Below are 57671 nucleotides of genomic sequence, written 5' to 3' on the forward strand. Positions count from 1 at the left end.
GCTGAGAGATGAGTTTTGCTGGGAGCAGAATGCAGAATGTTTGAAGTGATGGAATAGAAATTAGGTTGTAGGGTTATTTAAACTTTATCCGTTTAAAATTGTTAACTTGGAAAAAAAGGCCTATGACAATTATATCTTCAAAAACGCACGCTGTTCTAGATTACTTAATGGTAATGGTTTTTCTAATTTCGCCCGAAGTTTTCAATTTAGGCGAATCCGCATCAATAATTTGTTATGCTTTAGGTGGAATACATTTTTTACTTACGATAATGACCGATTTTAGTGGTGGTATTTTTAAAATTATCAAGCTAAAATTACATGGATTAATTGAATTGATTGTAGGCGTAGCATTGATTTTATTAGCGTTTATCTTTTTTAACAAAAATGCTGTTGAGGAAATTTATTTCGCCTGTGTAGGGCTCTTAATTTTATTCATTTACATGATAACCGATTATAAAAAACTACCTCCAATTATTACAAGGTAATTTCATCCATCGGATTCCAAAAAACATTTTTAAAGTTTACCACTTTATCGTCTTTAACTCCCACACCTTCCTTTAAAAGCATTTCTTCCATACTTTCTGGAGGGTTGAAATGAAATTTTCCGGTAAGTAATCCACTGCTATTTACCACGCGGTGTGCTGGAACATAAGGTTCGGCTAAACCTGCGTATGACATTGCATGACCAACCATTCTTGATGATTTTGCAGCGCCCAAGCTTTTAGCAATTGCTCCATAAGAGGTTACTCTTCCTTTCGGGATTAACCGCGCCACTTCATAAACTTGCTCGTAGAAACTGGTGTTCATTATTCAAAAGAAAACTGAATATAATTAATGTTTTTATCGTGAAGTAAATATTTTTTCTCGTAATAGGTTTTTATGGAAAGCACATCATCAACTAAATCTGATGTGTACAGATGATCCGTATTTTTGTAAATTTTTAAACCCAGTTCTGAAACTTTTTCGCAGGTATATGCATAAAGTTGATCGTTATCTGTTTTTAAATTTACTTTACCGCCAGGTTTTAAAATTTGTTTATAGCGGTTTAAAAAAGTAGGGAAAGTTAAACGTTTTTTCTCTCTGCTATCTTGTGGCTGAGGATCGGGAAACGTAATCCATATTTCGTCGATTTCTCCATCCGCAAAAAAATCTAATAAATTTTCGATTTGAATTCTCAAAAACGCAACATTATTAATTTCCTCTTCAATAGCTGTTTTAGCGCCTCTCCAAATCCGATTTCCTTTATAATCTACCCCTATAAAATTTTTTTCAGGAAATAATGTAGCCAAATTAACAGTGTATTCTCCTTTGCCACAAGCCAGTTCTAAAACAACGGGATGCTCATTTTTAAAATGTTGCTTCGCCCAATTACCCTTAAGCAATTTGCCTTCTTCTAATTGATATACGTTTGCGAAAGTTTCTATCTCTGCAAACCGTCTAAGTTTATCTTTACCCAAATTTCTTTTTTTGCCAAAAATACAATAATTGTAAGGTTTTGAAGTAAAGAATAATTGTATTTTTGTAGCTATAAATATAATACCTTGGAAAAAAACGCTAAAATATATGTTGCAGGTCATCGCGGCATGGTTGGTTCGGCCATTTACAGAAAACTGCAAAAAGAAGGCTTTGAAAATATATTGGTTAAAACTTCGGCAGAATTAGACTTAAGAAGCCAACAGTCAGTTGCCGATTTCTTTGTTGCTGAAAAGCCTGATTATGTATTTTTAGCTGCGGCAAAAGTTGGGGGCATTGTGGCGAATAATACTTACCGCGCCGATTTTCTCTACGAAAATTTAGCTATTCAAAATAACGTAATACATAACGCATATTTAAGTGGTGTTAAAAAATTGATGTTTTTGGGTTCGAGCTGTATTTATCCCAAAATGGCACCACAACCGTTAAAAGAAGAATACCTTTTAACAGGAATTTTGGAGCCCACAAACGAGCCTTATGCAATTGCAAAAATTGCAGGTATTAAAATGTGCGATGCGTATCGCGACCAATATGGCTGTGATTTTATTTCGGTAATGCCTACAAATTTGTACGGTTACAATGATAATTACCATCCACAAAACTCGCACGTTTTACCAGCGTTAATTCGTAAATTTCACGAGGCGAAAATAAACAATGAAAAACAGGTTACGGTTTGGGGATCGGGCTCGCCAATGCGCGAATTTTTGTTCGCCGATGATTTAGCCGATGCTTGTTATTTCTTAATGCAAAATTATAGCGAACCAGCTTTAATTAACATTGGTACTGGTCACGATTTAACAATTAAAGATTTGGCGTTATTAATTAAAGATATTTTAGGTTACAAAGGCGAACTTGTTTTTGATGCCTCCAAACCAGACGGTACGCCACGCAAACTAATGGATGTTAGTAAATTGCACAATTTAGGTTGGAAACATAAAGTTGAATTGCCTGAAGGAATTTCATTGGCTTATCAAGATTTCGAAAGTAAATTATAAATATGATTTGAAACGATTGAGTCGTGCTTTTTAAAATATTTTAGCGCCATTCATTAATTCTTTCTTTGTAAAATTTAATAACTAATTGTTATAGTTAAAATCTATATCTTTGAAAGGATAAATAAATTATAGCGATATGACTTTAGTTCAGCTTGAATATATTGTAGCCGTAGATACGTATAGAAATTTTGTGCAGGCTGCTGAAAAGTGTTTTGTTACGCAGCCAACTTTAAGTATGCAGGTGCAAAAACTAGAGGAGTTGCTAAGTGTAAAAATATTTGATAGAAGCAGGCAACCTGTTACGCCTACTGAAATTGGGTTAGAGATTATTGCCCAAGCTAGAATTATTCTTCAAGAAAGCGGCAAAATTCACGAATTAATTAATAACCAGCAACAAGACGTTGTTGGTGAACTTAGAATTGGCGTTATTCCAACTATTGCGCCATATTTATTGCCCGCAGTAATTTCTGCGATGTTGAAAAACTACCCAGACTTGAAATTATTAATTTGGGAATATACTACAGAAGATATTGTTCATCACTTAAAAACCGGCGTGTTGGATTGCGGTATTTTAGCAACCCCATTAATTGATGCTTCTATTAACGAAATGCCACTTTATTATGAAAACTTTGTAAGCTATATAAGTAAAAGTAGTAAGCTTTACAAAAAGAAGGCGATAGATGCAGATGATTTGGACGATGAAAATATTTGGCTTTTAAATGAAGGACACTGTATGCGAAACCAAGTGCTAAATATTTGCCGTTCTACCAAAAATAACCGCATGCAAGGTTTAGAATATAATACAGGTAGTGTAGAGACTTTGGTTAGAATGGTAGATTTAAATGGGGGCGCAACTTTATTGCCAGAATTGGCAATTGCCGATTTAAGCGCTAAACAAATAGGTAAAATACGCACTTTTAAATCACCAGAACCTGTTAGGGAAATAAGTTTGGTTACGCATAAAAACTTTATTAAAAAGAGAATGCTCAATGCTTTAAAAGAAGAGATCTTAAATATCATTCCGAAAAATATGAAGCAAAGAAAAAAGAAGGATGTTATAGGGATTTAGAGTTTTCTAACCTGATGTTTGAAAAGTTCGACTTTTTCAAAAAGATGAGAAGCGGAAACTTAATTTAATTTTGTTTCTCCATTGGCGGGCCAGAAAGCAGTCCTTTTATATCGCTCGGTGCTTCTTCTTCCTCGCCTTTTTTCTTTTTCTTCCCTTTTTCAGTTACACCACTTAAACGGTCCTCAATAATTCTATCGTATGCTATTTGTTGGTCGCCTTTTAAAACATTGCGGATATTTTTGCTAGTTTCATTCTGCATTTTGTAAAATTTATCTACGTCTCCTTCATCAAAGCCTGTCTTTTCTTGCTTTTTCATCAACTCTTGTTGTGCTTTGGCTTGTTCAAAAGTAAAGCGAAAAATTACACTTTTCTGCGTTTCATTAAGTTTAAGTTTTTTGTTTAAATCATCCACGTTTTTTTGAGCAACCTCAGCCGGAAGTGGCGTTTTACTTTGCTGCGCATTCGAAACAAAAGCAAAAGTCAAAGCTGTTAAAAATAAGAATATAAACTTCTTCATGGGTTAAAATTTAATTTAAACAAAGCTACCAATTAATCTTAAAATAAGAAAGCCTACAAATTTGAGTTTGCAGGCTTTCTAATAAACGATATTCTTTTATAGTGCTTTTTTGTAAAGTTCAGCAACAGCATCCCAATTTACAACGTTCCAAATTGCTGCTAAATAATCAGGGCGTTTATTCTGATATTTTAGGTAATAAGCATGTTCCCAAACATCAATACCCAAAATCGGCGATCCTTTTACCTCTGCAATATCCATTAAAGGGTTATCTTGGTTTGGAGTAGAAGATACCTGAAGTTTTCCATCAGCACTTACCGAAAGCCATGCCCAACCAGAACCAAAACGAGTTGCCCCAGCTTCTTGCATTTTTGTTTTCAAATCAGCAAATGATCCAAAAGTTGAATTAATTGCTTCTGCTAATGCGCCAGTTGGCTCGCCACCTTTATTTGGACCTAATATATTCCAGAATAAAGAGTGATTGTAATGCCCACCGCCATTATTTCTTACTGCAGCTGGAAATTTAGATATGTTTTTAATGATTTCGTCGATGCTTGAACTTGCTTCGGCTTTACCTTCTAAAGCTTTATTTAAGTTGGTAACATAAGCTTGATGATGTTTATCATGGTGAATTTCCATGGTAGTTTTATCAATATGAGGTTCTAAAGCGTCGGTTGCGTAGTGTAACGCAGGTAATTCAAAAGCCATAATATTTTGTATTTAAGTTTAAAAATGTTTATTGAAACAAATATAACATTCAAAGGTTAAGTTTTGTTCATGTTAATATCATCTAATTTATTTTCGAGTATTCGAATGCCTTCAAGCCCATAATAAAAAGCGATTTATAATCTTTTCTTTTCAAAAAATTTTCGCATCAAACTTGCACAGTCATCGGCTAAAACTCCACCTTTAAGTATTGTTTTTGGATGAAGTAAATTTGCATTTTTGGATAAAAACCCTCTTTTTTCTTCCCTTGCTCCATAAACAATCCTACCAATTTGAGTCCAGTAACTTGCGCCTGCACACATTACGCAGGGTTCTATCGTTACATACAAGGTGCAATCTTTCAAATATTTACCTCCTAACGTTTGGGCAGCCGAAGTAAAAGCCTGCATTTCTGCATGTGCGGTAACATCATTAAAACGTTCGGTTAAATTATAGCCTCGGCCAACAATTCTATTTTTACTTACTATTATTGCCCCTATCGGGATTTCATCTGCTTCAATTGCTTTATGGGCTTCGGCTAATGCCAACTTCATATAATGTATATCTTCCGCCTCAGGATCGGTGTTTTCGAAATTGTAAAAACTCATAGTGCGCAAAGATAATTATTTTGGAGTTGTTTAAAGGAGAGGGAATTTTATCAAAAAAATTGTTAGGTGAATAAATAACAATTTGCAATTAACAGTTACCAATTTGAAAAGATCAAATCAACTTGCTCCCATTTGGCGCGTCACGTTCTACGGTGGCTAAAACAATATTTCCTTCAATATCAGCAAAGCCAGTTACCAAAAATTCAGACATAAATTTGCCTATTTGTTTTTTAGGGAAGTTAATTACACCTAAAATCTGTCTTCCTTTCAGCGCTTCTTTGGTATAGTTTTTAGTAATTTGAGCGCTTGAGTTTAAAATCCCAAATTGGCCAAAATCTGCTTTTATTTTGTAAGATGGGTTTTTAGCTTCAGGAAAATCAAACACCTCCAATATAGTACCTACGCGGATATCAACTTTTTCAAATTCAGTCCAATTTATTTGTTCCATAATTAAGCTTCTAATCTATCGTTTATAAACTTAAGTTTAAAGACCTTTTTTTAAATCGTAATTAAAAAACGTTTACTAAAATTCATCGCATGAAAAAACTGTAAAAGTTTGACATATTAATTTTAAAATCTATATTTATGCAATCGTTTGCACTACCAATTTTTTAACACCCAAAATATGTATTTATTAGGTATTGATATCGGAACTTCTTCTATAAAAGTATCCGTTGTTGATGTTCAATCTCAAAAGAAAATAGCTTCAGTTCAGTATCCTGATCAAGAAACAGAAATTAAATCGCTGCGAAAAGGTTGGGCAGAGCAATCTCCATTAGATTGGTGGGAAAATACCCAAAAAGCGATTTTAAAATTGAATGCTTTAAATCTGTTTGACGCTAAGGAAATTAAAGCAATTGGCATCGCTTATCAAATGCATGGTTTAGTAGTAGTTGATAAAGCGCAAAATGTATTACGCGACAGTATTATATGGTGCGACAGTAGGGCAGTTGAATTAGGTGAAAACGCATTTAATGCGATTGGACAAGAAAGGTGTTTAGAAAGTCTATTAAATTCCCCAGGGAATTTTACAGCATCAAAACTAGCTTGGGTTAAAGAAAATGAACCCGAAGTTTATGATCGAATAGATAAAATTATGTTGCCTGGTGATTTTATTGCAATGAAATTAACTGGAGAAATTACAACGAGTATTTCGGCGCTATCTGAAGGGATATTTTGGGATTTTAAAAACGATGAAGTTTCTGCTGATGTAATGAATCATTATGGACTTAATTATAGTCATATTCCCGAAATAAAGCCATTATTTGCCGTGCATGGTTATTTGGCTAGTAGTATCGCAACACATTTATGCTTAACCGAAGGTATTCCTGTTTCTTATAAAGCCGGAGATCAACCCAATAATGCTTTATCGTTAAATGTTTTAAAACCTGGAGAAGTTGCAGCAACTGCAGGCACATCTGGCGTTATTTACGGCGTAAGCGATGTAATTACGTACGATAAATCATCAAGAGTGAACACTTTTGCACACGTTACCTATTCGAAAGAAAATAAGCATACGGGCGTTTTACTTTGCATAAATGGTACAGGTAGTATGTACCGATGGGCAAAAAATAATTTTGCACCCAATTTAGATTATTCAACGCTAAACAGTTTAGCTGCTACGGCCCCAATTGGAAGCAACGGCTTACTCGTGTTGCCTTTTGGAAATGGTGCTGAGCGAATGTTGAATAATAAATATACAGGTGCACAGCTTTTAGGTATAGATTTGAATATTAACACTCAAGCCGATATTTTTAGGGCAGTACAAGAAGGTATCGCTTTTTCATTCAGATACGGATTGGACATTATGCGCGAAAACGGAATAAAACCAAAAGTAATTAGGGCAGGTAAAGCAAACTTATTTTTAAGTGATGGTTTTGCACAAACGTTTGTAGATGTTACGGGCGTTTCTTTAGAGTTATATGAAAATGATGGCAGCGTAGGTGCTGCTTTAGGTGCGGGCATTGGCGCAGGCATATATAAAAATGCTGATGAAGCTTTTAAACAACATAGCGTAATTCAAACGCTAACACCGATAAATAGTGAGGAGTACGAACCGATCTATCAAAAATGGAAACAAATTTTAAATAAATCTTTATAAATAGAACCACAAAATAATAAGTGTAATGACAAAAGTAGTAACAGGACAAAACGAATTTTTTAAAGGTATAAACCAAATTAAGTTTGAAGGTTTACAAAGCGATAATCCATTGGCTTTTAGATGGTACGATGCGGATAAAGTAGTTGCAGGTAAAACTATGAACGAACATTTTAAGTTTGCATGTGCTTACTGGCATTCTTTTAACGGCAATGGTGCTGATCCATTCGGTGGCGCCACACATATTTTCCCTTGGGATGAGAAAAAAGATGTTATTGAGCGTGCAAAAGATAAAATGGATGCAGCGTTCGAATTTATTACCAAAATGCAGTTGCCATATTATTGTTTCCACGATGTGGATGTGGTAGATTATGGAAATGATGTTGCCGAAAATGAAAGAAGATTACAAACTTTGGTAGCATACGCCAAGCAAAAACAAGCAGAAAGTGGTGTAAAGTTACTTTGGGGAACGGCGAATTTATTTAGCCACAGGCGATATATGAATGGCGCATCTACAAATCCTGATTTTGATGTATTGGCACACGGCGCAGCGCAAGTGAAATTTGCTTTAGATGCTACTATTGCTCTAGGCGGTGAAAATTACGTTTTTTGGGGCGGTAGAGAAGGCTACATGAGTTTGTTAAACACCAACATGAAGCGTGAGCAGGAACATTTGGCTAAGTTTTTACATACTGCAAAAGATTACGCACGTAAACAAGGTTTTAAGGGCACATTTTTTATCGAACCTAAACCTTGCGAACCTTCTAAACATCAATACGATTATGATGCTGCAACGGTTAAAAGTTTTCTTCAGCAATATGATTTACTCGAAGATTTTAAATTGAACTTAGAAGTTAACCACGCAACTTTGGCTGGTCATACTTTTCAGCACGAATTGCAAGTTGCAGTAGATAGCGGATTATTAGGTTCTATTGATGCAAATCGTGGAGATTACCAAAATGGATGGGATACAGATCAGTTTCCGAATGATATTAATGAGTTAACCGAAGCCATGTTAATTATTTTAGAAGGTGGCGGTTTAAAAGGTGGCGGCGTAAACTTCGATGCAAAAATTAGACGCAATTCTACTGATCAAAAGGATTTATTTTACGCACATGTAGGCGGGATGGACCTTTTTGCAAGGGCATTGATAACAGCTGATTCCATTTTACAAAAATCTGATTACAAAAAGGTAAGAGCAGATCGTTATGCATCATTCGATAGCGGTAAAGGTGCAGAATTTGAGCAAGGGAAACTAAGTTTAGAAGATTTAACACACTATGCGGCAGCAAACGGAGAACCCGAAACACGTAGCGGAAAGCAAGAATATTTAGAGAACATTATTAATAGATATATTTAAGTTAATCAACAATTAGCTTTAATAAACGTTAAACCGACATTTTTTTAAATAAAAAAATAGTTTTATTTAATCATTTTATTACTTTTAGGTTTCTAAACCAAACAACAACTGTAAATGGAAATTACCGATTACGCTATTTTTATAGCCTATTTTGCTGTGGTAGCAACTTATGGCTTCTGGATCTATAACCGCAAAAAGCAAGCTCAAATGAGCAGCAAGGATTATTTTCTTGCTGAAGGTTCACTTACCTGGTGGGCAATTGGTACATCATTAATTGCATCAAACATTAGTGCAGAACAGTTTGTGGCCATGAGCGGTGATGGATTTAAATTAGGTTTGGCCATAGCCACTTATGAATGGATGGCCGCAGCAACGCTGGTTATTGTAGCCGTATTTTTTATTCCAGTATATCTAAAAAATAAAATTTACACCATGCCTCAGTTTCTTAGTCAGCGGTATAACGATACCGTAGCAATGATTATGGCTGTTTTTTGGTTGTTATTATATGTAATCGTAAACCTAACTTCAATTTTGTATTTAGGTGCTTTAGCTGTTAGTAGTATATCTGGCATTGGCTTTTGGTACTGTATGATTGGTTTAGCTATTTTTGCCGTAGTTATCGCCCTTGGCGGTATGAAAGTAATTGGTTATACCGACGTTATTCAGGTAGCTTTTTTAATTTTTGGAGGTTTGGCCACAACTTATTTGGCTTTAAGCTTAGTAAGCGATCACTTTGGCGGACATGGTGCATTAGACGGCTTGGCCTTTCTTCGAGAGAAAGCACCCGAACATTTTCACATGATTTTTAAGAAGGATAGTGCAAACTACGCATCGCTACCAGGTTTATCTGTTTTGATAGGTGGTATGTGGATTGTGAATTTGAACTATTGGGGATGTAACCAATACATTACGCAACGTGCCCTTGGTGCCGATTTAAAAACCGCTAGATCAGGTATTTTATTTGCTGCCTTTTTAAAGCTTTTAATGCCACTTATAGTTGTTTTGCCAGGTATTGCGGTTTACATGTTATACAAAGAGAACACAGGTATTGATGTGCATTCGATGATGCCAAACGGCGAACTTAGACCCGATAGAGCTTACCCTACACTATTGAGCATTTTACCTACGGGCTTAAAAGGATTATCCTTTGCTGCCTTAACCGCAGCAATTGTGGCTTCGTTGGCCGGTAAAATTAACAGTATATCTACCATTTTTACGCTCGATATTTTTAAGAAAAAACTTAGACCAGAGGCAAGTGAATCTACTTTAGTTAGAACGGGAAGAATTGTAGTTGTTATTGCAATGGGTATGGCCGTACTTATTTCTCCATTTTTAGGTATTGATAAAAAAGGTGGTTTCGAATTTATTCAAGAATACACAGGTTTTGTGAGTCCGGGTATATTTGCAATGTTCGTTCTAGGTTTCTTCTGGAAAAAGACGACATCAAATGCAGCGATGTTTGCTACAATAGGAGGTTTTATACTTTCTGTGCTATTCAAATTCCTACCGGTAATGATGGATTTATCATTCTTACACCAATTTGGTTTTTCGGTACCTAACGCTGATGGAATCTACGAAATTCCTTTCTTAGATAGAATGGGCATTGTTTTCGTAATCTGTATTGTGGTAATGTTCGTAATTAGCTTACTCGAAACTAGAAAAGGAGTACAACCTAAAGGCTTAGAAATAGATAAAAGCATGTTTAAAGTAAGCTCTTCTTTCTTAGTTGGGTCGTTATTAATAGCTGGAATTTTAGTGGCACTTTACACTGTTTTCTGGTAGTGAAACCAATAAATATTTAACTTAAAAAAAAGGTCTTTTCAATTTGAAAAGACCTTTTTTGCGTTTGCGTTATTATTTCTGAATTTTAATTTCTGTTCGTCGGTTCAAAGCTCTACCTTCTTCGGTGGCATTACTGCTAATCGGGTCTTTATCGCCATGGCCAACAATGGTAAACGTAGATGCTTTTAAGCCAGCATTCATAAAATAAGTTTTTACGGCATTGGCGCGATCAACGGATAACGACATGTTATGTTCGGGTGTTCCTTCAGCAGATGAGTATCCATTAAGAATAAATTTAGTTTCAAGTGCTTTTTTCATCTCGGTAACAGCCTTATCTAAAATTGGAAAAGAGGCAGTTTTTAATACAAAAGAGTTAAACTCAAACTGAATATTGTCTAAATTAAAGTTCGGCTTTTCTACTACTGTTTCTTCTTTTTGTTCGGGTACAGGTTCTGGTTTTTTTTCTTTTACTGGAGGAGCAACTTCTTCTACAGGAACGGGAACAGGTTTAACAATAAGTTTTTTGGTTTTGCAGGAATAGAAGGTTAAAGTAGATAGCGCAACCAGGGCTGTGAAAAGGAAATTTCTGTTTAAATTCATGTTTTGAAATGGGATAATGTTTAACTTATTTGTCTTTAAGAGCTTAATATAAACTATAACGGTGTTTTTTAACAGAAGTTGCCTTTTTAGCAGTTTACAAGATAGTGAGATTCTTTAATCCCTTAGATTCGAACAATAAGCGAAATGGCGTCTAAAATAACGAAAATGAGATTATTAAACCACTTTTTAAATCCTCCCGAAGCTTAATAATTAACAGGATACTTACCAATTTTTAACGATTTTATTTCTATTTTTAGGGAAGGATTATATCGCATACATACAAAATATCACCAATATGAAAAACTATCTTACGCTTTTTTTACTATTCCCGTTAATACTTTGTTGCACACAAAGTAAACCTGTTAAAAATGTTGATGAAGGGGATGTTAAAGCGGATGTTTACACGAGTAAAGAAATTGGTTGGTCGATAAAAATACCAGATGGATGGGATATCATCTCTACAGATAAAATGCAAGTAACTGCCGAAATAGGGAAAGACGCAATCGAAAAGACATCCGGAACTAAAGTAGATATGAGCAGTTTAAAAAATTTAATAAGTTTTAAAAAGAATCAATTTAATTTATTTAGTTCTACCTCACAACCTTTTAAAGAGGCATATCCAGGTGAATATCTTGAAAATGTAAAGGATTTAAACAAGGTAATATTTGATACTTATCGCAGCAAAGGCATAGATGTAGATTCCCTTTCGGGTAATGCTGTAATAGGTGGATTAGCATTTAAAACATTTGAGATTAAGCTGTTTTCTAAAGATAAAAAACGGATTCTTAACCAAATAATGTTTTCTAGGTTGATAAATGGGTTTGATTTTGGTGTTAACATCAATTTCAATAATGAAACCGATCGGGATATGATGTTGAAAGCATGGAAAGAATCGAATTTTGCTATGAAATAATAAACGGGCACACAACTAATTTGTTCGGGAGAAATGTTTCTTAATGCTATCAGCTTGCCATTAAAGTTTTTAACTTATCAATTACTGCGCACATGGCCCGTCTGGAATTTGCTTCGATAATTTTACCACTTTAGTAACTACTAGTGTAGAGTCGTAATCTAACGAGGCAATTAATGAATCAGATTTAACAAAAAAACCTTCCAGTTCTACGTAAACGGGCTCATAGGGCTTTTCGAAGTTCTGCTTGCTATATTGTAACTCAAGGTCTTTAACACTATCCGTAACCCAATATTCTCGGCCGTCTTCACACAGCGTAAGCGATTTCATATCGGGTCCGAAACTATATAAGCCCTTCACATTTATCGCCTTATCGGTATCAGCTTTTTTAGCATCTCTATTACAGGCTAAAAAAGTTGTACTTAAGATTACACCATAAAATACCACACTTTTATATAATTTCATACTCTTGGGATTATTATTTACAGGGATTGATTGATATTGTCTATTTGCTTAACACTCAAATTAGATGACAAAGCAGATGCCAAAAATGAAAAAACACCAACTGTTATAAAAACAAGCACAAAATCTTTTGCTTTTAGTGATATTGGATAAGCATTTAGAAAAGATTGGTTAACCTCGCCCATACTAATTAAACTATACTTTTGTTGCAGAATACAAAAAATAAACCCTAAAAATAGGCCTAAAATACATCCAGACATCGTTATCATCATGCCTTCTAATAAAAATATTCTTTTTATTAAACGCTTACTTGCACCCAAGCTGCTTAAAATGGCAATATCTTTAACTTTATCAATCACCAACATGGTTAGCGAGCCAATAATATTAAATATAGCAATAATTAAGATGAAAGTTAAGATAATATATACTGCCCATTTCTCGGTATTTAAAATATGATATAACGAACGGTTTTGCTCTGCACGATTTCTTACCTCGAATTTATCGCCAAGTTTATCAGCTACCTCTTGCTGAAAATTATCGATATTTTCATTTGGCTGAAGGTTAATTTCGATTAAAGAAATCGCTTTATCTTCTCCTAAAAGTGTTCTGGCAAAGTCTAAAGGAACAATTATTCCATTATCAAACTCTTGTTGTATTTCAAAAACGCCTGATACGGGAATACTTTTAATTACAAAGTCATCTGCTGGGTTTATGGAGTTTACAGCAAGCGTTTTTTTTGGCGAAAAAATCTGTAATTCGGTAAATGGATCAACCGTGTTTACCGCCAATGAACCTTGCAAGGCAGAACCTATTACAGCGTTATACCCGCTCTTATTATGCAGCATAAAATGCCCTTCTCTAATGGTACTATCTAAACCCTTATTCTTTAAATAATCAAAGCTTACGCCTCTAACCATGCCAACAGCTTGTTTATTATTGTATTTTAGCAAAGCATTTTCTTGCAACACTTCTGTAAAAGAAAACACTTTTTTGTTGTTCTTCAATTGCAAAAAGTAAGTGGTATTGGGATCGAATGTTTTTCCGGTAGCTGGCGTTATCTCCAGTTGAGGGGTAATGGTGTTAAACATTTTAAGAATTACCTCTTCAAAGCCATTGAATACCGTTAGGATGATAATTAACGCGGCACTGCCCACCATAACACCAACCATTGATATTCCGGAGATTAGGTTAATGGCATTGGTAGATTTTTTTGTAAATAAATATCTTTTAGCAATATAGAAGGAGGTATTCACGAAGGCAAATATAGGTAAAATTAAAGTGTGTAAAATTTTAGTTTAGTACGTTTAAAGTTTAGTATCGAAGTGATTTACCTAACTAACTTTACTTGAATTATTTAATAATCTGAGTTCGATTATTTATAACCGAAAAACATGGCTCTGTATCACAAAATCCCTAATCTTCGTCATACTAAAAAGACCTTGAAATAAATTTACGGTGACGTGGCTTCGAGCCGAAAAGCCAATAAAATTTAATAAACAACGGCTTTACTTACTAAAACAAACTTATAAATAAGGATTTTGCTGTTTCTCTAAACCAATACTTGTTGCCGGGCCATGACCAGGGTAAACTTTACAACTATCAGGCAGGAGAAATAATTTTTCTTTGATGTTATTTATGAGTTGATCATGATTGCCTCCCGGTAAATCAGTGCGGCCAATACTGCCATAAAATAGCACATCACCACCAATTAAAAAGTCATCAGCTTTGCTGTAAAAACATAAATGTGCTGGCGAATGGCCCGGAGCAAAAATTAATTCTAAAGTGCTATTGCCAAATTTAATAGTCCCTGTCTCTGCTAAAAAAGTATCCGGCTCAGGCGAAAGCTCATATTTCGAGAAGCCCATTTGTGGCGCATAACTTGGTACGGCTTGTAAGGTTGATAACTCTCCTTTATGAAATTGAGGTTTTAAACTATAGGTATCAAAAACGAATTTATTGCCAAAAACATGATCCAAATGACAATGCGTGTTAAGTAACAAAACGGGTTTAAGCGAGTTTTCTGTTATAAAATCTACCAGTTTATTCTGCTCAGATCCCTCGTACATTCCGGGATCAATAATTACACATTCTTTCGTTTCATCATATAAAACATAAGTATTTTCACTGTAAGCATTGAAGGTAAACTTTTTTATAGTAATCATTTTTTTTTGGTTTAATGGATGATTAATTTTTCCATTTAAAAGTAGAAATCATTTTATCCAGGTCGGTTTTAATAAATTTAACAACAGGCTCAATAGAATCATACTGTGGGCGCTCGTTAAAATAAAGTGCACCTCTAAAGTAATGTTTAAGGCTATCTGTTAAAAAAAATTGAAAAGATGAGGCTGTGTTACCCTCAATAGCATAATAAACACCATAAACCTTTTTATCGGGATAATTAATAATGCCCCGATCAATGGAGCTTGCTTTAACCGTGTGTTTGTAGGCTAAAGTACGCGCATCTTCTACCAACTGCGTATATTTGTTTTTTTGGTTTACATCATAATAAGTTAGGTGTAAATAGCCATTAAATTGCGTATAGTGCAGGTTGTACCAAAAGCGTTCTGCACCATCAATACTGTCTTTTTCTAAACGCGCATAAACGGGATATTCGAATGTAAATGGCGCATTGCCATTAAAGGTTTGGTATTTTTTTTCGGGGAAATTTATTCTAAAATAACCTTTTGGCTTTGGAGAATAGGTATTGTTTTTACAAGCCATAAAAAAAACGCACATTAAAATAAGTGCTGAAATTAAGTGTTTTGCTTTCATGGCTTATGTACTTAAGAATTCCAAATAAACCAAGCTTTTTCTGCCTGAAGATGCAACATTTGCAAACCATTTATAGTGGTTGCCCCTTGTTGAGCGGCTTTACGCAAAAATGCAGTTGCTAACGGATTATAAACTAAATCGTAAGCCAAATGCGCATCGCTTAAAATACTGTAATCAATTGGTGGCTGCGCATCTACATTAGGAAAAGTGCCCAAAGGCGTTGTGTTTATTAACAAGGTATGTGTTGATAAAATTTCTGGCGTTACATCCGAATAGAGGATTTTACCAGCTTGCGGACTTCTAACAACACTTTGGTAAGCAATACCTAGTTTGTTGAGCACATATTTAACGGCTTTTGCTGCGCCACCATCCCCAAAAATTAAAGCTTTTTTATGATTAGCTTTTAACAACGGTTTCAGCGATTCTTCAAAACCATGTGCATCGGTATTGTATCCTTTTAAATAGTTTTTACCGTTAACTTTTTTAATATTTATGGTATTTACTGCGCCAATTTCTGCTGCCACAGGATCAACCTCATTCAACATCGACAGCACATTTACTTTATGCGGAATAGTTACGTTTATACCGCAGATAGATGAATCGTTTTCTAAAATCTGTAATAAATCTTGTGCCTGTTCAATTGAAAAAAGTTCATACTTACAATCAACTATCCTTTCGTTCTCGAATTTTTCGGTAAAGTATTTTTTTGAGAAAGAATGTGTAAGCGGATAACCGATTAAACCGTAAGTTTTCATTTTAATAATTGGTTAAGTATTTTTTACCACTGATGCACACAGATATTTTGTTTTATTCGAGATAATTTATCTGTGTGCATCCTTTTTTAAGTGGTTAATATGTTGCGCCGTGCATGGCGATGAATTACTTTTTCTCTAAATTAAGAAAATGATCAAACGTATCGCCACGTAAACCTAGGCGAATGGTTTCTAATGGGATAACTTCTGCAGGTGCAATATTACCTAAGTTAACATTTGCGCCAATAAGTTTAATAAACCAAACTTGTTGTTCTTTAAGGGGTGCTTCCCAAATAATATCTTCCGCAGGAATTTGTGTTAAAATCTCATCTACTAAACCCTCTCTAACTTCGCCCGTGCCACGATAAATACCAACATTTCCGCCTTCGCGTGCCTCGGCAATTACCTTCCACGAGCCAGCTTCCATTTCGGCCTTCATCAATTTAATCCATTTGTAAGGTGCAAAAATTTTAGCTGCATCTTTACTACCCACTTCGGATATAACGGTAACCTGTTTGGCCAGTTCGCTTATATAGTTACATTTTATATCATGTTCAATTTCTATCGATCCATCAGAAACTTCTGCAAATTGCATGTCGTACTGGTCTAAAATACGCTGATAATCTGCAAACTGATTGCGTATTACAAAAGCTTCGAAAAGTGTGCCTCCAAAATAAGTTGGAATACCTGCACTCTTATATATGGCTAATTTTTCTTTTAAATTCGGGGTAACGTGTGATGTTGCCCAACCGAGTTTAACAATGTCTGTATGTATGCCAGCAACTTCAATAAAGTCTTCAACCTGGCGCAAACTTAATCCCTTATCCATAACCATTGTAAAACCACTTTGGCGGGGTTTTACAGGACGTTCGGGAATGTGTAGTAATGGGTAATTCATAATTGGTACAAAAGTGAAAAAAAATTTGAAAATATTTATCAAATTTTTTCTAATCCTATTTTTACTTAATATAGCGGTTTATCACATCAATAATTGCGCTATTATCTTGCAGTTGTGGTAAGTATTCAAATAAAATATAATGTTTATCGGGGTCTGATTTTAAAGCAGTTTCTAAATAACTCAAGGCATCAGCTTGCATTCCCAAAGCAAAAAGGTAAGCTACCATTCTGTAATACAGTTCAGTAGCATCTGGATTGTTTTTTATCGCATCTGCAATTGTTTCTGATGCTTCTAAAAGTCGGCCTTGTTCGTAAAGTACGGTGCTAAAATCTAACCAAGCTTCTACATCAACGGGATTATATTCTAAAACCTTTTCGTAAGCATGAATAGATTCATCAATTTGACCCAGTTTATAATAAGCATCGGCTCTGGCAAACCAAAAATCGGGATTTTCTGCTTCTAAATCGATTGCTTTTTTATAAAAATGTAACGATTCGAAATACCGTTCTTCAAAGTTTAGCGTAACACCAATTCCGAACCAGGCATCGGCCATGTTAGCATCCAATTTAACAGATTTTTTGTAATAAGAACGCGCCGTATCCATGTGTTCTAACTTTTCATAGCATTCTCCAATGGCACAATAAGTATCTGCATTGGGTTGTTCATATTCAAAAGTCTGTTTGTACACCTCTATCGCTTCTTCGTACTTATCTAACTGCACCAAAGCATTGCCTTTATTAAAATAGGCAGAACTAAAGTCGTCCTTAATTAATATGGCATAATCATACGCATCAATGGCTTTTTCGAACAAATTTAACTTATGAAAGCTGTTGCCCAGATTATACCAAGCGGCGTAAGAGTAAGGATCGGTATCTATATATTGCTCGTAAAATTTGATACTTTCTTCCTGTTTATCCAAAACATCATAACAAAAAGCCAACTCATATAAACCATCTTGGTTTTCCATGTTTTGCTCTAAACTTAGTTTGATGTAAGAAATAGCGCTTTCATAATCGCCCATGCTTTGATAAACGTAGGCCATTTGCAGTAAAATTTCATCGGTACTTTCTGCCAAAAGCAATGCCTGTTCGTAATTGTTTAGCGCTTCGGCATAACGTTCGGTATTTTGATAAATGTTGCCTCTCAATAAATAAATATCAGGTTCTGAGGGTTCTAATAATTCGGCTTTTTGTAGAGCATTAAAAGCATTTTCGTAGCTGTTGGTTAATGTAAATAGATGGGCTTGTTTAACTAAAAAAACAGTTGCATAAGGATGCTGGAGTACCGCATAATCTACCACTTGTAATGCCTTAACAGGATCATTTTTTTCGATGTAAAAATCTACAATGTACTCAAAGGCACCCGCATCAAAGAAATATTGATCCTGATTTCTGATCATCTCCTCATATCGCTCTATCGAACGTTGCGCATCTTCGTTTGATTCAAAAAAGAATTCTTCTTCCATATATCGTTATACCATTAAAGAACTGTGCCAATGTGCAAGAAACTGTTTATAAGTTTACACCATTTATTTGAATGTTCTGCAAAAAATTTTCCACAATAATCTTAAAATACGGTCTAAACGGTTGATTATAAACGAATTTGATCTAATTTTAAATGTGTACTATAAACCAAAGATTTTGGTTAAATCGGCAGTTCTTTATCTATTAAAATACAAAAATACCGTTTTTAGAATGATGTGGCGTAATTGCTAGGTAAATAAAAAAAACCTTTTAGTTTTAATTTTTCAAACGTCCATAATTTTTTGTTGATTTGTAATAAACGCAGTTCACATTTAAATCAAATGCCTTAGGCAATATACCATCATTATGAAAACAGACATTAATGCTATTTTAAAGCAATTGGCGATAAAAGAAAATAACGAAGCTTTTAGCACCGGTAGTATTTGGGGGGGAATAAATAATTCAAAAAATATTAACAGTTTTTCTCCCGTTGATGGAAAAACAATTTCATCGGCAAAAATGGCTGATGATGCAGACTATGATGCTTTAATTGTAAAAGCCCAACAAGCATTTTTAAATTGGAGAACTGTTCCTTCACCAAAAAGAGGCGAAATTGTACGCCAGTTTGGCGATGCATTACGCGAAAATAAGGAGGCTTTAGGCACTTTAGTTTCTTACGAGATGGGTAAAAGTTTGCAAGAAGGTTTTGGCGAAGTGCAGGAGATGATTGATATATGCGATTTCGCTGTTGGTTTATCGCGTCAGCTTTATGGTTTAACCATGCACAGCGAGCGTCCAAATCACCGTATGTATGAGCAGTGGCACCCATTGGGAATTGTAGGTATTATTTCTGCCTTTAATTTTCCGGTAGCCGTTTGGGCTTGGAATACAGCATTAGCCTTGGTTTGCGGTAACGTTTGTATCTGGAAACCATCAGAAAAAACGCCGTTAACGGCTATTGCTTGTCAGCACATTATAGCTAAAGTTTTTAAGGCAAATGATATTGAAGAAGGCGTTTGTAATTTAATTATTGGCGATAGAGAAATAGGCGAATTAATGACTGCTGATACACGTGTTGCACTGATTTCGGCTACAGGTTCTACCCGAATGGGTAAAGCTGTTGGTGCTGCGGTTGGCGCACGTTTGGGCAAAAGTTTGTTAGAATTGGGCGGTAACAATGCCATCATAATTTCTGAACATGCAGATTTAGACATGAGTTTAATTGGTGCTGTTTTTGGCGCTGTGGGTACTGCCGGGCAGCGTTGTACTTCTACCCGAAGATTAATTATCCACGAAAGTGTTTACGATACTTTTGCATCAAAATTGGTTAAAGCTTATGGTCAATTGCGCATTGGCGATCCGTTAGATCAAAATAACCATGTTGGTCCACTGATTGATACCGATGCCGTAGCAAGTTATTTAAATTCTATTGAAAAATGTAAAGCCGAGGGCGGAAAATTTATTGTGGAAGGTGGCGTTTTGGAAGGTGGAGCATATAGCAGTGGCTGTTATGTAAAACCTTGTATTGCTGAAGTTAAAAACGATTTCAAAATTGTACAGCACGAAACTTTTGCACCAATTTTATATTTAATTAAGTACAAGACTTTAGATGAGGCTATCGCATTGCAAAATGGTGTTCCGCAGGGTTTATCATCGGCAATAATGACTTTAAATTTAAGAGAAGCTGAACAATTTTTATCTTACCAAGGTTCTGATTGCGGTATTGCAAACGTAAATATTGGCACTTCGGGTGCGGAGATTGGCGGCGCATTTGGTGGCGAAAAAGAAACTGGAGGCGGTAGAGAAAGCGGATCGGATGCTTGGAGAGCATATATGCGCAGACAAACCAACACCATTAATTATGCGAATACTTTGCCATTAGCGCAGGGGATAAAATTTGATTTGTAAAAGATTAAAAAAGCGTCATTGCGAGGCACGAAGCAATCTATCGTAGGAAAGATTGCTTCGTGCCTCGCAATGAAGAAACATTCAATGATGGAAAACATAAGAGGCAAAAACGCACTAATAACAGGTGCTGGAAAAGGAATAGGAAAAGCCATTGCAATTGCATTGGCAAATGAAGGTGTAAATGTGGGTTTATTAGCCCGTACACAAAGTGATTTAGATACATTAGCAGATGAACTAAAAGTATGTAATGTTAAAGTGAGCACGGCTGTTGCCGATGTTAGCAATATCGACGCCGTTAACAAAGCGGTCGAGAAAATTCAATCTGAACTTGGTTTTATTGATATTTTAATAAACAATGCTGGCGTAGGTAAGTTTGGTAAATTTTTAGAGTTGGAACCAACAGAGTGGGAAGACATTATTAAAATTAATTTGCTTGGCCCTTATTATGTAACACGCGCCGTGGTGCCTCAAATGATTGAAAAACAAACTGGCGATATTATAAATATTTCGAGTAGTTCAGCAATAAACCCTGCGGCGGTTACCAGTGCATATTCAGCGTCAAAAGCTGGGTTGGTTGCTTTAAGCACCTCATTAATGCAAGAAATGAGGAAACACAATATTAGGGTTACTTCGCTAACACCAAGTACAACGGCAACAGATATGGCGATTGAATTAAAACTTACGGATGGTAATCCTGATAAGGTAATGCAACCCGAAGATTTGGCCGAGCTTGTTATTGCGCAACTTAAATTAAACCGCAGAGTGTTTTTAAAAGATGCAGGTATTTGGTCTACAAATCCATAGTATATTGCAAACTTAAAAATTGTTTGTGGTGTAAAAGTTGCTAACGAAATAAACCTTTGTGCATTATTTTAGTGCTCAGGGGTTTATTTAGTGCGCTCAGGTCTATAATTCGAACTTATTTTGGTCAGTATTTGGGCGATTTAACACGCCATAAATTGACCACTTTAGGGCTTTCCATTTTATCTTTTTCAAAGAAAAAACCAAATAGGTATAATCTTGCCAAAAGCATCACTTTGTGACAATCGTTAACGTTAGCATTGTGTAAAAAACATTTATTCGCTAACAATTTGAGACATCTAACTGTGTTATTGCTTTAAATTATAGCGATTTAATCCTTTTATTAATAATTACTTAATCAATTAAACTTTTTGATAGTCAACAGATTACGCGCGGTTAAAAACTGTTAAAAATTCTATAAAACGATCATTTTAGTTTTATATTCGGCACTGATTCTAAACTAACTTATGAAAAGATTATTACTCTTTTTTACGCTCTATCTCTCTGTTGTTTGTGTAAATGCACAAAATCTTCATCAAATAAAAGGCAGAACAATTGATACTGCTTCCACATCCATTCTTTCTGGTTCATCTATATCAATATTAAGGGCCAAAGATTCTACACTTGTTACCTTTACCAGATCCATTGCTAACGGTAATTTCGAAATTAACAACATCAAGAATGGAAAATATATTTTACTTATTTGTTACCCAAAATATGCCGATTTTGTAGATCATTTTACATTAGATTCTACAAAGGAAACCGTCGATTACGGTAAAATTAACATGAGCCAAAAAGCTAAAATTTTGGCCGATGTAATTATTAAAGGGCAACGAGCGGCCATGAAAATTAAAGGTGATACCACCGAATTTGATGCAGCGGCTTACCAAATTCAGCCAAATTCGAAAGTGGAGGATTTAATAAAACAGTTTCCAGGGATACAGGTAGATAAAGACGGAAAGATAACTGCTCAAGGGCAAACCGTAACCAAGGTTTTAGTAGATGGGGAAGAATTTTTTGGTGATGACCCTACATTGGTTACAAAAAACCTTCGGGCAGATATGGTTGATAAAGTGCAACTTTTTGATAAGAAAAGCGACCAAGCAACTTTTACAGGTATTGATGATGGCGAAAAAACCAAAACGTTAAATATCAAACTTAAAGAAGATAAAAAGAACGGTATTTTTGGTAAAGTAGATGCCGGAATTGGTACAGATGGTTTTTATCAAGGGCAAGGAATGTTTAATGCTTTTAAGAAAAAGCAAAAATTAGCCGCTTATGGTATAATTGGCAACACTGGTACAGTTGGTTTGGGTTGGGAAGACAACAATAAATACGGTGGATCTGGAGGTGCGCAATTTACGGATGACGGTGGCATTTACTTTAACAGTGGCGACGATGATTTCGATTCTTTTAGTGGGAAATACAACGGCGAAGGTATTCCTCTGGCCAAAACCGCAGGAGTGCATTATGATAACAAATGGAATAAGGATAAAGAAACTTTAAACACAAATTATAAAATTGGATCAATACGGGTGCAAGGCAACAAAAATACCCTAAACCAAAATAATTTAAGCACCGGTATTATCAATAGCAATTCCGATCAAAATTTCGATAATGATCTTTTTAGGCAGAAATTTGATGCTACTTATGAGATTAAGTTAGACTCTACGTTGACGTTGAAAGTTGGCGTTGATGGTACCTTGAAAAACAGTAAATCATCAAACGATTACAGTACAATTGGGACCAGAGGCGACAATAGTTTGCTAAATACATCCAACCGTAAGCTAAATAATAAGGTTGATGATCAATTATTTAACATAAATGCATTTTTAACGAAAAAGTTGAAGAAAAAAGGCCGTACAATATCCTTAAACCTCAATCAATCAAATACAGAAAGTAAATCGAATGGATTTTTAAACTCCGAAAATAAATTTTATAGTTTAACAAGTACATTGGATAGTACTAAAAATGTTGATCAGAATAAGATTAACGACATATCGAGTAAAAGCTTTAAATCAAACCTTACCTACACGGAGCCGATTACAAAATCATTTTCAGTTATTGTAAACTACGGATTGAGCCTTATAAACGGTAATTCTGATCGAAAATCATACAACAAATCTGTTGATGGAAATTATGATATTTTAGATACCCAGTTTAGCAACGATTATCAATTAGATCAAATTATAAATCAGGGAGGTGCAATTTTTAACTACCGAAAAGGAAAATCGACTATAGATTTTGGTTCGAAGTTTAGTGGCGTAGATTTTAAGCAAACTGATCTTTACACCAATAAAGCCTACAGTAGAAATTTTATAAACTACAACCCTCAAGCCTCTTTTCGCTATAAATTCTCACAGCAAAAATCATTCAGGATTACTTATAATGGAAATACGAATCAGCCAAGTTTAGATCAAATTCAACCGATTAGAAGCAATTTAGATCAATTAAATCAAACCATTGGCAACCCTGATTTAAAACCTTCATTTAGAAGTGGCTTTAATACATCTTTTAATTCTTACAAAGTTTTAAGTGGCGAGTCTATTTGGATAAATGCATCATATAGTTTTACCTCAAACCCAATTATTAGTAATGTTATTACCAGTAACGGTGGTCAAAGTATTTATCAATCCACCAACTTGTCGGGTAAAATGCCCTCTAACTTTTATCTTTACGGTAATTATAATCGCAAGATTAAAGGCCCAGACTTAGATTTAGGTTTCAACCTAAATGCATCAGGTAATGAATCATATAATTTTATTAACAGCGTTTTAAACAAAACAAAGAATTACAATTACTCCGGCGGTATTAATCTTTCAAAATACAAAGAAAAAAAATATGATTTAAGCGGGAGTTTTGGCCCAAGTTATACCACAACTATTGCATCGGTACAGCAAAGCATAAATAGTAACGGTTGGGGTTGGCGTGGCGAAGCTTCGGCCACTGCGTATTTGCCATGGAAAATTGAACTGAGTACCGATGGTCAATATCAGTTTACCGGCAAAACCCAATCATTTTCCGAAAACTTTGAGCGCTTAATTTGGAATGCTTCTATAAGTAAAAAGTTTTTCAAAGCAGAAAATCTGAAATTGAAATTTTCTGGTAACGACCTCTTAAATCAAAACATTGGTTTTAACAGATCGGCGTATAACGGAAATATCACCCAACAGCGTTACACCACTATTCAAAGGTATTTCTTGGGCTCAATAATTTGGGATTTTAACAAAATGGGTGGCATTAAAAAAGAAAAATAACATCATGAAGATTACTATAAAATTTACAGTCCTTTCTTTCATTGTGCTACTAAGCAATAATTTGTGGGCTCAAAATGCGCATTTTGTAAAAGAAGGCGTTATCGAATTTGAAAAAAGATCGAACATGTACGTGTTGCTTGCCAAAAGAGTTAATAAGGATAATGAAGGATTTGCAGAAAAAGCTTTTGAGCAATACAAGAAAACTCAACCTCAGTTTAAAGTAGATAAGAGCGTGTTAAATTTTAACAGCGATAAAAGTTTGTATAAATTTATGGAGAATAATGAGCCTGCAGCCGGAGGTTGGTTTGGCAATGATCCGTTAGCAGGTTTAAGAAATGTAGTTTTTACTGATTTAAAAACTGGAAACAGCATTACACAGAAACAGGTATATGAAGATACCTACTTGGTAAAAGATAGTGTGCGCAAAATAAATTGGAAAATTACCGATGAAACACGCGAAATTGCTGGTTACGAATGTCGCAGGGCCAATGCCATAATTATGGATTCTGTTTACGTTGTTGCGTATTACAGTGATGTAATTTCTGTATCTGGCGGACCAGAATCTTTTACTGGTTTACCTGGGATGATATTAGGATTGGCCTTACCCCACGATAATATAACTTGGTTTGCCACAAAAGTGACTGAAAAAACGGTTATTGAAAAAGATCTTTTACCGCCAACAAAAGGTAAACCTGCAACTAACAAAACGTTAAGTGCTATTTTATTAAGTGCAATGAAAGATTGGGGCGAATATGGTCACCCAGCGCTAAAAGCATTTTCATTATAAGGATTGGTTATAAATCTGTAAGTTAAAAATATTCAATTTTTGTTGCCAATAATTTTACTTTGGCCCATAATCAAAAATAGCCAGATTATCCTTAGAAATATACTTTGGAAAACGTTTTCCAAAAAAGCATTTTTTCTTTTTTTTATTTGCAAGTAATTTATAGTCAGTTATTTATAATTATTTAATAGAATTTTTTAAATTCTTCGTGCAGGTGCGCGCTCATATTTATCTTCTCTTTAATATTCTAAAAGCGTAAACTTGTTAAAAACAATAACCAAATATAATCTATCATTATTCAGTTAAAAGTTGTACCTAAACCCAAAGCGGGTTTTAGCCAACGGAATTAAATACTAAGTAAAATAAAATGATTTTAAGCAAACAAAATTTAAACAACATTGATGGTAATTTGGTTGCTAAGCCAAATTTAGATGTTTTGGCCTTGCCAGAAAAGGTAATCCAATTTGGAACCGGCGTTTTATTACGTGGTTTGCCAGATTATTTTATTGACAAGGCAAACAGACAAGGGATTTTTAATGGTCGGGTTTTAGTGGTAAAATCTACTTCTACAGGTATTACAGATGCTTTTGCTACGCAAGATAATTTATACACAGTTTGTGTTAAGGGTATCGAAAATGGCGAAAACTTTGAAGAATATATAATAAATTCATCTATTAGTAGGGTATTATCTGCTTCTGCAAATTGGGCAGAAATTTTAAAAGCTGCGCACAATCCTGAAATGCAGATTGTAATTTCTAACACAACAGAAGTTGGTATTATAATGAGCGAGGATAAAATTACCGAACAGCCTCCACGCTCATATCCAGGTAAGTTATTGGCTTTTTTATTCGAAAGATTTACAGCTTTTAACGGTTCTGCAGAAAGTGGAATGGTAATTTTGCCTACTGAACTTATTAGTGATAATGCAGATAAACTTAAAGAAATTTTGTTAGAATTGGCCATCGCAAATAAATTGAGTTGGGATTTTATTCAATGGTTAAAAACAGCAAATCACTTTTGTAAAACTTTGGTAGATCGTATTGTGCCAGGCAAATTGCCTGCAGATACTCAAAAACAAACAGAAAATTTATTGGGCTATACCGATGAACTGATGATTATGGCCGAACCATTTAGATTGTGGGCTATAGAATCGCCAAAAGAAAGCGTGCAGGAAATTCTTTCATTCGCTTCCGCTGATAAAGGTATTTTTATTGTGCCGTCAATTAGTAAATTTAAGGAACTAAAATTGCGCTTACTTAATGGCACGCATACTTTAAGCTGCGGATTAGCACTTTTATCGGGCTTTTCTACCGTAAAAGAAGCCATGGCCGATGAACATTTTGCCAATTACGTTTCGAGGTTGATGAACGAAGAAATTGCGCCTTCGGTGGTAAATGAAGATATAACTTTAAAAGAAGCGATTGAATTTGCAAATAGCGTTATCGATCGCTTTAGCAATCCATTTTTAGATCATCAGTGGAAAGCAATTACGTTAAACTATACCTCAAAAATACAGCTGCGCAACATTCCTTTAATTCGTAAATATTACAGCTTAAATGCACAGGCGCCATCATTAACAGCTTTGGGTTTTGCTGCTTATTTAGTATTTATGGATACTCAAAAAGACGGCGAAACATTCGTTGCAAATGTTAACGGCGAGGCTATTCCAACTCAAGATGAATCTGCAGAAATTTTACACAATTACTGGCGTAATCCGGATACGGCATTAGATTTAATTTTGGGCGATAGACGCTTGTGGGATAAAAATTTAAATAACTACGAAGGCTTCGCACAAAAAGTTAAACATTACGTTTCTTTACTGAGAAATGAAGGTGGTAAAGAAATATTAAATCGCTTATTTTTAGAACAGAAAGTTTAACAATTATGACTAGGATTCTTAAAATTCATCCTGCAGATAATGTTTTGGTGGCTTTGCAAAACTTGGCAAAGGGCGAAACTGTGGTGCATGATGAGGCGCAATACGTTTTATTAGACGATATAAATGCTAAACATAAATTCTTTATGCAGGATATGAATATTGGCGATCCAATATTTATGTACGGCGTATTGGTTGGCAAAGCGCAATATTTTATCCCGAAAGGAAGTTTAATGAATACGGATAATACCAAACATGCTTCTGAACCTTTTGAGTTTAAGCCGTACCATTTTGAGTGGAAAGCGCCCGATGTTTCTAAATATAAAGACCGCACTTTTAATGGCTATCACCGTGCTGATGGACGCGTAGGAACTGCAAATTATTGGTTATTTATTCCAACTGTGTTTTGCGAAAATCGCAATTTGGATGTTATTCGAGAGGCTTTGCACAATGAACTTGGTTATGCCGTAACCGAGAAATATAAATCGTACACCCATCAATTGGTTGAGGCTTATAAGCACGGAGAAATTCTTGCTGAAGCAAATCAAATGTCTATCGGGCAATCAGAGCATAATACCGATAGGGTTTTTAAAAATGTTGATGGTATAAAATTTCTAAACCATCAGGGCGGTTGTGGTGGCACTAGGCAAGATGCAGCAGTTTTGAGCAAGCTTTTGGCCGCTTATGCCGATCATCCGAACGTTGCCGGCGTAACCGTTTTAAGTTTAGGATGCCAAAACTTACAGGTGAATGATTTTATGATCGATTTAAAACACCGTAGTCCGAATTTTGATAAACCACTGTATATTTTTGAGCAACAACAAGCGCAAAGCGAAGAACAGCTTATTAAAGAGGCAATACGGAAAACATTTATCGGTTTAACCGAAGTTAATAAAATAAAGAGACAACCTGCGCCACTAAGCAAATTGGTTGTTGGTGTTAAATGTGGTGGCAGCGATGGTTTTAGTGGAATTAGTGCAAACCCCGCAGTAGGCTACACATCAGATTTGGTTGTGGCTTTGGGCGGTACAGTTCTACTTGCCGAGTTTCCAGAGCTTTGTGGTGCCGAGCAACAAATAATCGACCGAACAAAAGACGAAGGGGCAGCCCGGAAATTTATAGAACTGATGACCGCTTATGGCAATGCGGCCTTAAATGTAGGATCGGGTTTTCACATGAATCCATCGCCTGGAAATATTAAAGACGGCTTAATTACCGATGCCATAAAAAGCACTGGCGCGGCCAAAAAAGGCGGTACATCACCAGTGGAAGATGTTTTAGATTATACCGAACCAGCGACAAAAATCGGTTTAAATTTAGTTTGTACGCCCGGTAATGATGTAGAAGCAACTACTGGAAAAGCAGCATCGGGCGCCACGCTAATTTTATTTACTACAGGTTTGGGCACGCCAACGGGTAACCCAATTTGCCCCACCATTAAAGTGGCTACTAACAATGCCTTGGCAAAGCGCATGAGCGATATTATAGATATTAACTGTGGACCGGTAATTGAAGGCGAAAAAACCATTGAAGAAATGGGCGAAGACATTTTAGAGTATTGCATAAAGGCTGCAAGTGGAGAAGTTATTCCAAAAGCTGTATTGCTAAACCAAGATGATTTTATCCCTTGGAAACGTGGTGTAAGTCTTTAATTAAAAGGTTTTCGCCAACTAATAGTACAAAAATTACATTTAGACCTAATAAAAAATGAAAAGTTTTTTAGACGAAAATTTTCTCCTTCATACCAAAACAGCAGAAAAGCTTTACCACGATTTTGCCAAGCAAATGCCGATTATCGATTACCATAATCATTTAATGCCTGATCAAATTGCGAACGACTTTCAATTTTCGAGTATAAGTGAAGTTTGGCTTGCTGGCGATCATTACAAATGGCGAGCAATGCGTGCAAATGGTGTAAATGAAAAATACATTACGGGAAATGCATCCGAGTTTGAGAAATTTGAAAAATGGGCAGAAACCGTTCCTTATACATTGCGCAATCCTTTATACCATTGGACACATTTAGAGCTGCAACGCTATTTTGGCATCACCGATATTTTATCGAGTAAAACTGCACGTGCAATTTATGATGAATGTACGGCAAAATTACAAACGCCCGAATATTCGGTTCGAGGTTTAATGGCAAAAATGAATGTGGAGGCTGTTTGTACAACCGATGATCCGTTAGACAGTTTAAACTTTCACCAACAACTAAAAAATGAAGGTGTTGCTGTTAAAATGTTGCCAGCATTTCGTCCGGATAAAGCCATGAACAGCGATAACATTAAAGGTTTAAATGAATATATTGATAAATTAGAAACGGTTGTTGGTAAAAATATCACCTCTTTTCAGGATTACTTAGATGCTTTGAAAAGTCGCCATGATTATTTTGGCAATAACGGGTGTTCGGTGTCTGACCATGGTTTAGAGCAAATTTATGCCGAAGATTATACTGAGTCAGAAATCACATCAATTTTTGAAAAAATCCGTAACAATAAAGATATTTCCTATCAGGAAAACCTACAATTTAAATCGGCAATGTTGGTTTATTTTGCAGTGTGGAACCACGAAAAAGGTTGGGTGCAACAATATCATCTAGGTGCTTTGCGAAACAACAACACCCGAATGTTAGCCCAATTAGGGCCTGATACGGGTTGGGATTCGATAGGTGATTTTAGCCAAGCGAGAATGCTTTCTAAATTTTTAAACCGTTTGGATGCCGATAATAAGTTAACAAAAACCATTATCTACAATTTAAACCCTGCGGATAATGAAGTGGTTGCGGCCATGATTGGTAATTTTAACGATGGTTCTGTTGCTGGTAAAGTTCAGTTTGGTTCTGCTTGGTGGTTTTTAGATCAAAAAGATGGAATGACAAAGCAAATTAACGCATTATCAAATATGGGTTTGTTGAGCAGAATGGTGGGAATGCTTACCGATTCTAGAAGTTTCTTATCCTTTCCGCGCCATGAATATTTTAGGCGCATTGTTTGTAATTTATTTGGCGATGATGTAGAAAATGGAGAATTACCTAACGATATTGATTGGATAGGGAAAATTGTTCAAGATATTTCTTACTTTAACGCAAAAAACTATTTTAATTTTTAATTCGGTTAATTTAGTGTGGTGCGGCTTAAGCATTTAATTGGTTTACCTCCACCTTGGCTAAAGAAGCGAAAAACATCGAAATGATTAACCAAATACCCAATAAAACAAAAGGTAAAGTATTAAGCTTTGGCGAATTGCTCTTACGCATTTGCCCCGATATGGATGGCCAGTGGCTAAAAGAAAATAAACTTCCTTTTTACATCGGCGGTGCCGAACTAAATGTGGCTACGGCACTTGCATTATGGAATGTACCTTCTACTTATTTATCTGCCGTTCCTGATAATTCAATTACGAAAGATATTATTGAGTTTCTAAATAAACAGCGCATCGATACTTCCTCAATGGTTTATCATGGCGAAAGGCTAGGTTTATACTATCTTCCGAAGGGAAAAGATTTAAAAAATGCAGGTGTAATTTACGATAGGGCACATTCTGCTTATGCCGAATTAAGTGTAGGCCAAATTAATTGGGATGTTGTTTTTGAAGGCGTAAGCTGGTTTCATTTTAGTGCAATTTGCCCTGCCATAAGCCAAAATATTGCTGATGTTTGTTTAGAGGCCTTAAAAGTTGCCGGTGCAAAAGGCATCGAGATTTCGTTAGATCTTAATTTTCGCTCTAAGCTTTGGAAATTTGGTAAAGACCCGATTGAGGTTTTGCCCGAATTGGCTAAGTATTGCACGTTGATAATGGGCAATGTTTGGGCGGCAAACAAAATGTTGGGCACATCCTTACACGATGATTTAACTGCGTTAGAAAATTATGAAAAACAAACGCTAATTGATCAATCGGCAGATACTTCAAAAAAAATTATCGAAAAGTTTCCTTCATGTACGCGGGTTGCAAATACATTTAGGTTCGATCATGGTAGAGGCATTAAATATTATACTACGCTATATGCCAATGATGAATTGTTCGTTTCGCCGGAGTATGTATCAGAAGAAATATTAGATAAAGTGGGTAGTGGCGATTGTTTTATGGCCGGGTTGATTTATGGTTTTTATAACGATAAACCTATGCAAGAAATTTTAGATTTTGCCACGGCAGCAGCCTACGATAAGCTTTACATTGCGAGCGATGCCACCACGAGTACAGTAACAGAAATAGAAAAAAGAATGATACACCATGATAAGTAATAAACATAAAATATTAGATGCAATTTTGGAGCAAGGGATGTTGCCTTTGTTTTATCAAGACAGCGAAGAGGGAAGTGTAGAAATTCTACGCACGTTGTATAAAGCAGGCGTTAGGGTTTTCGAATATACAAATCGTGGTAAATCGGCTTTGCCGAACTTTAAAAAATTGGTAGAGATACGCGATGCAGAAATGCCCGATCTTTATTTGGGAATTGGTACGATAAAAACACCTGCAGATGCAAATGCTTTTATTCAAGCCGGAACTGATTTTATTGTTGCACCGATTGTTAATGCGGAAGTGGCAGATATTGCGAATAAAATTAATATGCTTTGGATACCCGGTTGTATGACGCCGACTGAAATTAGCATTGCACAGGCTAACAAAGCCATGTTAATAAAAATATTCCCTGCAAATATTTTAGGTCCCGATTTTATTTCATCTATTAAAGATTTATTTGCCGGCCAGTTATTTATGCCAACCGGAGGTGTAGAAATTGATGAAAATAATTTAAAAACTTGGTTTAAAGCTGGTGTTTGTGCCGTAGGTATGGGCAGTAAATTAATTAGCAAAGATGTAATGAGCAAAGGCTTATATGAGGAACTTTTCGATAGTACCAAATTAGCGTTAGCGTTAATTAAAAAAAGTAAATAAATACAGTTAACCTAACCAAAAATGGAGCAGAAAAAAACGAGTAAATACAGATGGACGATATGCTTTCTACTGTTTCTTGCAACTACAATAAATTATTTAGATAGGCAAGTACTGTCGTTAACTTGGTCTGATTTTATTAAACCAGAATTTCATTGGGATAATAATGATTACGGAAATATTACCGCACTTTTTTCTATTTTTTATGCTTTTGCAATGCTTTTTGCGGGTAGGCTGGTTGATAAACTCGATACCAAAAAAGGCTTTTTATGGGCAATTGGTATTTGGTCGGTAGGTGCTTGTTTACATGCATTTTGTGGTATTGCTACATCAGGAATATTAACAGGCCATTGGTTAGTTAGCTTTGAAGGTGCTAAAGAGGCAATTTCGGTGGTAAATAACACGGGAATGATTGTTTCGGTAAGTGTTACATTGTTCATTTTTGCCCGTTTTGTGTTGGCAGTAGGCGAAGCTGGAAACTTTCCTGCTGCGATTAAAGCAACTGCAGAATATTTTCCTAAAAAAGATAGGGCATTTGCAACTAGTATTTTTAATGCAGGGGCAACTGTTGGTGCTTTAGCTGCGCCAATATCTATTCCGTTTATTGCAAAGGCTTATGGCTGGGAAATGTCTTTTATCATTATCGGCGCATTGGGTTTTGTTTGGATGGGCTTTTGGGTATTTGTTTACAATAAACCCGAATTGCATAAAAGAGTTACAGCAGATGAATTGGCCTACATTCAGCAGGATGTAATTAACGATCGAAAATTAGATAATTATGTGGAGGAAACCACAGAAAAAGTTTCGTTTATCGATTGCTTTAAATACAAACAAACATGGGCTTTTGCATTCGGTAAATTTATGACAGATGGTGTGTGGTGGTTCTTTTTATTCTGGACACCCGCTTATTTAAAAGCTGTTTACGGAATGGATTCTACAGATAGCGCATTTCCATTATTTGTACTTTATATGATTACTTTACTTTCGATTATTGGTGGTTGGTTACCAACTTATTTTGTGGAGAAAAAAGGTATGAACCCTTATGAAGGTAGAATGAGAGCCATGTTAATTTTTGCATTTTTTCCGCTGTTAACACTTATTGCACAACCATTAGGTCACATTACGTATTGGTTGCCAATTATTATTATTGGTATTGCAGGTGCAGCACACCAAGCATGGTCGGCAAATATTTTTTCTACCATTGGCGATATGTTTCCTAAAAAAGCGATTGCAACCATTACAGGTATAGGCGGAATGGCGGGTGGTATTGGTGCTTTTATTATTAATAAAGGATCCGGATTATTATTCGATTATACCGGAAATAACCACATTGTTTTTATAGGTTTTAAAGGAGAAGAAGCTGGATATTTCATCATATTTTCTATCTGTTCGGTATGTTATTTAATTGGCTGGACGGTAATGAAATCTCTTGTACCTAAATATGAGGTTGTTAAATTGGCATAAATTAAGGATAATTAGATTCTTCTGAATAATCTGGAGGTTAATCGCTTGGTTTTAACCTATAAAAAAGAAGTCAAGTTTTAAAAACTTGACTTCTTTCATTTATAATAACCTAATGCGCACTTATTGAGAAATCAATTTGAATTCTGTGCGTCTATTTTGTTAATGTTGTGGGTTTATACATTTTATAACAGGTTTAGATTCTTTTTAACCTATAAAAAAGAAGTCAAGTTTTAAAAACTTGACTTCTTTAATTTTTGATAACCTAATGTGTACTTATTGAGAAATCAATTTGAATTCTGTACGTCTATTTTGTTGATGTTGTGCTTCTGTACATTCCACACAATCTACAACAGGTTTAGATTCTCCGTAACCTTTTGCAATCATCCTGCCTCTATCTATTCCTCTGTTAATTAAATAACTAACTACAGATTGTGCTCTTTTTTGCGACAACTCTAAATTGTAATCTCCACTACCTCTTGAATCTGTAAAGGATGAAATCTCAATTTTGATATAATGATAATTAGTTTCTTCTGAATAATCTGGAGGTTAATCGTTTGGTTTTAACCTATAAAAAAGAAGTCAAGTTTTAAAAACTTGACTTCTTTCATTTTTGATAACCTAATGTGCACTTATTGAGAAATCAATTTGAATTCTGTACGTCTATTTTGTTGATGTTGTGCTTCTGTACATTCCACACAATCTACAACAGGTTTAGATTCTCCGTAACCTTTTGCAATCATCCTGCCTCTATCCATTCCTCTGTTAATTAAATAACTAACTACAGATTGTGCTCTTTTTTGCGACAACTCTAAATTGTAATCTCCACTACCTCTTGAGTCTGTAAAGGATGAAATCTCAATTTTGATATAAGGATAATTAGATTCTTCTGAATAATCTGGAGGTTAAGCGCTTGGTTTTAACCTATAAAAAAGAAGTCAAGTTTTTAAAACTTGACTTCTTTCATTTTTGATAACCTAATGTGCACTTATTGAGAAATCAGTTTGAATTCTGTACGTCTATTTTGTTGATGTTGTGCTTCTGTACATTCCACACAATCTACAACAGGCTTAGATTCTCCGTAACCTTTTGCAATCATCCTGCCTCTATCTATTCCTCTGTTAATTAGATAGCTAACAACAGATTGTGCTCTTTTTTGCGATAGTTCTAAATTGTAATCTCCACTACCTCTTGAATCTGTAAAGGATGAAATCTCAATTTTGATATAAGGATAATTAGATTCTTCTGAATAATCTGGAGGTTAATCGCTTGGTTTTAACCTATAAAAAAGAAGTCAAGTTTTTAAAACTTGACTTCTTTAATTTTTGATAACCTAATGTGCACTTATTGAGAAATCAATTTGAATTCTGTACGTCTATTTTGTTGATGTTGGGCTTCTGTACATTCCACACAATCTACAACAGGTTTAGATTCTCCGTAACCTTTTGCAATCATCCTGCCTCTATCTATTCCTCTGTTAATTAAATAGCTAACTACAGATTGTGCTCTTTTTTGCGACAACTCTAAATTGTAATCTCCACTACCTCTTGAATCTGTAAAGGATGAAATCTCAATTTTGATATTTGGATTATCATTCAAAAAGGAAATCAACTTTTGCAAATCGCTTGATGCATCTTCACGGATATCCGTTTTATCCAAATCATAATAGATCTTTTTTAATACAATTGCTTTACCAACTTCTACACGCTCAATACCCAATTCTAACTGTACATACAGCGTTTGACTACGCGTTAAGCCCTTGGTAGAAACCCGTTCGATGTTTGAGATGTAATTTGCTTTTTTACCAACCAATTCATAATCGGTATTTTGCTCTAATTGGTAACTAAATTTGCCAGTAGAATTTTGAGAAGTAGCCATTTTCACTGTACTTCTACTTAAGTCTTTTAATGTTGTACTCACGCCACCTTCTGGGGTTTTGGTTCCTAAATTAATTGCAGTACCAACAACGGTAAAACGTGGGTCGTTGTGAATTAAAGTTACATCCGCTTTTTGGTTAGAACTGTTAATGTTTACAGTTTGCGTGTTTGTTGCAATATCATGTAAAGTGCCTTTTACCACATAATCTGCTGCTTTAATTTTCTGGAATATTGCTTGTCCGTTTATATCAGTTTTGGCTGTTAGGTTGTTGCCACCGGCATTAGTAACCATCACATCCACATCATGCAAAGGTTGGTTTGTTAATTCATCTTTAACAAAAACGGTTAATGTGTTGTAGCCTTTTTGTTTTTTAACGTGAGTTTGATTGCCAAAAATTCTATAGCTAATACCCGCCGATGCACCTAAAGAAGAAAGTGCGCTTAAACCAAAGGTCGGTTTAATAGTGGCGTAAACTGGAGGTGTAGATCCTGTATAATCTTGCGTATTATATAGTGCTTTACTACCTTGATAATACATGTAATACGCGGCAACATTTGCACTTAAATTATCGGTAATGGTGTAACTGATACGCGCTTGCGCTTTGGCAGTTAAAATATATTCTTTATCGTATCCTTTATGATAAAATACACCTTCGTTTTCAGGATTAGAATTTCCGGTAACCGTTGAAGCATTCACTGCATCTCCGCCTCTTGATAGAAATGGATTTAAAATGGGTCTAACTGCTTTTGTGCTATATTCTAGCATTGATCCATCGGTACGGGTTACACCACCACGTAGATTTAATTCTGCAGTCCATTTGTTATCAACGGTTTGGTATTTAAAATCAGGACCAATACCTGCAAAAATTCTCGTTAATTTCGTGGCATTTGCTTGTATGTTGTAATCCGTTCCTAAAATGTAAGGTTGAGCAGTCATATAAGTGGTAAAATCATTTGCTGCGGTATATTCAGGTTTTTGATTCTGCAAAAAATCTACATCAATACCAGCGCCTAACCAATTCCAATATTTATCGAACGATGCACCTGCGTTAAAACCTTTTAAATTTTTCGAAGCAAAATTTGAAAAATCATGCTTTTGTGCAACATCGTATCCACCTCTAATCGAGATTTGACTAAAACTTTTTGATGTATTTGTTGCTTTTTCTTGCGCCAGGCTACTTAAGCTAAGTAACAAAGTGGCTAAAAATAAATATGCGTATTTCATAATGGTATATTTTAAATTTTAGTGAAAGTGTTTTAAATTATGCTATCGAACCGATAGCGTAGTTATTTTAGTTATTAATAGAATCTAAGTAAGCAGAAACGTCTGTTGCGTTGGCAACTTGTGGGGTAATGGCGATATTCATATTTGTGGTAAACGTAACCGCAGGCATTACTTTAAAAAGTATTTTACCATCGGCAGTTTTACCGATACAAATTACATCTGCTATACTACCTTCTGCTATGCTATTGCTATAGCTTTGAAAAAATCCTGGCGATGGTGGAAGCGTAATCACAGTGTTGATATCGCGATAAACCAATATAGCTTGTATGTTACTTGCGCCAGCAAAGGCAGAAAGATCTGGTGTTACTTTGATGGTTGTTTTTACTCCAGGTTGGTTGTAAAGTCCGTCGCAATTTACCCATCTAAACTGTGGTATTTGGAAAATGTAGCTGTTTGTACCATTGCCAAAAGGATAGTATGATGCAGATGTCCATGCAGAAGGTGGATCAGTTGCTGGTGTAGATGTTGTGTTATCAGGTAAAAATAATTGTAAATCTTGTTGTTTAACCCTTGGCTTTATTACTTCGCCCATAATCACAGCTTTAGGGTCTTGATTTGGTTCTCTCATAATTGGAGCAGGCAATAAATTGGCGCCATTATCTTTACGTTGAACCTTAATATCCAACATACCGCCAGAAACTAAAATGTTGTTGACTGTTGTCGCGGATAAGCCTTCAGTTAACCAGTCAGATTTTTTTAAAGCTTCTTTTATGGTAATTGTTGCATCGCCACTAAAAGGAGAACCATCTCCATTTACTAAAGCATTTGCTGGGAATGTAATTTTCGAACCGCCAGTTCCAATAATAGTTCCGCCTGTGGCACCATTAATTGTAAATACTTGCCCTTTAATTTTGTATTTCGCCATTAGGGCATCAAAAGAGTTTGTATTGTCAATTAGTTTATCGTCTTTTCTACAGCTCGTAAATAAAGCAGTTAATACTATAAAAACTGCTATGGGTTTAAGTAAATTTTTCATCATTTTTCGCTTAATATGTGGTTGTTTTCTTATACATAAACCCACATTGAAAAATGTTACCCCCTTTAATTAAAAAAAAATAAAATATTATTGAGAAAGGCAAAGGGGTGACGATTTGAGAAGTTTGTTTCGACAACAGAAAGCCTAATTAGGCAACTCACAATTACTCACATGGTTGGATTTGATCGTAATCGAGTTTTCATCGCCATTGGCGGATAAACGATAGCAAACCGATTTGCCACCTTGAAATAACGGATATTTATTTCCAAGAAAAATTATTTGATGACGATAGAGGGAAAATAAACTTTTGTGGTTTGGCGAAAGTGATTTAAGCACAAAGCAATTCCGCTCTTGAGAGATTCTCGACGGACGGTGTGGTTAACAAGTCCAGTAACCTTATTTATTTTATAAAATTTAGGTTCAAATATTATCGCAAAAGAAGACCCAGCTTAAAAATTAGGAGGTGTTGATTTTAGGTTAAATATTAAATTTATAAATATTAATATTAATGCAAGCTAAAAATGATAGTCAGTAAAAATTCATTTTAACTTCTCATGGCAGTTAAAATGCCAGAATGTAAAAGCTCATTAATACTAACCGATTAAACAAACTTTTAAACTTCGTGGGCCGTGGGCACCAATAACCAAACTTTGTTCAATATCTGCTGTTTTGGATGGCCCAGCCAAGAAGGTTCCATAACCAGTTTTCGATACATCTATATTTTGATATGCGTGATGCATAGTTGGAACAATTAAATTTTTATCCAATACCAACACTAAATGCTCACATATAATTGGCAAAACTCGATTAACCATTGCCTCTTCATCAAGCCAAATGGAGCCGTTTTCGGCTACGCCAAGCTTTCCTCTAAAATAAGCCGTATGTACCCTTTCCAAATCAAGCGAGTGCACTTTACTTAAGCTTAGCTTTTCAGCTTCGCTCATATTTAAAGTATTGATATTGTATGTTTCATTAGGCTCCAAACTTATATTTTTCGCCAAATCTTCTTCAGTAGGATACAAAAATACCGCTCCGCCAATTTTTTCAACAACGGATATAAATTGCGTAATCAAGTCGGGGTAGGTAATTAAATCATTAAAATCAATATTTGGCAATGGCACCAAGGTTGGTTTATTTTGCTTCACCTTAGCTAATATTTCTGCTCTCGAACTCATTACTTTTGTTGTTTTTTAAACCAATCTCTAAAACTTTCTTTTGGTGCTTCTGGCATATCGCGTTGCTTATACCAAGGGTTAAGCTTGTTGTTTACAAAAAATGGGAACCATTTAATCGTCTTCCTACCAATCGAACCCAGCAAACGGTAAAGACGAGGGTGCGCGAAAACCATTGCCATTCCACCCATGCCTATTTTTTTGGTGGTAGTAACATAGCCCTCGTTTACAAGCACTTGGCGCCATTTCCAAAGTTGCTCATGGATATCAATTTTAACCGGACAAACATTACTGCACGAGCCACAAAGGGTAGATGCGAATGGTAAATCGGCGTTGGCTCTCATATCCAAATTCGGGCTCAAAATAGAGCCGATCGGACCGGCAACAGCGGTATGGTAACTGTGTCCGCCACTTCTGCGGTAAACCGGGCAGGTATTAAAACATGCCGCACAGCGGATGCACTTTAACGAATTTCTAAAATCTGCTCGTCCTAATTGCCTACTTCTGCCGTTATCAACAATTACAATATGCATTTCTTGGCCCGGCCTTGGTTTATTAAAATGGCTCGAATAGGTTGTTATTGGTTGGCCGGTTGCACTTCGGGTTAACAGCCTTAAAAATACAGCAAGGTGTTCTGCCTTCGGGATGATTTTTTCCATGCCCATACAAGCGATATGGATTTTTGCAGTGTTTACACCCATATCGGCATTGCCTTCGTTTGTGCAAACCACAAAACCACCCGTTTCTGCAACCGCAAAATTTACGCCTGTTATTGCCAATTCAGATTCTACGAAATGATTACGTAAATGTTGGCGAGCGGCTTCTGTTAAATACTGCGGATCGTTATTTCCTTTTTCGGTATTTAAATGTTTATGAAAAGTTTCGCTAACATCCTGCTTTTTTAAATGGATTGCTGGCAAAACAATATGGCTTGGTGCTTCATTACGGAACTGTACGATGCGTTCGCCCAAATCTGTATCAACCACAGCAATACCCTTTTGAATTAAAAATTCATTCAAATGGCATTCTTCGGTTAGCATACTTTTACTCTTTACAATCTTTTCAAATTTGTTATCGGTAATAATTTTATGAATAATTTGATTGTGTTCTTCAGCATCTTTTGCCCAGTGAATTTTTATTCCATTTGCTTGCGCATTTGTTTCGAAATTTTCTAAGTATTCATCTAAATTCGAAAGCGTATGGTTTTTAATTTGCGAACCCCATTCCCTAAGTTCTTCCCACTCGGGTAAGGTATGGGCAGCTAAATCTCTTTTCTGCCTAACAAACCAAAGGGTTTCATCATGCCAATCGGTTCTTGGCTCGTCTTTTATAAATTCTTCGGCTGCGGTTGCGTGGTTTTTTAAATTTTCCATTATACGGTATGATTTAAAATTTCGGCAATATGGATGGTTTTAACTCTGCTATTTTGCCTTTTTAAAATGCCTTCTAAATGCATTAAACAACTTACATCTCCGGCAGTAATATATTCAACATCGTTGGCTTCGTGTTCTTTAACTCTATCTTTTCCCATTTTAACGCTCACTGCTTCTTCAAAAACGCAAAACGTACCGCCAAATCCGCAACATTCATCCGGTCGCTCAGGTGTTAGCAGTTGTAGGCCTTTAACTTGCATCAGCAATTGCTCAGGTTTGGAGAAAGGCTTATCCATCGTTTCAGTCATCGAACTTAGGTGTAAACCTCGCTGCCCGTGGCAACTAATGTGCATGCCAACTCGATGTGGAAAAGTAGATTCTAAATTAGTAACCTTTAATATATCAACTAAAAACTCAGTGAGTTCGTAAATACTATTTCTTATTTTTTTTGCTTCTTCAGGATTTTGTTCATCCTTTAAATGATCTTTAATGTGTAAAACACAGCTTCCTGATGGTGCAACAATGTAATCGAACCCTTTAAAATTTTCGACAAAGTTTTTATCGCAACCAGTGGTTGTTGCACTAAAACCGCTATTGGCCATGGGCTGGCCGCAACAGGTTTGATTTAAAGGAAATGCTACATCGCAACCTAATTTTTTTAACAATTGATAGGTTGCAATACCAACATTTGGGTAAAATTGATCTATATAACAAGGAACAAAAAGTGCTACTTTCATTTGTATATATTTGGTTTAACTGTATCGATTTACAAAACTTAATCTTTTTCGACTATCAAAATACTTTTTTGCCGTTAATAAATCCTAACGCATTTATTAACCTTGAATTTGAATAAGTTTAAGCCAAACAAATATTTGCTTTGCAACTTATTTAAGTTACCTTTCTGTAGAAGATTTTCTAAATAGAAAGTTAAGGTATTTTTTTATAGACAGATTATTAAATATTTGATGGCTCAAATTAATAATCCAATAGCTTTTAACTGTTATGAACCGTTATGAATGTAGTGGCAATAATTATTTTATTGCAAAAAAATGTTTTTTTAAAAAATTACTGTTTAACGGCAATTTTTCAATATAATGAAAAAATGTGCAGAGCTTAAGTCAATTCTTTAAGGATGTGTTTGCATCTTTCTTCAATCTGTAAACAAACGGGATTAAAAAGTGCATTATCGTAATAGGGATCGTTAACCTCATCGTCATTCAGAAAAAGCTTAACTTTTTGTTTATCCTCATTTGTTTTGGCCAAATTTAAAACATCTTTTAAATTGTTTCTATCCATTACCAAAATTAGATCGTACTGTGCAAACATATTTTGATTGAAATGTTGTGCCCGTTGATTACCAATGTCGTAACCATTTGCTTTCGCAACCTGAATACTTCGTTGATCGGGAGATTGGCCAACATGCCAGTCGCCCGTTCCAGCAGACGAAATTTCCCAATTCAGTTGTTGTTGATTTGATAAGTGTTGCATAATACCTTCCGCCAGTGGCGAACGACAAATATTGCCCAAGCAAACCATTAAAATTTTCATAATAATTTAGTAGTTAGTTCCCCAAACCCAAAGGGGCTTTAAATAACAAGTAGTTTAGCGCATTGATGTTTATTCTTTATCCCCAAACCCAAAGAGGCTTTTTTGTTCATTTTTCGTTTAGGCACCAAGACCCGTCACCTGTAACCCACAACACGCAACTTTTTTCCCCCAAACCCCGAAGGGACCTTACTGACACTTTGGCTATTAACCCTCCGCCTTCAACCTTATTACCCTATACCTTATATTATCCGTAAATATCGTTCAGCATTTTAGCCAACCTTACGCCACCTTTGAGCAATTGCTGGTTCAGCGTATCTACCCATTCAAAATTATAGCGATAACCTAATTTAGAATCGGGTTTAGTGTTATCGTAAATTTTGTTGCAAACTTGATATGATTCGTAGATACAATCTTTTAGGCTTGTGTTTTGCCAGTTAGAAAATTCTATAGCCGATGGATGGTTGATCGCTTTGGCATATTCGGTATAACTTAATTGTTGATAGCCAATTAATTGTTCGTCCCAAACACGGTGTAGGTTCGATTTTTCGTTAAACCACATCACAGAAACACGATTGCCTCCCATATCATCTTTGCGGGCAACGTGCATCGGCTGACACAAATCGCCAGCTAAATGAACAAGCATGCGCAAGGCCAATCTCTTTTCGGTCATTGTGCTGGAGCTCTTTTTTAAAACAGCAGTTAAATCAATTATTTTATTGTAAATATTTGGAGATTTTTCTGTTTCTAAAATATTAAAAACACCTTCTTTATTTAATCCTGCCGGGAAGTTTACAAAATGCCAGTTGTACATGTAATTATACGAAGAATCTGATTTTATAAAATCGCCCCAATTTGCACACATGGCAAGTGTTTCGTAGCCTAAAATATCTTGAACAGCTTTTCGGGTTTTAGTTTTTAAGTAACTATCGGCAATTTCGCCAACTACGCGGTGACCAATGGTTCCCCAAGCATTTGCTTGAATAGGTAAATAAGCTAAAAGACCTACAATTAAACTTACTTTAATTTTCTTTTTTATAGATGTAAAAATCATTTTATGTTTTATTTAAACTGTTACAAAGGTTTTTGTACACAGGTTACTTTTTCTTTCAAATTTAAAGTGATTTGCCTTTGATCGGTTAAATTTTCGAGTAACAATGTTGTAGATGAAGATTTTTTAATTAGGAATTTTTTTTCGTAACGCCCAATACGGTAACAGCCAGAAATTTTTTGTTTGTAATTGGCGTGGGTGTAAGTAGCGCCTAAAAATAAAGTATCGCCTATAACGGCATAAACCCCTTTTGCATATTCTTTCCATACACCTTTGTTAAAACATGAATCTGAATAGAAATTTACTTTGCTGTAGGTAACAAAATCTATATAAACCGAATCGCAGCTAAATTTAAAATGATGTTTTGTGTAAGTGTTTAATTTGTTGCTTAAGGCAACGGAATCCTCATTCCAAACACCTTGCATAAAAGGTTCTCCTTTGCCCTGAATATTGGGTAAGCGTGTACAGGCAGAAAAAGCGAAGAGCAATAAACACAATAAAAGTCTTAAATTTCTCGAGTTGATGCTCACATTTTGGTCACTATTTTCTTTCAATTTAAACATAGTTAATTCTCTGTATTTGGTGGAAAGAAATTTTGAACGTTAATTCTTCCCCTAATCACATTCGTAATTAAAATGAAAAATCCAATTGCAAAAAGAATTTCTGCAATAAAACTTATTACACGAGCAATTTCATAATAAAAAGTAACATTCATAGCACCACCGCTCATAAACATCGGCATAATTACACTGTAAAATATTGATAAAATTACGCTGATTCCCGAACCAATAAAAAGCAAAATAGAATCTGGTTTTACCCTTTTGGAAAGGTAAAGACAACACGCTATAAAAATTAATACCGGACTAATTAAGGATAGTAGATTAATCAAGGATGTAAACATTGAGTCGTATTTTTTAAAATTTGTTACTTTGGCACTTATGGAGTTACTAGTACTAAACATACAACTGTGCAATTAGCATTAGTAACTTTTTTCTTCTTTATACATGAACGTTAGAAAGAAATTCCCCCTTCAGGGGGCTAGGGGGTTTTCAAACTCCCAACCATATCTTCTGGGCGCACCCATTCATCAAACTGCTCATTAGTCAGTAAGCCCAACTCTACAGCAGCTGCTTTTAGCGTTTTATTTTCTTTATGCGCTTTTTTTGCAATTTTAGCTGCATTTTCATAACCCACATGAGGGTTTAAAGCCGTAACCAACATCAACGAATTTTGTAAATGTTTTTCAATTTCTGGTAGATTGGCTGTAATGCCTTCCGCACATTTATCGTTGAAGGAAACACAAGCATCGCCAATTAAACGGGCCGATTGCAATACGTTTGCAGCAATAACTGGTTTAAAAACGTTCAGTTCGAAATGGCCATTCATACCACCAATAGAAACCGCAACATCGTTGCCTATAACTTGCGCACAAACCATGGTCATGGCTTCTGGTTGCGTTGGATTAACTTTACCTGGCATAATTGAAGATCCTGGTTCGTTATCAGGAATTACAATTTCGCCAATGCCACAACGCGGACCAGAGCTTAACATCCTAACATCGTTTGCAACTTTCATTAACGAAACTGCTGTGCGTTTTAAAGCGCCAGAAAGCTCAACCATTGCATCATGCGCAGCCAAAGCTTCAAATTTATTTGGAGCCGTTACAAATGGTAAACCTGTAAGTTCGGCAATTTTTTTAGCCACTAAAACATCGTAACCTTTTGGTGTATTTAAACCTGTACCAACTGCTGTACCGCCCAAAGCCAATTCGGCAACCATTACCAAAGCATTTTTAATGGCTCTGATGCTGTTGTCTATTTGTTGTACATACCCAGAAAATTCTTGTCCTAAGGTTAGTGGCGTAGCATCCATAAAATGGGTACGACCAGTTTTAACAATTGTACTAAATTCTTCAACTTTTTTAGCTAAAGTATTGCGCAATTTCTCTAACCCGGGGATTGTGTTTTCTACCGTAAGTTTATAGGCTGCAATGTGCATCGCGGTTGGGAAAGTATCGTTGCTCGATTGCGATTTGTTTACATCATCATTTGGATGAAGCACTTTTTTATCATCAGCCAATTGGCCACCGTTAATTACGTGGGCACGGTTGGCAATTACTTCGTTCCCGTTCATGTTACTTTGCGTACCCGATCCTGTTTGCCAAATTACCAGTGGAAATTGGTCATCTAATTTGCCCGCAATAATCTCATCACATGCTTTAGCAATTAGTTCGGCTTTATCAGCAGTAAGCACACCAAGTTCGGTGTTCGCCATTGCTGCAGCTTTTTTCAAATAGCCAAAAGCATGAATAATTTCCTTAGGCATTGAACCTTCTGGTCCAATTTTAAAGTTATTGCGTGAACGTTCGGTTTGCGCACCCCAATATTTATCGGCAGGCACCTGTACTTCGCCCATGGTATCGTGTTCTATTCTGAAACTCATGATAATTTTGATTTTTGTTGTGGCAAATTTAAGCCTTTAGTTTTTTAAAGCGTTGTATTTATGTAAGATATTTCCTTCTGGTTGATTAAACTGATTTATAGATTACAAGATTTTTAATTTGGAAAGGTACTGTAGTGGTTTTTTTGGGATGGGTTCGGTCCCGTCGTTCGCTGTATTTCACAGCTATTCTTCGACTCCGCTCAGAATTACAGCTGTAAAATGCCGCTTCCACCGGGTTTAGAAACTTCTGAAATTGCAATTAACAAGGAAATATGGGTTAGGTTTTGGCTAAAGCCTTGGGTGCTTATTTTAAAGTTCCGTTGGTTGAAACCCAATGTCATTTAGTTAAGGATAAAACACGAAAAAACCATTGAGTACTAATTAAAAATTAGTTCTTTGTAATTGACTAAAACAACAAAGCTCAATGGTTAATGCAAACATAGCTATAATTACAGAATTACAGACATTCTTGTCTACCCTCAGTATGGATTCTTCCATTCGTAGTTTATTTACAAACAATAAGGGTGATTTCAGTAGGAATAGAAAGCTTCCCCTTTCTCGTTTAGTAGCTCTAATCCTTAATATGCCCAAACGTAGTTTAAGTATAGAAGTAAACGAGTTTTTTTCCACTTTAGGCCTAGAGTATGAAGAAAGCTGTGGTAAATCAGCTTTCTGTCTTCAACGAACCAAGCTTAATCCTCTATTTTTTAGCGTTTGGAATGATTGGCTAGTAAGTTTGTTCTATCAACATTATGGAGAAGATGTAAAACGGTGGCGGGGCTTTAAACTGCAGGCAGTTGATGGCAGTACTGCTTACTTGGTAAACAAGCCAGAGGTAATTGATTACTTTGGTATTGCTGGAAATGGCGAGTGTAAGGTTCCGATGGCAAGGGTCATGCAGGTGTACGATATTTTAAACGAAGTGACGGTATGGGGTAATATGTACCCGGTCAAGGTATCAGAACGCAGTATCATGCATTATCGCATTCAATGTTTTGCAGAGGACAGCCTGAGTATCTTCGATAGAGGCTTTCCAAGTTTCGCGCTAATGTACCTAATGGAGAACCAGGAAAGACCCAGATATTTTGTAATGCGCTGCAGGGGTGATTTTAACAAAGAAACGCTCGCTTTTTTACAAGGAAATGAAAATGACTGTACTGTAGAGCTAAAAGCAGGATATAAAGCTATAAGAACATTAAGGGATCAAGGGTACTTAACCACTGCAGAAACTTCCTTAAAGGTAAGGATGGTAAAAGTGGAGCTATCGACGGGCGAGATAGAGATACTGCTAACAAACCTATACAACCAATTGAACTATAATGTTTTAGATCTAAAAGAGCTGTACAGGTTAAAATGGGCAATAGAAACATCTTATAGTCACCAAAAGAACCAGCAACAGATGGAACAGTTCAGTGGCCACAGATCGATCTGCATTCTTCAGGATTATTTAGCAGGGCTGTTCGTTTCAAACTTGCAGTGCCTAATCGAAAAACAGTGCGAACCCTATTTACAAGAGAAGAACAAAACAAGAAAATATCGCCAAAAAATCAATAAAAATGTCAGTTGGGCCGCATTAAAGCATAATATTGTGAAATTATTTCTGTTCAGTAATCCAGAGAAAATATTACTTGTCTTGCAAAAAGAGTTTGAAAGAAACATTGAACCAAAAAGGCCCGGTAGGCACAATCCGAGGATAAAAAAATCACGTAGGCTGACTGGAAAATATTACACAGTAACAAACTATAGAAGAGCTATATAACCCTTAACTAAATGACATTGGGTTGAAACCAACGGCAAGGAATTGAATTACGCCATTACAATCTATTTTCTTCATCCGATAGCTATAGGATGCAAGGCACGAACTAATCTAATTTAACGATAGAGTTTGCTTTCGCGAGTATTTGGGACAGGCTGTGCCTCGCAACCACGAGATTTGTTAGTCAGGAAATGTTTTCCTGGCTTACTGATGTGAGGATTTTAAATCCTCCACACAATTAGGAAATGTTTTGTTATTTCGAAACCTAAACAAAGCGATAATGTTTTCGCCTCCCATCAAATCCATTACAGCTTTTTATTCTTATCTTTAAAAATGAATTTTTCGCTCAAATTATTTTACCTAACTTTTTGCTTAGTCTTTGTAGCAAACTTTGCGCACGCAGCAATGCTGGGTACACCTGAAATTATTTTGCTTTTGGTCGCAATGGTTTTGATTATGGTGCCATTCGGATTGGTGATCTGGCTAATTATTTATCTCGTAAATAAGAAAAAATCGAAAGAAGTAATTAATCGGGATAATAGGCCATTTCCAGATAGAAAATAGCTGTAGTTTCTCTAAACTTTACACTTGCTAGTCCGGAAATGTTTTCCGGACTTATTGAGCTGAGGATTTTAAAATCCTCCATTCGAGAATCAGGATTGCAAATCCTGATCAACAGATAAACACACAAATATCGAAAACCTTCATATTCTTTGTGCCTTTATGGTTTTCCACTTTCTCTGTATTCTCTGTGAAAATCTCGATGTCCTCTGTGGTTAATAAACCTTTTTGTACTTTTGCGCTTATGTCAGTTATTAAACCCTCGTTAGCAAAAGGTACACGCGATTTTACGCCTGTTGAAATGGTTAAACGCAACTTTATTTACGATACCATAAAAACGGTTTTCAAAAAATATGGTTATGCCGAAATTCAAACGCCAAGTTTCGAAAACCTTTCTACCCTAACGGGCAAATATGGTGATGAAGGTGATAAATTGATTTTTAAAATATTAAATAGTGGCGATTATTTAGGGAAAATCGACGAACAACTACTTACAACCCGTAACTCACAACTCGCAACCTCAAAGCTTTCAGAAAAAGCACTTCGTTACGATTTAACTGTTCCTTTTGCCCGCTACGTGGTGATGCACCAAAACGAAATCACCCTGCCTTTTAAACGCTTTCAAGTACAGCCGGTTTGGCGTGCCGATAGACCGCAAAAAGGAAGATATAGAGAGTTTTACCAATGTGATGTAGATGTTGTAGGCTCAGAAAGCTTATTAAATGAAGCTGAATTTATTTTAATTTACGATGAAGCTTTAAGCAAATTGGGGTTAAAAGATTTTACCATCAAAATTAACAATAGAAAAATATTATCCGGCATAGCCGAAATTATAGGTAAGCCCGATTTGATTATTGATATGACGGTAGCCATTGATAAACTGGATAAAATTGGTTTAGACGGCGTAAGTAAAGAATTGCTAGAACGCGGTTTTACCGAGGTAGATTTAGAAAAACTTCGTCCTGTAATTTTGTTAGAAGGCACAAACGAAGAAAAGTTAGCAAGTTTGAAAAGCGTTTTATCAGCCTCTGAAATAGGTTTAAAAGGTATCGCCGAAATTGAACAGGTTTTCGAATATGTTAATTTACTAAACTCATCACTCATCACTCATCGCTCAAAACTAGAGTTAGATATAACCCTTGCTCGCGGTTTAAACTACTATACAGGTTGCATTTTCGAGGTTAAAACAAACGAGGTTGCTATGGGCAGTATTGGCGGTGGTGGCAGATATGATGATTTGACTGGAATGTTTGGACTAAAAGGGTTAACGGGCGTTGGCGTTTCTTTTGGCGCAGATCGTATTTACGATGTTTTAGAAGAGCTGAATCTTTTCCCAGCATCATCAGAAGTGGGTACAAAAGTGCTGATTAGTAATTTTGATGCAGAAGCCGAGAAATACGCTTTGCCAATTTTACAGCAATTTAGAAATGCAGGTATTTCTGCCGAATTATACCCGGCATCAGCGAAGCTTAAAAAACAAATGGCTTATGCCGATGCGAAAAAAATACCGTACGTAGTTTTAATTGGTGGCGATGAAATTGCAAGTGGCGAGCTTACCTTTAAAAATATGGAAACTGGTGAACAAAAGAAACTGAGTGCTTCTGCTATTTTGGAGTTGCTGTTGAAGGGTTAACCACAGAGGACACCGAGGTTTTCACAGAGAAAAACAGAGTTTTATAGCAAATCTGTCATTTTGGGGTAAGAGGCAATCTGCTTAATGAGTTTGCTTTCCCGAAAAGTCGGGAAAGGCAATACCTCGCCATGATATGTCATGAGTCTGGCACAAGCTTCTCGTTTGCGCCTTGAAAGTTTTATTAATATGTTTTTACTTTGTGTCCTCTGTGTATTTCTCCGTTTCCTCTGTGGTAAAAAGTACAGTACTATCCTACCTACCAATCCGCAATAAGATCGGGAAATGCACATCTTTCTCCGCATCGCTTCCCCAAGCTTCTTTTAACTCCGTAAACATATATTCTAACGGGTTTCTATCATTTGCTTTTTTGTAATGTTGCAATGCCGACCAAGTATTTAAATAGCCAATTAATTGGTTAAAATTCCAAGTCGTTTTCATTTCGAAATGTGGCGTCGCAATTTCATCAAATGGGAAAGGAATGGTTTTGTAACCATCTTCAATGTAGCTGCGTTCGGGATCCCAATATTTGCCCAAAATATCTTCGTAAAGTTTATGCACAGCTTTATCTACTTTTTTATCAATAAACATCACACCATAACCAATTACTGCCAAAATTCCATCGTGTTTTAACGTGCGGTTTACTTCTGTATAAAAGGCTTCAAAATTAAACCAATGTATAGCTTGTGCTACGGTTATTAAGTCAAAGGTTTTAGCTGCTACTTCAGTATGATCGGAGGATTCTACTTTGTAAATAATATTTGGAAGTTTTAAAGCTTGATTAATTTGTTGTTCGCTAATATCTGTTGCGTAAACCGATTCGAAATGTAACGCCAACTCGCGTGCAACTTGCCCATTTCCGGTTGCACAATCCCAAGCTACATTTTTGCTTTTTAATAAAGAGAATAAATATTCATATAATTCCTTTGGGTAGGTTGGACGATAAATTGCATATTCTGCGGCTTGGGTAGAGAAGTTATCTTTCATGTTATAAATTTAAACAATAGAATTGAATTTTGTTTTTAGGTTTCAGAATTTAAACACGGCGCGCACCGATTTTTTTACAGCGTTCATACGGAAAATCTGTTTAATTCACTTCCTTTTAGTATCTAACGAATAATTTCTTGTTCGTTTTTATTGGCCGTTGAGCGCGTTAACGATGGAAGCGGCATCCTTTTTTGCGTTCATCCTGAGCGTAGTCGAAGGACAGCAAAAAAGATACAGCGGACAGCGTGTAAAAACGCCCAAATTAAATTTAACATTGCAAAAAGTATTTTGCTTAATTCAATAAAATTAAATCAAAACCTTACGCTGTGCGTTTTTCTGCCATCTCTGTGGTAAAATCACGCAAAGCGATCAATTTTATTATCTTTACATTATGCAAAACCAAGCACCTTTAGCCGAACGGATGCGCCCTCAAAACCTCGATGAATATGTTGGACAACAACATTTAGTTGGCGTTGGTGCAGTTTTACGCAAAGCGATAGAAAGCGGACAGTTGCCGTCGATGATTTTTTGGGGGCCGCCCGGTGTTGGTAAAACCACTTTAGCATATATTATTTCTCAATCTTTAGATCGGCCATTTTTTAATTTGAGCGCCATAAATAGTGGCGTAAAAGATATACGCGAAGTAATTGATAAAGCCGTACAGCTGAAAGATAGCTTTTTAGGGGTGCCGATTTTATTTATAGATGAAATTCACAGGTTTAGTAAGTCGCAACAAGATAGTTTGTTGGGTGCGGTAGAGCGTGGTTTGGTTACTTTAATTGGCGCCACAACCGAAAATCCATCATTTGAGGTTATTTCCGCTTTGCTTTCACGGTGCCAAGTTTATATTTTAAAATCTTTAACTGAAGAAGAACTGGTTGGTTTACTTCAAACTGCAATAAAAAAAGATAAAGCATTAACCGAAAAGGGTGTCGAAATTAAAGAACATGAAGCTTTAATTCGTTTAAGTGGTGGCGATGCAAGGAAACTTTTAAACGTTTTAGAAATTGCTGTAAACGGTATTGGTGGAAATAAAATTACGCTTACCAATGAGAATGTACTCGAGCATGCGCAGCAAAATTTAGCCCTCTACGATAAGGCTGGCGAACAACATTACGACATTATTTCGGCATTTATAAAATCCATCCGCGGTAGCGACCCAAATGCAGCCGTTTATTGGTTGGCTAGGATGATTGAAGGTGGAGAAGATCCTCTATTTATTGCAAGGCGACTATTAATTTTATCATCAGAAGATATTGGTAATGCCAACCCAAATGCATTACTTTTGGCAAATAACTGCTTCACTGCGGTAAATGTGATCGGTTATCCCGAGGCTAGAATTATCTTGTCGCAATGTGTAACTTATTTGGCCAGTTCGCCAAAAAGCAATGCTTCTTACGAGGCCATAAATAAAGCCCAAGCTTTGGTTAAACAAACAGGTAATTTGCCTGTGCCTTTGCATATTAGAAATGCGCCCACCAAGCTGATGAAAAATATTGGCTATGGAAAAGATTACCAATATTCGCATGGTTACGAAGGTAATTTCTCGGCACAGGAATATTTTCCCGATGAATTGAGCGGAACAAAGCTATATAACCCAGGAAAAAATGCCGCAGAACAGAAACTACGTGAAAAATTAAAAGAAAACTGGAAAGATAAATACGGTTACTGATGTAACATTTAATGAAAAAATTAAACTAATAACCTTTAAGATAACGAACCATATTTATGCTCAAAACTTTTTTAAGTCATCAATGGAAATCATTTTGGCGCGCTCGAAATAAGGCTGGGAGTGTGGCTTCGCAAGTTGTTTTAGGGTTTTTTATGCTCTATTTCTTAGGCGTTGCGCTTGCAATTGGCTTCGGTATGCCATTTTTATTAGGTTATGTTTTTAAAGGCCAAGATGTAGTAAAAAGTTTCAACGGAATTATTCTTTACTATTTTGCTTTCGATTTTTTGATGCGTTTACAACTGCAAGATTTGCCTACCTTAAGCATTGTACCATATCTTCATTTAAAAATTACCAGAAATAAGATCATTAACTTTTTAAATGTTAAAGCTTTATTTTCATTATTTAATCTTTGGCCGTTTATTTTGTTTTTGCCTTTTTGTATTATAAAAATTGGCCCGGCTTATGGCTCTTTTGTTGCTTTAATGTACATGATTGTTATACTTTCTACGGCGGTTTTTAATAACTTTTTAGTGCTGTATGTAAAGAGAAAATCTATTTCTAATGTGTGGTACACTGTTATTGGTTTAGCGATAATTGCTTCTTTTGCTGGCTTAGAATATTTCAAAGTTATATCAATTGGATCTTTCTCTGATGTAGTATTTAAACAAATAGCAACAAAACCTTATTTAGGATTTTTAACGCCGATAATCGCATTCGCTATTTTTAAATTAAATAGTATTTACTTGCTCAAAAATTTATATACAGAAGAATTAACCTCAGTACATGAGAAGAAAGTAAGTACAGATTATGCGTTTTTAAATCATTTCGGCAAAGTAGGTGAATTGGCAGCACTGGAATTAAAGCTCATATTAAGACATAAAAGACCTCGATCATCGGTTATTATGAGCTTTTTATTTCTTTTTTACGGATTTATATTTTACAAACAACCGGCAATTCAACACGATGATTTTGGCAAGATGATGTTTGGCGCTATATTTATGACTGGTATTTCTATCATTATTTATGGTCAGTTTATGTTTGCTTGGCAAAGTGCTCATTTCGATGGCTTGCTTTCAAACAAAATCAATTTTAAGGATTATATTAAAGCAAAGTTTTTACTTTTTACCATCGCAGCCACAGCAATTACGCTTTTAGCAAGCTTTTATGGCTTTTTAAGTCCGAAGTTATTGCTCCTGCACCTCGCAGCATATTTATATAATGTTGGTTTCGGCACAGTCATCGTACTTTACTTAGCTACATTAAATTATAAACGGTTAGACATTACAAAATCCGCAAGTTTTAATTACCAGGGCACAGGTGCAACACAGTGGTTGTTAATGTTACCGTATGCATTAATTCCAATATTTATTTATTTGCCTTTCGGGATTATGGATTTGCCCTACTGGGGATTATTTGCAGTTTCGGTTTTTGGCCTAATTATGCTTTTAATGCGGGGCTTTTGGGTAAACTTTATTACCGCAAGATTAGAAAAACAACGATATAAAATAGCCGAAGGCTTTAGAGAATAATTATGATTTTAGAGGTTAAAAATTTACAAAAGATTTATGGCGATAAAATCGTTGTGAACATAGAAAATTTAAACATTAAAGCAGGCGAAACCGTTGGTTTAGTAGGTAATAATGGCGCAGGTAAAACTACATTTTTCCGTATGCTTTTAGATTTAATTCGGCCTACAAATGGCGAAGTGCTATCAAAAGGTGAAAACGTAATGCACAACACCGATTGGAAAAATTATACGGCATCTTTTTTAGATGAAGGGTTTTTAATCGATTATTTAACACCCGAAGAATACTTTGTTTTTATTGGGAGTTTAAACAACTTATCTGCAGCTGATGTTGATGCATATTTGACCCATTACGTAGAATTTTTTAACGGAGAGATTTTAAAAAGTGGCAAATACATCCGCGATTTTAGTAAAGGCAACCAAAACAAAGTTGGTATTGCTGCTGCGTTAATGCAAAAGCCAGAGATTTTAATTTTAGATGAACCTTTTGCAAATTTAGATCCAACAACCCAAATTAGGTTGAAGAAAATTTTAAAAGATCATGCTGGAAATATGACCACTTTTATATCGAGTCACGATTTAAATCACGTTACTGATGTATGCAATCGAATCGTTTTGCTGGAAAAAGGTGTTGTTATAAAAGATTTTAAAACGGATCAAAATACGCTAAAAGAATTAGAAAGCTACTTCTCGGCCTAATTTGTACTAATATTTATACATCCTAATGGAATTCTCTTTTTTTTAAACAATTGTTTTTATTTCATGTTATTGAAATAAAAGCACAATTTCTACAATTGATTGACATTAAGTTAATATTGGCATTGTGTTTGTCAAGGTGTTATTAAAATTAAATAAATTATATTATGAGTATTTCAAGAACTAAAATAGCAGTATTAAGTGTTGGATTTGCGATCAGCTCGATGGCGTTTCAAAGTTGCGACAGTTTAACTAAAACCCAAAAGGGTGCAGGTATCGGTGCAGCAGCGGGTGGCGTTATCGGTGCATTAATTGGTAAAAAAGCTGGTAATACAGCTGTTGGCGCGTTAATTGGTGGTGCTATTGGTGGTACAGCTGGTGCGTTCATTGGTAAAAGAATGGATAAACAAGCTGCAGAGATTCAAAAAGCAATTCCGAATGCAGAGGTAATTCGCGAGGGTGAAGGTATTATTGTAAAATTTGATAGTGGTATTTTATTCGATTTTGATAAAACAGCTTTAAAAGATGCTGCAAAAACAAACGTTCAAAGTTTAGCTGCATCATTAAACCAGTATCCTGATACCGATATTAAAATTATCGGTCATACTGATAATAAAGGAACAGAAGTTTATAACCAAGGTTTATCAGAAAGAAGAGCAGCGGCAGTTAAAGCTTATGCGGTTTCTCAAGGTGTACCATCATCTAGATTGGTAACGATTGGTAAAGGTTTCTCTGAGCCAATTGCAGATAACGATACTGATGCAGGACGTGCAGCTAACCGTCGTGTAGAGATTGTAATCGTAGCAAATGATTCATTAAAAGACACAGCAAAAAAAGAAGGATAAAATTATCAATTCCCTCTATTTATGAGGTCATTATATATCCAACCCCGATGCAAAACATCGGGGTTTTTTGTTTTAAATAAAATCTTGAATATTGATAGACGCAAAGCATCTTTAGAGCTTATCGTTTTTACTAAAACCGTTTGGCCATCATGTTATACCTTTGCATTAGAATTTCCCGACTGCTTGGAAGGATACTAAATGGTGAGGCTTCTCTTTCCAAAAACCACTGTGTTCTCTGTGAAAATCTCTGTGCGCTCTGTGCTTAATTGTATAAAGTTGTTAAGTATATATATCCTCGAAATAACTCACCACTAAAGATTTCATTAACATTTCTTGCTCCAGCATGGTATATGATGGAATTGCTTTAATCAATTTCCAGTGCGGCCAGCCATCTTGATCAATTCCTTCCAATTCGTAAAAATCCATCTCACTCAAAAGCCTACATGTTGCAATATGCATTAACTCCTCCTTTTGGCGCTTGCTGTATTTCTTTGGCCCTTTGCCCAATTCCTGCACACCAATTAAAAACAGCATCACTTTCAGATCCGGAAAATCTGAATCAAATTCTTGAACAATTCGTTGTTGCAAAACTTTCCACTTAGCATTAATCTCCGACGGTTTCATATCGCCAAAGATAATGTAAAAACAGCAGTTCACTTTATTAAAAAGGTTGATGATTTGCCATAAAACATTAAACCATTATTGTACTTTTGGATAGAAAACAAATGATGAAAGTTAATACTGATAAAATAATTAATGCGGGTTTGTTGGCTTATGGTATGTCGGGCAGGGTTTTCCATGCGCCATTTTTAAATGCCCACGAAGGTTTTAATTTTAAAGCAATAGTAGAGCGAAACCGTAAAATTGCTCAAAATGATTATCCAAACTTAATCAGTTATAACTGCGTTGATGACCTCTTAAACGATGATGAAATAGATTTAGTCGCAATTAATACCCCAAATAATCTCCATTACGAACACTCAAAGTTAGCGCTACAAAATGGAAAAAGTATTTTGGTTGAAAAACCATTTACTGCAACTAGTAAACAGGCAAAAGAAATATTTGCTTTAGCGAAAGAGGTTGGCAAAAAAGTATTTGTATATCAAAATAGAAGATATGATAGTGGCTTCAAGGCAGTAAAAAAGATAATCGAAAGTGGCGAATTGGGTAATTTGGTCGAAGTGCATTTTCGTTACGATAGGTATAGAAATGAAATTGGTCCAAAAACTTTTAAAGAGGATTTGGTAGAAGCCACAGGTTTACAATACGATTTAGGGCCACATTTAATCGACCAAGCAATCGCTTTATTTGGCAAGCCAGAAAAATACCATAAAGTCCTGAGTAAAAATCGAGCGGGCACCAAAGTAGATGATTATTTTGCAATCCAACTCTCTTATCCAAATCAATTAAACGTGTTTCTAACTTCCAGTATGCTGGTAGCCGCCATTAAGGAAGCGTTTGTAATTAATGGAACAAATGGCTCTTTCAGTAAAAACCATGCCGATGTACAAGAAGCACAATTACTTAAAGGCATTAAACCAACAGATGCAGGTTACGGAATCGAAAAGCCTGAAGATGCTGGAATACTGACCTTAGTTACGGAAAACGGAGGCAGAAATACTGAAATCCTTCCATCCGAAAAGGGCGATTATATGGCTATTTTTGAGGCGGTTTACCAAAATTTAATCAACAACAAGCCTTATCCAATTACAGAAGAGGCTATTATAACACAATTAGAAATAATAGAAAGCTAATTGATAAACATTTAATCTTAAATATGAGCACATTACCTTTTGGCTATTTAATACCTATTTTTTTAATCGTTCTTTATTTCATTTTAAGAAAGAAGAAACCCGCAGTAGAACCTTTAACAGTAACCGACAAACAAATTTTGGAGGATTATGTAAGTTTTTATCATAAGCTGAGCACCGAGAATAAAACTCGCTTTGAGCAAAAAATCGCCTCATTTTTTAGCAATGTAAAGATAGAAGCTGTGGGTTTAGAGATGACTACTTTGGATGAACTGCTGATTGCATCGAGCGCTGTTATACCAATTTTCGGCTTTGATGATTGGACTTATAAAAATTTAAGTACAGTGCTTTTATATCCCGATACTTTTAACAAGGATTTTCAATTTGAACAGGGAAGTGAGCGTAATGTGATGGGAATGGTTGGAACGGGTTATATGAACGGACAAATGATTTTATCGCGTTCGGCTTTAAGACACGGTTTTTCCAAAAGCGCAGGAAAAGAAAATACAGCAATTCATGAGTTTGTTCATTTGCTAGATAAATCTGACGGTGCGACAGATGGCATTCCAGAAAATTTATTGAGCCATCAATATACCTTGCCATGGGTAAAAATGATGCACGAAGAAATTGAACGGATTAAAGATGATAAATCGGATATTAACCCGTACGCAATGACCAATCAGGCAGAATTTTTTGCCGTTGTTTCCGAATATTTTTTCGAAAGACCCGATTTACTTAAAGAAAAACATCCCGATCTATATCAAATGTTAAGTCGTGCATTTGCTCAAAACCCAATAAAATAATCATTTATGAAAATTAATAAATTTACCGCAGTACTAACGTTAACATTTTTTGTAGCGCTTAGTGTAAGTGCGCAGAAAACCTACACCATTAAACAAAATTTCCCTATTGGTAAGAAATATCTTATAAAGATGATTTCAGATCAGTTTATCTCGCAGAAAATTGGCGAGCAAAATATTGATTTAAAACAAAATATTGGGACAGATTACACATTCGATATTCGTAATGGCAATGATTCGGAAAAAAATATTGAAGTAACGTACGATCGTATTTACATGACGTCGGAAA

Annotated in this window: 56 protein-coding genes (1 of these 56 only partly in view); 27 read left to right on the forward strand and 29 right to left on the reverse strand. The window is 35.6% G+C overall.

Annotated elements, in window-relative coordinates; genetic code table 11:
• The first annotated feature begins 122 nt into the window (after positions 1–122).
• Positions 123–485 (forward strand): hypothetical protein, encoded by a 363-nt coding sequence (locus EZJ43_RS00480; RefSeq protein WP_133260696.1) that lies wholly within the window; start codon positions 123–125, stop codon positions 483–485.
• Here the strand turns inward: EZJ43_RS00480 and EZJ43_RS00485 are convergent.
• Both EZJ43_RS00485 and trmB read right to left on the reverse strand, forming a co-directional pair.
• The gene (locus tag EZJ43_RS00485) at positions 475–807 is read right to left on the reverse strand and encodes an MGMT family protein (protein WP_133260697.1); all 333 of its coding nucleotides are present in this window, start codon (positions 805–807) and stop codon (positions 475–477) included. The genes EZJ43_RS00480 and EZJ43_RS00485 overlap by 11 nt on opposite strands.
• Positions 807–1457, reverse strand: a complete 651-nt coding sequence (trmB, locus tag EZJ43_RS00490; protein WP_133261129.1) for a tRNA (guanosine(46)-N7)-methyltransferase TrmB — start codon at positions 1455–1457, stop codon at positions 807–809. Before trmB ends, EZJ43_RS00485 begins: the two co-directional genes overlap by 1 nt.
• A gap of 84 nt (positions 1458–1541) precedes the next feature.
• On the opposite strand from trmB, the gene fcl reads away from it, so the two are divergent.
• On the forward strand, positions 1542–2468 hold the full coding sequence (gene fcl, locus EZJ43_RS00495; protein ID WP_133260698.1) for a GDP-L-fucose synthase: 927 nt from the start codon (positions 1542–1544) through the stop codon (positions 2466–2468).
• 136 nt (positions 2469–2604) lie between these two features.
• On the forward strand, positions 2605–3537 hold the full coding sequence (locus EZJ43_RS00500; RefSeq protein ID WP_133260699.1) for a hydrogen peroxide-inducible genes activator: 933 nt from the start codon (positions 2605–2607) through the stop codon (positions 3535–3537).
• A gap of 64 nt (positions 3538–3601) precedes the next feature.
• Here EZJ43_RS00500 and EZJ43_RS00505 read toward each other — a convergent pair whose 3' ends face one another.
• From EZJ43_RS00505 to EZJ43_RS00520, 4 genes are all read right to left on the reverse strand, one after another.
• Positions 3602–4054 (reverse strand): hypothetical protein, encoded by a 453-nt coding sequence (locus EZJ43_RS00505; RefSeq protein ID WP_133260700.1) that lies wholly within the window; start codon positions 4052–4054, stop codon positions 3602–3604.
• 96 nt (positions 4055–4150) lie between these two features.
• Complete coding sequence (locus EZJ43_RS00510) at positions 4151–4759, reverse strand: superoxide dismutase (RefSeq protein WP_133260701.1); 609 nt, start codon at positions 4757–4759, stop codon at positions 4151–4153.
• Between the two features lie 134 nt (positions 4760–4893).
• On the reverse strand, positions 4894–5364 hold the full coding sequence (locus EZJ43_RS00515; protein ID WP_133260702.1) for a nucleoside deaminase: 471 nt from the start codon (positions 5362–5364) through the stop codon (positions 4894–4896).
• A 112-nt stretch (positions 5365–5476) separates the two neighbouring features.
• Entirely contained in the window at positions 5477–5812 is a 336-nt protein-coding gene (locus tag EZJ43_RS00520; protein WP_133260703.1) for a tRNA-binding protein, read from the reverse strand.
• 177 nt (positions 5813–5989) lie between these two features.
• Between EZJ43_RS00520 and EZJ43_RS00525 the strand changes: the two genes are divergently transcribed.
• The 3 genes from EZJ43_RS00525 to EZJ43_RS00535 all read left to right on the forward strand — a co-directional run bounded on the left by EZJ43_RS00525 (position 5990) and on the right by EZJ43_RS00535 (position 10604).
• Positions 5990–7465 (forward strand): xylulokinase, encoded by a 1476-nt coding sequence (locus EZJ43_RS00525; protein ID WP_133260704.1) that lies wholly within the window; start codon positions 5990–5992, stop codon positions 7463–7465.
• A 25-nt stretch (positions 7466–7490) separates the two neighbouring features.
• Positions 7491–8822 carry a xylose isomerase gene (gene xylA, locus EZJ43_RS00530; protein WP_133260705.1) on the forward strand — a complete coding sequence of 444 codons (1332 nt, stop codon included), beginning with the start codon at positions 7491–7493 and terminating at the stop codon, positions 8820–8822.
• A gap of 114 nt (positions 8823–8936) precedes the next feature.
• The gene (locus EZJ43_RS00535; protein WP_133260706.1) at positions 8937–10604 is read left to right on the forward strand and encodes a sodium/sugar symporter; all 1668 of its coding nucleotides are present in this window, start codon (positions 8937–8939) and stop codon (positions 10602–10604) included.
• A 72-nt stretch (positions 10605–10676) separates the two neighbouring features.
• Here EZJ43_RS00535 and EZJ43_RS00540 read toward each other — a convergent pair whose 3' ends face one another.
• Positions 10677–11204, reverse strand: a complete 528-nt coding sequence (locus tag EZJ43_RS00540) for an OmpA family protein (protein WP_133260707.1) — start codon at positions 11202–11204, stop codon at positions 10677–10679.
• A gap of 295 nt (positions 11205–11499) precedes the next feature.
• Here EZJ43_RS00540 and EZJ43_RS00545 point away from each other — a divergent pair, with 295 nt between their 5' ends.
• On the forward strand, positions 11500–12117 hold the full coding sequence (locus EZJ43_RS00545) for a hypothetical protein (RefSeq protein ID WP_133260708.1): 618 nt from the start codon (positions 11500–11502) through the stop codon (positions 12115–12117).
• 81 nt (positions 12118–12198) lie between these two features.
• Here EZJ43_RS00545 and EZJ43_RS00550 read toward each other — a convergent pair whose 3' ends face one another.
• The 7 genes from EZJ43_RS00550 to EZJ43_RS00580 form a co-directional block, all read right to left on the reverse strand.
• Complete coding sequence (locus EZJ43_RS00550; protein WP_133260709.1) at positions 12199–12579, reverse strand: hypothetical protein; 381 nt, start codon at positions 12577–12579, stop codon at positions 12199–12201.
• Between the two features lie 17 nt (positions 12580–12596).
• The gene (locus EZJ43_RS00555; RefSeq protein WP_133260710.1) at positions 12597–13829 is read right to left on the reverse strand and encodes an ABC transporter permease; all 1233 of its coding nucleotides are present in this window, start codon (positions 13827–13829) and stop codon (positions 12597–12599) included.
• 270 nt (positions 13830–14099) lie between these two features.
• On the reverse strand, positions 14100–14738 hold the full coding sequence (locus EZJ43_RS00560; protein ID WP_133260711.1) for an MBL fold metallo-hydrolase: 639 nt from the start codon (positions 14736–14738) through the stop codon (positions 14100–14102).
• 22 nt (positions 14739–14760) lie between these two features.
• Entirely contained in the window at positions 14761–15348 is a 588-nt protein-coding gene (gene gldD / locus EZJ43_RS00565; RefSeq protein ID WP_133260712.1) for a gliding motility lipoprotein GldD, read from the reverse strand.
• 11 nt (positions 15349–15359) lie between these two features.
• A complete protein-coding gene (locus tag EZJ43_RS00570; RefSeq protein ID WP_133260713.1) occupies positions 15360–16103 on the reverse strand; it encodes a shikimate dehydrogenase family protein in 744 nt (247 codons plus the stop codon).
• A 124-nt stretch (positions 16104–16227) separates the two neighbouring features.
• Positions 16228–16998 (reverse strand): phosphosulfolactate synthase, encoded by a 771-nt coding sequence (locus tag EZJ43_RS00575; protein WP_133260714.1) that lies wholly within the window; start codon positions 16996–16998, stop codon positions 16228–16230.
• A gap of 61 nt (positions 16999–17059) precedes the next feature.
• Positions 17060–18463 (reverse strand): tetratricopeptide repeat protein, encoded by a 1404-nt coding sequence (locus EZJ43_RS00580; protein WP_133260715.1) that lies wholly within the window; start codon positions 18461–18463, stop codon positions 17060–17062.
• A 364-nt stretch (positions 18464–18827) separates the two neighbouring features.
• Here EZJ43_RS00580 and amaB point away from each other — a divergent pair, with 364 nt between their 5' ends.
• From amaB to EZJ43_RS00630, 10 genes are all read left to right on the forward strand, one after another.
• A complete protein-coding gene (amaB, locus tag EZJ43_RS00585) occupies positions 18828–20369 on the forward strand; it encodes an L-piperidine-6-carboxylate dehydrogenase (RefSeq protein ID WP_133260716.1) in 1542 nt (513 codons plus the stop codon).
• A gap of 69 nt (positions 20370–20438) precedes the next feature.
• The gene (locus tag EZJ43_RS00590; RefSeq protein ID WP_317126385.1) at positions 20439–21173 is read left to right on the forward strand and encodes a 3-ketoacyl-ACP reductase; all 735 of its coding nucleotides are present in this window, start codon (positions 20439–20441) and stop codon (positions 21171–21173) included.
• Positions 21174–21637: 464 nt separating this feature from the next.
• On the forward strand, positions 21638–24427 hold the full coding sequence (locus tag EZJ43_RS00595; RefSeq protein ID WP_133260717.1) for an outer membrane beta-barrel family protein: 2790 nt from the start codon (positions 21638–21640) through the stop codon (positions 24425–24427).
• 4 nt (positions 24428–24431) lie between these two features.
• Positions 24432–25214 carry a GLPGLI family protein gene (locus EZJ43_RS00600; RefSeq protein WP_133260718.1) on the forward strand — a complete coding sequence of 261 codons (783 nt, stop codon included), beginning with the start codon at positions 24432–24434 and terminating at the stop codon, positions 25212–25214.
• A 364-nt stretch (positions 25215–25578) separates the two neighbouring features.
• On the forward strand, positions 25579–27090 hold the full coding sequence (locus EZJ43_RS00605; RefSeq protein WP_133260719.1) for a tagaturonate reductase: 1512 nt from the start codon (positions 25579–25581) through the stop codon (positions 27088–27090).
• Between the two features lie 2 nt (positions 27091–27092).
• Positions 27093–28739 (forward strand): UxaA family hydrolase, encoded by a 1647-nt coding sequence (locus tag EZJ43_RS00610; protein WP_133260720.1) that lies wholly within the window; start codon positions 27093–27095, stop codon positions 28737–28739.
• 55 nt (positions 28740–28794) lie between these two features.
• Positions 28795–30195: a glucuronate isomerase gene (gene uxaC / locus EZJ43_RS00615; protein WP_133260721.1), complete on the forward strand. Its 1401-nt coding sequence runs from the start codon at positions 28795–28797 to the stop codon at positions 30193–30195.
• A 53-nt stretch (positions 30196–30248) separates the two neighbouring features.
• The gene (locus tag EZJ43_RS00620; protein ID WP_243718011.1) at positions 30249–31328 is read left to right on the forward strand and encodes a sugar kinase; all 1080 of its coding nucleotides are present in this window, start codon (positions 30249–30251) and stop codon (positions 31326–31328) included.
• Positions 31318–31980, forward strand: coding sequence for a beta/alpha barrel domain-containing protein (locus EZJ43_RS00625; RefSeq protein WP_207924539.1), 663 nt, complete (start codon positions 31318–31320; stop codon positions 31978–31980). Before EZJ43_RS00620 ends, EZJ43_RS00625 begins: the two co-directional genes overlap by 11 nt.
• Positions 31981–32001: 21 nt before the next feature.
• Entirely contained in the window at positions 32002–33441 is a 1440-nt protein-coding gene (locus EZJ43_RS00630) for an MFS transporter (protein WP_133260723.1), read from the forward strand.
• Positions 33442–33714: 273 nt separating this feature from the next.
• On the opposite strand, the gene EZJ43_RS00635 is transcribed toward EZJ43_RS00630, so the two are convergent.
• From EZJ43_RS00635 to fumC, 13 genes are all read right to left on the reverse strand, one after another.
• Positions 33715–33951, reverse strand: a complete 237-nt coding sequence (locus EZJ43_RS00635) for an OmpA family protein (RefSeq protein ID WP_133260724.1) — start codon at positions 33949–33951, stop codon at positions 33715–33717.
• Positions 33952–34070: 119 nt separating this feature from the next.
• Entirely contained in the window at positions 34071–34307 is a 237-nt protein-coding gene (locus EZJ43_RS00640; RefSeq protein WP_133260725.1) for an OmpA family protein, read from the reverse strand.
• Between the two features lie 119 nt (positions 34308–34426).
• Positions 34427–34663 carry an OmpA family protein gene (locus EZJ43_RS00645; RefSeq protein WP_133260724.1) on the reverse strand — a complete coding sequence of 79 codons (237 nt, stop codon included), beginning with the start codon at positions 34661–34663 and terminating at the stop codon, positions 34427–34429.
• A gap of 119 nt (positions 34664–34782) precedes the next feature.
• Positions 34783–36540 carry an OmpA family protein gene (locus tag EZJ43_RS00650; protein WP_133260726.1) on the reverse strand — a complete coding sequence of 586 codons (1758 nt, stop codon included), beginning with the start codon at positions 36538–36540 and terminating at the stop codon, positions 34783–34785.
• Positions 36541–36607: 67 nt separating this feature from the next.
• Entirely contained in the window at positions 36608–37576 is a 969-nt protein-coding gene (locus EZJ43_RS00655; RefSeq protein ID WP_165953053.1) for a hypothetical protein, read from the reverse strand.
• Positions 37577–38169: 593 nt separating this feature from the next.
• A complete protein-coding gene (locus tag EZJ43_RS00660) occupies positions 38170–38751 on the reverse strand; it encodes a LutC/YkgG family protein (RefSeq protein WP_133260728.1) in 582 nt (193 codons plus the stop codon).
• Positions 38751–40121 (reverse strand): lactate utilization protein B, encoded by a 1371-nt coding sequence (locus EZJ43_RS00665; protein WP_133260729.1) that lies wholly within the window; start codon positions 40119–40121, stop codon positions 38751–38753. The genes EZJ43_RS00660 and EZJ43_RS00665 overlap by 1 nt, the downstream gene beginning before the upstream one ends.
• Positions 40121–40858 carry a (Fe-S)-binding protein gene (locus EZJ43_RS00670; protein ID WP_133260730.1) on the reverse strand — a complete coding sequence of 246 codons (738 nt, stop codon included), beginning with the start codon at positions 40856–40858 and terminating at the stop codon, positions 40121–40123. Before EZJ43_RS00670 ends, EZJ43_RS00665 begins: the two co-directional genes overlap by 1 nt.
• Before the next feature lie 376 nt (positions 40859–41234).
• Positions 41235–41669 (reverse strand): low molecular weight protein-tyrosine-phosphatase, encoded by a 435-nt coding sequence (locus EZJ43_RS00675; protein WP_133260731.1) that lies wholly within the window; start codon positions 41667–41669, stop codon positions 41235–41237.
• A 244-nt stretch (positions 41670–41913) separates the two neighbouring features.
• Complete coding sequence (locus tag EZJ43_RS00680) at positions 41914–42720, reverse strand: S1/P1 nuclease (RefSeq protein WP_133260732.1); 807 nt, start codon at positions 42718–42720, stop codon at positions 41914–41916.
• A 20-nt stretch (positions 42721–42740) separates the two neighbouring features.
• Positions 42741–43280, reverse strand: a complete 540-nt coding sequence (locus EZJ43_RS00685) for a fumarate hydratase (protein ID WP_243718014.1) — start codon at positions 43278–43280, stop codon at positions 42741–42743.
• A gap of 2 nt (positions 43281–43282) precedes the next feature.
• Entirely contained in the window at positions 43283–43618 is a 336-nt protein-coding gene (locus EZJ43_RS00690) for a hypothetical protein (RefSeq protein ID WP_133260733.1), read from the reverse strand.
• A gap of 137 nt (positions 43619–43755) precedes the next feature.
• Positions 43756–45159: a class II fumarate hydratase gene (fumC, locus tag EZJ43_RS00695; RefSeq protein ID WP_133260734.1), complete on the reverse strand. Its 1404-nt coding sequence runs from the start codon at positions 45157–45159 to the stop codon at positions 43756–43758.
• Positions 45160–45643: 484 nt separating this feature from the next.
• Between fumC and EZJ43_RS00700 the strand changes: the two genes are divergently transcribed.
• The 3 genes from EZJ43_RS00700 to hisS all read left to right on the forward strand — a co-directional run bounded on the left by EZJ43_RS00700 (position 45644) and on the right by hisS (position 49109).
• Positions 45644–46918, forward strand: a complete 1275-nt coding sequence (locus tag EZJ43_RS00700) for an IS4 family transposase (RefSeq protein ID WP_165953054.1) — start codon at positions 45644–45646, stop codon at positions 46916–46918.
• Positions 46919–47248: 330 nt separating this feature from the next.
• Positions 47249–47479, forward strand: coding sequence for a hypothetical protein (locus EZJ43_RS00705; RefSeq protein WP_133260736.1), 231 nt, complete (start codon positions 47249–47251; stop codon positions 47477–47479).
• Between the two features lie 241 nt (positions 47480–47720).
• Complete coding sequence (hisS, locus tag EZJ43_RS00710) at positions 47721–49109, forward strand: histidine--tRNA ligase (protein WP_133260737.1); 1389 nt, start codon at positions 47721–47723, stop codon at positions 49107–49109.
• Positions 49110–49361: 252 nt separating this feature from the next.
• On the opposite strand, the gene EZJ43_RS00715 is transcribed toward hisS, so the two are convergent.
• Complete coding sequence (locus EZJ43_RS00715; protein WP_133260738.1) at positions 49362–50093, reverse strand: class I SAM-dependent methyltransferase; 732 nt, start codon at positions 50091–50093, stop codon at positions 49362–49364.
• Positions 50094–50484: 391 nt separating this feature from the next.
• Between EZJ43_RS00715 and EZJ43_RS00720 the strand changes: the two genes are divergently transcribed.
• The 4 genes from EZJ43_RS00720 (at position 50485) to EZJ43_RS00735 (ending at position 54831) form a co-directional block, all read left to right on the forward strand.
• Positions 50485–51765, forward strand: coding sequence for a replication-associated recombination protein A (locus EZJ43_RS00720; protein WP_133260739.1), 1281 nt, complete (start codon positions 50485–50487; stop codon positions 51763–51765).
• 56 nt (positions 51766–51821) lie between these two features.
• Entirely contained in the window at positions 51822–53294 is a 1473-nt protein-coding gene (locus tag EZJ43_RS00725) for a DUF5687 family protein (RefSeq protein ID WP_133260740.1), read from the forward strand.
• Between the two features lie 2 nt (positions 53295–53296).
• Complete coding sequence (locus EZJ43_RS00730; RefSeq protein ID WP_207924540.1) at positions 53297–53989, forward strand: ABC transporter ATP-binding protein; 693 nt, start codon at positions 53297–53299, stop codon at positions 53987–53989.
• A 164-nt stretch (positions 53990–54153) separates the two neighbouring features.
• Positions 54154–54831 carry an OmpA family protein gene (locus EZJ43_RS00735; protein ID WP_133260742.1) on the forward strand — a complete coding sequence of 226 codons (678 nt, stop codon included), beginning with the start codon at positions 54154–54156 and terminating at the stop codon, positions 54829–54831.
• 279 nt (positions 54832–55110) lie between these two features.
• Here the strand turns inward: EZJ43_RS00735 and EZJ43_RS00740 are convergent, their stop codons facing one another.
• On the reverse strand, positions 55111–55455 hold the full coding sequence (locus EZJ43_RS00740; RefSeq protein ID WP_133260743.1) for a hypothetical protein: 345 nt from the start codon (positions 55453–55455) through the stop codon (positions 55111–55113).
• A 104-nt stretch (positions 55456–55559) separates the two neighbouring features.
• Between EZJ43_RS00740 and EZJ43_RS00745 the strand changes: the two genes are divergently transcribed.
• The 3 genes in view from EZJ43_RS00745 to EZJ43_RS00755 are tightly spaced (at most 23 nt apart) and all read left to right on the forward strand, a layout consistent with a single transcriptional unit that may run on beyond the window.
• Positions 55560–56585, forward strand: a complete 1026-nt coding sequence (locus EZJ43_RS00745) for a Gfo/Idh/MocA family oxidoreductase (RefSeq protein WP_133261133.1) — start codon at positions 55560–55562, stop codon at positions 56583–56585.
• Positions 56586–56608: 23 nt separating this feature from the next.
• Complete coding sequence (locus EZJ43_RS00750; protein ID WP_133260744.1) at positions 56609–57385, forward strand: M90 family metallopeptidase; 777 nt, start codon at positions 56609–56611, stop codon at positions 57383–57385.
• A gap of 6 nt (positions 57386–57391) precedes the next feature.
• Positions 57392–57671, forward strand: the 5' end (the start) of a protein-coding gene (locus EZJ43_RS00755) for a DUF6263 family protein (RefSeq protein ID WP_133260745.1). 623 nt of this gene lie beyond the right edge of the window; 280 of the gene's 903 nt are visible here — the first part of the coding sequence; its start codon is at positions 57392–57394; its stop codon lies beyond the right edge, outside the window.

Origin of the sequence: Pedobacter changchengzhani, from assembly GCF_004354365.1 — a bacterium.
Taxonomy (GTDB): Bacteria; Bacteroidota; Bacteroidia; order Sphingobacteriales; family Sphingobacteriaceae; genus Pedobacter; species Pedobacter changchengzhani.

Bases quoted from the DNA above. Each gene is read 5' to 3' on its own strand.
- EZJ43_RS00655 (WP_165953053.1), bottom strand. From the start codon at position 37,576: ATGAAAAATTTACTTAAACCCATAGCAGTTTTTATAGTATTAACTGCT.
- fumC (WP_133260734.1), bottom strand. From the start codon at position 45,159: ATGAGTTTCAGAATAGAACACGATACCATGGGCGAAGTACAGGTGCCT.
- EZJ43_RS00650 (WP_133260726.1), bottom strand. From the start codon at position 36,540: ATGAAATACGCATATTTATTTTTAGCCACTTTGTTACTTAGCTTAAGT.
- EZJ43_RS00515 (WP_133260702.1), bottom strand. From the start codon at position 5,364: ATGAGTTTTTACAATTTCGAAAACACCGATCCTGAGGCGGAAGATATA.
- EZJ43_RS00550 (WP_133260709.1), bottom strand. From the start codon at position 12,579: ATGAAATTATATAAAAGTGTGGTATTTTATGGTGTAATCTTAAGTACA.
- EZJ43_RS00590 (WP_317126385.1), top strand. From the start codon at position 20,439: ATGAAGAAACATTCAATGATGGAAAACATAAGAGGCAAAAACGCACTA.
- EZJ43_RS00535 (WP_133260706.1), top strand. From the start codon at position 8,937: ATGGAAATTACCGATTACGCTATTTTTATAGCCTATTTTGCTGTGGTA.
- EZJ43_RS00725 (WP_133260740.1), top strand. From the start codon at position 51,822: ATGCTCAAAACTTTTTTAAGTCATCAATGGAAATCATTTTGGCGCGCT.
- amaB (WP_133260716.1), top strand. From the start codon at position 18,828: ATGAAAACAGACATTAATGCTATTTTAAAGCAATTGGCGATAAAAGAA.
- EZJ43_RS00540 (WP_133260707.1), bottom strand. From the start codon at position 11,204: ATGAATTTAAACAGAAATTTCCTTTTCACAGCCCTGGTTGCGCTATCT.
- EZJ43_RS00720 (WP_133260739.1), top strand. From the start codon at position 50,485: ATGCAAAACCAAGCACCTTTAGCCGAACGGATGCGCCCTCAAAACCTC.
- EZJ43_RS00600 (WP_133260718.1), top strand. From the start codon at position 24,432: ATGAAGATTACTATAAAATTTACAGTCCTTTCTTTCATTGTGCTACTA.
- EZJ43_RS00735 (WP_133260742.1), top strand. From the start codon at position 54,154: ATGAGTATTTCAAGAACTAAAATAGCAGTATTAAGTGTTGGATTTGCG.
- EZJ43_RS00575 (WP_133260714.1), bottom strand. From the start codon at position 16,998: ATGAATTACCCATTACTACACATTCCCGAACGTCCTGTAAAACCCCGC.
- EZJ43_RS00595 (WP_133260717.1), top strand. From the start codon at position 21,638: ATGAAAAGATTATTACTCTTTTTTACGCTCTATCTCTCTGTTGTTTGT.
- EZJ43_RS00700 (WP_165953054.1), top strand. From the start codon at position 45,644: ATGGATTCTTCCATTCGTAGTTTATTTACAAACAATAAGGGTGATTTC.
- EZJ43_RS00505 (WP_133260700.1), bottom strand. From the start codon at position 4,054: ATGAAGAAGTTTATATTCTTATTTTTAACAGCTTTGACTTTTGCTTTT.
- hisS (WP_133260737.1), top strand. From the start codon at position 47,721: ATGTCAGTTATTAAACCCTCGTTAGCAAAAGGTACACGCGATTTTACG.
- EZJ43_RS00510 (WP_133260701.1), bottom strand. From the start codon at position 4,759: ATGGCTTTTGAATTACCTGCGTTACACTACGCAACCGACGCTTTAGAA.
- EZJ43_RS00740 (WP_133260743.1), bottom strand. From the start codon at position 55,455: ATGAAACCGTCGGAGATTAATGCTAAGTGGAAAGTTTTGCAACAACGA.
- EZJ43_RS00500 (WP_133260699.1), top strand. From the start codon at position 2,605: ATGACTTTAGTTCAGCTTGAATATATTGTAGCCGTAGATACGTATAGA.
- EZJ43_RS00715 (WP_133260738.1), bottom strand. From the start codon at position 50,093: ATGAAAGATAACTTCTCTACCCAAGCCGCAGAATATGCAATTTATCGT.
- EZJ43_RS00745 (WP_133261133.1), top strand. From the start codon at position 55,560: ATGAAAGTTAATACTGATAAAATAATTAATGCGGGTTTGTTGGCTTAT.
- EZJ43_RS00685 (WP_243718014.1), bottom strand. From the start codon at position 43,280: ATGTTTAAATTGAAAGAAAATAGTGACCAAAATGTGAGCATCAACTCG.
- EZJ43_RS00705 (WP_133260736.1), top strand. From the start codon at position 47,249: ATGAATTTTTCGCTCAAATTATTTTACCTAACTTTTTGCTTAGTCTTT.
- EZJ43_RS00480 (WP_133260696.1), top strand. From the start codon at position 123: ATGACAATTATATCTTCAAAAACGCACGCTGTTCTAGATTACTTAATG.
- EZJ43_RS00660 (WP_133260728.1), bottom strand. From the start codon at position 38,751: ATGAGTTCGAGAGCAGAAATATTAGCTAAGGTGAAGCAAAATAAACCA.
- uxaC (WP_133260721.1), top strand. From the start codon at position 28,795: ATGAAAAGTTTTTTAGACGAAAATTTTCTCCTTCATACCAAAACAGCA.
- EZJ43_RS00570 (WP_133260713.1), bottom strand. From the start codon at position 16,103: ATGAAAACTTACGGTTTAATCGGTTATCCGCTTACACATTCTTTCTCA.
- EZJ43_RS00675 (WP_133260731.1), bottom strand. From the start codon at position 41,669: ATGAAAATTTTAATGGTTTGCTTGGGCAATATTTGTCGTTCGCCACTG.
- EZJ43_RS00525 (WP_133260704.1), top strand. From the start codon at position 5,990: ATGTATTTATTAGGTATTGATATCGGAACTTCTTCTATAAAAGTATCC.
- gldD (WP_133260712.1), bottom strand. From the start codon at position 15,348: ATGAAAGCAAAACACTTAATTTCAGCACTTATTTTAATGTGCGTTTTT.
- EZJ43_RS00630 (WP_133260723.1), top strand. From the start codon at position 32,002: ATGGAGCAGAAAAAAACGAGTAAATACAGATGGACGATATGCTTTCTA.
- EZJ43_RS00485 (WP_133260697.1), bottom strand. From the start codon at position 807: ATGAACACCAGTTTCTACGAGCAAGTTTATGAAGTGGCGCGGTTAATC.
- EZJ43_RS00520 (WP_133260703.1), bottom strand. From the start codon at position 5,812: ATGGAACAAATAAATTGGACTGAATTTGAAAAAGTTGATATCCGCGTA.
- EZJ43_RS00690 (WP_133260733.1), bottom strand. From the start codon at position 43,618: ATGTTTACATCCTTGATTAATCTACTATCCTTAATTAGTCCGGTATTA.
- EZJ43_RS00665 (WP_133260729.1), bottom strand. From the start codon at position 40,121: ATGGAAAATTTAAAAAACCACGCAACCGCAGCCGAAGAATTTATAAAA.
- EZJ43_RS00560 (WP_133260711.1), bottom strand. From the start codon at position 14,738: ATGATTACTATAAAAAAGTTTACCTTCAATGCTTACAGTGAAAATACT.
- EZJ43_RS00580 (WP_133260715.1), bottom strand. From the start codon at position 18,463: ATGGAAGAAGAATTCTTTTTTGAATCAAACGAAGATGCGCAACGTTCG.
- EZJ43_RS00730 (WP_207924540.1), top strand. From the start codon at position 53,297: ATGATTTTAGAGGTTAAAAATTTACAAAAGATTTATGGCGATAAAATC.
- EZJ43_RS00680 (WP_133260732.1), bottom strand. From the start codon at position 42,720: ATGATTTTTACATCTATAAAAAAGAAAATTAAAGTAAGTTTAATTGTA.
- EZJ43_RS00625 (WP_207924539.1), top strand. From the start codon at position 31,318: ATGATAAGTAATAAACATAAAATATTAGATGCAATTTTGGAGCAAGGG.
- EZJ43_RS00605 (WP_133260719.1), top strand. From the start codon at position 25,579: ATGATTTTAAGCAAACAAAATTTAAACAACATTGATGGTAATTTGGTT.
- EZJ43_RS00670 (WP_133260730.1), bottom strand. From the start codon at position 40,858: ATGAAAGTAGCACTTTTTGTTCCTTGTTATATAGATCAATTTTACCCA.
- EZJ43_RS00545 (WP_133260708.1), top strand. From the start codon at position 11,500: ATGAAAAACTATCTTACGCTTTTTTTACTATTCCCGTTAATACTTTGT.
- EZJ43_RS00750 (WP_133260744.1), top strand. From the start codon at position 56,609: ATGAGCACATTACCTTTTGGCTATTTAATACCTATTTTTTTAATCGTT.
- xylA (WP_133260705.1), top strand. From the start codon at position 7,491: ATGACAAAAGTAGTAACAGGACAAAACGAATTTTTTAAAGGTATAAAC.